Origin of the sequence: Massilia varians (genome assembly GCF_027923905.1) — a bacterium.
Taxonomy (GTDB): Bacteria; Pseudomonadota; Gammaproteobacteria; order Burkholderiales; family Burkholderiaceae_D; genus Telluria; species Telluria varians_B.
In genome coordinates, this window is the sequence record NZ_AP026966.1 from 2,365,213 (window position 1) to 2,422,354 (window position 57,142).

General features: G+C 66.6%; 51 protein-coding genes, 2 tRNA genes and 1 pseudogene (2 of these 54 running past the window's edge). 41 read left to right on the forward strand and 13 right to left on the reverse strand.

All coding sequences use genetic code 11. The features are described from left to right. The 4 genes from egtD to MasN3_RS10770 all read left to right on the forward strand — a co-directional run. Positions 1-305: the end of an L-histidine N(alpha)-methyltransferase gene (gene egtD / locus MasN3_RS10755; protein ID WP_281914044.1), read on the forward strand. Its footprint begins 667 nt before the window's first position; the window shows 305 of its 972 coding nt (coding positions 668-972); its start codon lies off the left edge, out of view; its stop codon occupies positions 303-305. Continuing rightward, entirely contained in the window at positions 305-1,531 is a 1,227-nt protein-coding gene (gene egtB / locus MasN3_RS10760) for an ergothioneine biosynthesis protein EgtB (RefSeq protein WP_281914046.1), read from the forward strand. The genes egtD and egtB overlap by 1 nt, the downstream gene beginning before the upstream one ends. Then, positions 1,528-2,463, forward strand: coding sequence for a YihY/virulence factor BrkB family protein (locus tag MasN3_RS10765; protein ID WP_281914048.1), 936 nt, complete (start codon positions 1,528-1,530; stop codon positions 2,461-2,463). The genes egtB and MasN3_RS10765 overlap by 4 nt, the downstream gene beginning before the upstream one ends. Positions 2,464-2,592: 129 nt before the next feature. Continuing rightward, positions 2,593-2,784, forward strand: a complete 192-nt coding sequence (locus MasN3_RS10770; protein ID WP_281914049.1) for a hypothetical protein — start codon at positions 2,593-2,595, stop codon at positions 2,782-2,784. 17 nt (positions 2,785-2,801) lie between these two features. Here MasN3_RS10770 and selD read toward each other — a convergent pair whose 3' ends face one another. The 4 genes from selD to MasN3_RS10790 all read right to left on the reverse strand — a co-directional run bounded on the left by selD (position 2,802) and on the right by MasN3_RS10790 (position 8,476). Further along, positions 2,802-3,857, reverse strand: a complete 1,056-nt coding sequence (selD, locus tag MasN3_RS10775) for a selenide, water dikinase SelD (RefSeq protein WP_281914050.1) — start codon at positions 3,855-3,857, stop codon at positions 2,802-2,804. A gap of 1 nt (position 3,858) precedes the next feature. Further along, on the reverse strand, positions 3,859-4,854 hold the full coding sequence (gene senB, locus MasN3_RS10780; RefSeq protein WP_281914052.1) for a selenoneine biosynthesis selenosugar synthase SenB: 996 nt from the start codon (positions 4,852-4,854) through the stop codon (positions 3,859-3,861). A gap of 197 nt (positions 4,855-5,051) precedes the next feature. Further along, positions 5,052-6,743 (reverse strand): DEAD/DEAH box helicase, encoded by a 1,692-nt coding sequence (locus tag MasN3_RS10785; protein ID WP_281914053.1) that lies wholly within the window; start codon positions 6,741-6,743, stop codon positions 5,052-5,054. A 392-nt stretch (positions 6,744-7,135) separates the two neighbouring features. Next, complete coding sequence (locus MasN3_RS10790; RefSeq protein WP_281914054.1) at positions 7,136-8,476, reverse strand: transglycosylase SLT domain-containing protein; 1,341 nt, start codon at positions 8,474-8,476, stop codon at positions 7,136-7,138. A gap of 316 nt (positions 8,477-8,792) precedes the next feature. Here MasN3_RS10790 and MasN3_RS10795 point away from each other — a divergent pair, with 316 nt between their 5' ends. Together MasN3_RS10795 and MasN3_RS10800 are read left to right on the forward strand one after the other, a co-directional pair. Then, a complete protein-coding gene (locus tag MasN3_RS10795) occupies positions 8,793-9,362 on the forward strand; it encodes a DUF1415 domain-containing protein (RefSeq protein ID WP_281914055.1) in 570 nt (189 codons plus the stop codon). Beyond that, a complete protein-coding gene (locus tag MasN3_RS10800) occupies positions 9,343-9,582 on the forward strand; it encodes a DUF1289 domain-containing protein (protein WP_281914056.1) in 240 nt (79 codons plus the stop codon). Before MasN3_RS10795 ends, MasN3_RS10800 begins: the two co-directional genes overlap by 20 nt. 11 nt (positions 9,583-9,593) lie before the next feature. Here the strand turns inward: MasN3_RS10800 and MasN3_RS10805 are convergent, their stop codons facing one another. After that, entirely contained in the window at positions 9,594-10,103 is a 510-nt protein-coding gene (locus MasN3_RS10805) for a DUF1993 domain-containing protein (protein ID WP_281914058.1), read from the reverse strand. 179 nt (positions 10,104-10,282) lie between these two features. Between MasN3_RS10805 and MasN3_RS10810 the strand changes: the two genes are divergently transcribed. Beyond that, positions 10,283-13,456, forward strand: a complete 3,174-nt coding sequence (locus MasN3_RS10810; RefSeq protein WP_281914059.1) for a bifunctional diguanylate cyclase/phosphodiesterase — start codon at positions 10,283-10,285, stop codon at positions 13,454-13,456. Between the two features lie 67 nt (positions 13,457-13,523). Further along, positions 13,524-15,743, forward strand: a complete 2,220-nt coding sequence (locus MasN3_RS10815) for a xanthine dehydrogenase family protein molybdopterin-binding subunit (RefSeq protein ID WP_281914477.1) — start codon at positions 13,524-13,526, stop codon at positions 15,741-15,743. Here MasN3_RS10815 and MasN3_RS10820 read toward each other — a convergent pair. Next, a complete protein-coding gene (locus tag MasN3_RS10820) occupies positions 15,740-16,159 on the reverse strand; it encodes a thioredoxin family protein (protein ID WP_281914060.1) in 420 nt (139 codons plus the stop codon). The two genes, MasN3_RS10815 and MasN3_RS10820, sit on opposite strands and share 4 nt — an antisense overlap. Positions 16,160-16,249: 90 nt before the next feature. On the opposite strand from MasN3_RS10820, the gene tsaB reads away from it, so the two are divergent. The 4 genes from tsaB to MasN3_RS10840 are packed head-to-tail and all read left to right on the forward strand — an operon-like array spanning position 16,250 to position 19,290. Continuing rightward, a complete protein-coding gene (gene tsaB, locus MasN3_RS10825; protein WP_281914061.1) occupies positions 16,250-16,966 on the forward strand; it encodes a tRNA (adenosine(37)-N6)-threonylcarbamoyltransferase complex dimerization subunit type 1 TsaB in 717 nt (238 codons plus the stop codon). Then, a complete protein-coding gene (gene rimI / locus MasN3_RS10830; RefSeq protein WP_281914062.1) occupies positions 16,963-17,445 on the forward strand; it encodes a ribosomal protein S18-alanine N-acetyltransferase in 483 nt (160 codons plus the stop codon). Before tsaB ends, rimI begins: the two co-directional genes overlap by 4 nt. Beyond that, complete coding sequence (locus tag MasN3_RS10835) at positions 17,442-18,338, forward strand: uracil-DNA glycosylase (protein WP_281914063.1); 897 nt, start codon at positions 17,442-17,444, stop codon at positions 18,336-18,338. The genes rimI and MasN3_RS10835 overlap by 4 nt, the downstream gene beginning before the upstream one ends. Continuing rightward, a complete protein-coding gene (locus MasN3_RS10840; RefSeq protein ID WP_281914064.1) occupies positions 18,322-19,290 on the forward strand; it encodes a DUF1853 family protein in 969 nt (322 codons plus the stop codon). The genes MasN3_RS10835 and MasN3_RS10840 overlap by 17 nt, the downstream gene beginning before the upstream one ends. Before the next feature lie 157 nt (positions 19,291-19,447). On the opposite strand, the gene lplT is transcribed toward MasN3_RS10840, so the two are convergent. Next, positions 19,448-20,698 (reverse strand): lysophospholipid transporter LplT, encoded by a 1,251-nt coding sequence (lplT, locus tag MasN3_RS10845; RefSeq protein ID WP_281914065.1) that lies wholly within the window; start codon positions 20,696-20,698, stop codon positions 19,448-19,450. A gap of 148 nt (positions 20,699-20,846) precedes the next feature. Between lplT and alr the strand changes: the two genes are divergently transcribed. From alr to MasN3_RS10935, 18 genes are all read left to right on the forward strand, one after another. Further along, entirely contained in the window at positions 20,847-21,953 is a 1,107-nt protein-coding gene (gene alr / locus MasN3_RS10850) for an alanine racemase (RefSeq protein ID WP_281914066.1), read from the forward strand. Next, positions 21,946-23,322, forward strand: coding sequence for a DNA repair protein RadA (radA, locus tag MasN3_RS10855; protein ID WP_281914067.1), 1,377 nt, complete (start codon positions 21,946-21,948; stop codon positions 23,320-23,322). The genes alr and radA overlap by 8 nt, the downstream gene beginning before the upstream one ends. 43 nt (positions 23,323-23,365) lie before the next feature. Next, positions 23,366-23,686: a PilZ domain-containing protein gene (locus MasN3_RS10860; protein ID WP_281914068.1), complete on the forward strand. Its 321-nt coding sequence runs from the start codon at positions 23,366-23,368 to the stop codon at positions 23,684-23,686. A gap of 526 nt (positions 23,687-24,212) precedes the next feature. After that, positions 24,213-25,250: a phosphate ABC transporter substrate-binding protein PstS gene (gene pstS / locus MasN3_RS10865; RefSeq protein WP_281914069.1), complete on the forward strand. Its 1,038-nt coding sequence runs from the start codon at positions 24,213-24,215 to the stop codon at positions 25,248-25,250. A 156-nt stretch (positions 25,251-25,406) separates the two neighbouring features. After that, complete coding sequence (gene pstC, locus MasN3_RS10870) at positions 25,407-26,339, forward strand: phosphate ABC transporter permease subunit PstC (RefSeq protein ID WP_281914479.1); 933 nt, start codon at positions 25,407-25,409, stop codon at positions 26,337-26,339. After that, entirely contained in the window at positions 26,339-27,199 is an 861-nt protein-coding gene (gene pstA / locus MasN3_RS10875) for a phosphate ABC transporter permease PstA (protein WP_281914070.1), read from the forward strand. The genes pstC and pstA overlap by 1 nt, the downstream gene beginning before the upstream one ends. Positions 27,200-27,217: 18 nt before the next feature. Next, positions 27,218-28,012 (forward strand): phosphate ABC transporter ATP-binding protein PstB, encoded by a 795-nt coding sequence (gene pstB / locus MasN3_RS10880; protein ID WP_281914071.1) that lies wholly within the window; start codon positions 27,218-27,220, stop codon positions 28,010-28,012. Positions 28,013-28,046: 34 nt separating this feature from the next. Further along, entirely contained in the window at positions 28,047-28,745 is a 699-nt protein-coding gene (gene phoU / locus MasN3_RS10885; RefSeq protein WP_281914072.1) for a phosphate signaling complex protein PhoU, read from the forward strand. Positions 28,746-28,747: 2 nt separating this feature from the next. Then, positions 28,748-29,434 (forward strand): response regulator, encoded by a 687-nt coding sequence (locus MasN3_RS10890; RefSeq protein ID WP_281914073.1) that lies wholly within the window; start codon positions 28,748-28,750, stop codon positions 29,432-29,434. An 18-nt stretch (positions 29,435-29,452) separates the two neighbouring features. Next, a complete protein-coding gene (gene phoR, locus MasN3_RS10895) occupies positions 29,453-30,745 on the forward strand; it encodes a phosphate regulon sensor histidine kinase PhoR (protein ID WP_281914481.1) in 1,293 nt (430 codons plus the stop codon). 132 nt (positions 30,746-30,877) lie between these two features. Then, positions 30,878-31,063, forward strand: a complete 186-nt coding sequence (locus MasN3_RS10900) for a hypothetical protein (RefSeq protein WP_281914074.1) — start codon at positions 30,878-30,880, stop codon at positions 31,061-31,063. Positions 31,064-31,095: 32 nt separating this feature from the next. Next, complete coding sequence (locus MasN3_RS10905) at positions 31,096-31,728, forward strand: hypothetical protein (protein ID WP_281914075.1); 633 nt, start codon at positions 31,096-31,098, stop codon at positions 31,726-31,728. Between the two features lie 160 nt (positions 31,729-31,888). Continuing rightward, positions 31,889-32,806 (forward strand): patatin-like phospholipase family protein, encoded by a 918-nt coding sequence (locus MasN3_RS10910; protein WP_281914076.1) that lies wholly within the window; start codon positions 31,889-31,891, stop codon positions 32,804-32,806. A gap of 12 nt (positions 32,807-32,818) precedes the next feature. After that, complete coding sequence (locus MasN3_RS10915) at positions 32,819-33,229, forward strand: GlcG/HbpS family heme-binding protein (protein ID WP_281914077.1); 411 nt, start codon at positions 32,819-32,821, stop codon at positions 33,227-33,229. A 505-nt stretch (positions 33,230-33,734) separates the two neighbouring features. Beyond that, positions 33,735-34,898: a glutamine-hydrolyzing carbamoyl-phosphate synthase small subunit gene (gene carA / locus MasN3_RS10920; protein WP_281914079.1), complete on the forward strand. Its 1,164-nt coding sequence runs from the start codon at positions 33,735-33,737 to the stop codon at positions 34,896-34,898. Continuing rightward, positions 34,899-38,129: a carbamoyl-phosphate synthase large subunit gene (carB, locus tag MasN3_RS10925; protein ID WP_281914080.1), complete on the forward strand. Its 3,231-nt coding sequence runs from the start codon at positions 34,899-34,901 to the stop codon at positions 38,127-38,129. 100 nt (positions 38,130-38,229) lie between these two features. After that, positions 38,230-38,709, forward strand: a complete 480-nt coding sequence (gene greA, locus MasN3_RS10930; RefSeq protein ID WP_281914082.1) for a transcription elongation factor GreA — start codon at positions 38,230-38,232, stop codon at positions 38,707-38,709. Next, positions 38,709-39,191, forward strand: coding sequence for a DUF4149 domain-containing protein (locus MasN3_RS10935; RefSeq protein ID WP_281914083.1), 483 nt, complete (start codon positions 38,709-38,711; stop codon positions 39,189-39,191). Before greA ends, MasN3_RS10935 begins: the two co-directional genes overlap by 1 nt. Before the next feature lie 63 nt (positions 39,192-39,254). Here MasN3_RS10935 and yhbY read toward each other — a convergent pair whose 3' ends face one another. Further along, positions 39,255-39,725, reverse strand: a complete 471-nt coding sequence (gene yhbY / locus MasN3_RS10940; RefSeq protein WP_258827947.1) for a ribosome assembly RNA-binding protein YhbY — start codon at positions 39,723-39,725, stop codon at positions 39,255-39,257. Positions 39,726-39,767: 42 nt separating this feature from the next. Here yhbY and MasN3_RS10945 point away from each other — a divergent pair, with 42 nt between their 5' ends. The 6 genes from MasN3_RS10945 (at position 39,768) to MasN3_RS10970 (ending at position 45,107) form a co-directional block, all read left to right on the forward strand. Further along, positions 39,768-40,415, forward strand: a complete 648-nt coding sequence (locus MasN3_RS10945) for an RlmE family RNA methyltransferase (RefSeq protein WP_281914085.1) — start codon at positions 39,768-39,770, stop codon at positions 40,413-40,415. 217 nt (positions 40,416-40,632) lie between these two features. After that, complete coding sequence (gene ftsH / locus MasN3_RS10950; RefSeq protein ID WP_281914086.1) at positions 40,633-42,516, forward strand: ATP-dependent zinc metalloprotease FtsH; 1,884 nt, start codon at positions 40,633-40,635, stop codon at positions 42,514-42,516. Positions 42,517-42,592: 76 nt separating this feature from the next. Further along, entirely contained in the window at positions 42,593-43,441 is an 849-nt protein-coding gene (gene folP, locus MasN3_RS10955; RefSeq protein WP_281914087.1) for a dihydropteroate synthase, read from the forward strand. Between the two features lie 34 nt (positions 43,442-43,475). Then, complete coding sequence (glmM, locus tag MasN3_RS10960) at positions 43,476-44,816, forward strand: phosphoglucosamine mutase (protein WP_281914088.1); 1,341 nt, start codon at positions 43,476-43,478, stop codon at positions 44,814-44,816. A 68-nt stretch (positions 44,817-44,884) separates the two neighbouring features. Beyond that, a tRNA-Pro gene (locus MasN3_RS10965) sits at positions 44,885-44,961 on the forward strand. Positions 44,962-45,030: 69 nt separating this feature from the next. After that, positions 45,031-45,107 (forward strand) — tRNA-Arg (locus MasN3_RS10970). A 49-nt stretch (positions 45,108-45,156) separates the two neighbouring features. Here the strand turns inward: MasN3_RS10970 and MasN3_RS10975 are convergent. Then, entirely contained in the window at positions 45,157-46,137 is a 981-nt protein-coding gene (locus MasN3_RS10975) for an IS481-like element ISKpn27 family transposase (protein WP_223723632.1), read from the reverse strand. A gap of 118 nt (positions 46,138-46,255) precedes the next feature. Between MasN3_RS10975 and MasN3_RS10980 the strand changes: the two are divergent. The 5 genes and pseudogenes from MasN3_RS10980 to MasN3_RS11000 form a co-directional block, all read left to right on the forward strand. Then, a pseudogene (locus MasN3_RS10980) lies at positions 46,256-46,564 on the forward strand (DUF5710 domain-containing protein); the annotation flags it as partial. 103 nt (positions 46,565-46,667) lie between these two features. Further along, a complete protein-coding gene (locus MasN3_RS10985; protein WP_281914090.1) occupies positions 46,668-47,648 on the forward strand; it encodes an MBL fold metallo-hydrolase in 981 nt (326 codons plus the stop codon). Between the two features lie 106 nt (positions 47,649-47,754). Next, positions 47,755-49,623, forward strand: coding sequence for a TonB family protein (locus MasN3_RS10990; protein ID WP_281914091.1), 1,869 nt, complete (start codon positions 47,755-47,757; stop codon positions 49,621-49,623). 152 nt (positions 49,624-49,775) lie between these two features. Further along, the gene (locus tag MasN3_RS10995) at positions 49,776-50,858 is read left to right on the forward strand and encodes a polysaccharide biosynthesis/export family protein (protein ID WP_281914093.1); all 1,083 of its coding nucleotides are present in this window, start codon (positions 49,776-49,778) and stop codon (positions 50,856-50,858) included. A 28-nt stretch (positions 50,859-50,886) separates the two neighbouring features. Beyond that, on the forward strand, positions 50,887-53,163 hold the full coding sequence (locus tag MasN3_RS11000; protein ID WP_281914094.1) for a polysaccharide biosynthesis tyrosine autokinase: 2,277 nt from the start codon (positions 50,887-50,889) through the stop codon (positions 53,161-53,163). Between the two features lie 608 nt (positions 53,164-53,771). Here MasN3_RS11000 and MasN3_RS11005 read toward each other — a convergent pair. The 4 genes in view from MasN3_RS11005 to MasN3_RS11020 are tightly spaced (at most 25 nt apart) and all read right to left on the reverse strand, a layout consistent with a single transcriptional unit that may run on beyond the window. Then, complete coding sequence (locus MasN3_RS11005) at positions 53,772-54,959, reverse strand: acyltransferase family protein (protein ID WP_281914095.1); 1,188 nt, start codon at positions 54,957-54,959, stop codon at positions 53,772-53,774. Positions 54,960-54,984: 25 nt separating this feature from the next. Further along, positions 54,985-55,578: a hypothetical protein gene (locus tag MasN3_RS11010; RefSeq protein WP_281914096.1), complete on the reverse strand. Its 594-nt coding sequence runs from the start codon at positions 55,576-55,578 to the stop codon at positions 54,985-54,987. Between the two features lie 14 nt (positions 55,579-55,592). Continuing rightward, positions 55,593-56,183, reverse strand: coding sequence for a sugar transferase (locus tag MasN3_RS11015; RefSeq protein WP_281914098.1), 591 nt, complete (start codon positions 56,181-56,183; stop codon positions 55,593-55,595). Further along, positions 56,180-57,142, reverse strand: partial view of a DegT/DnrJ/EryC1/StrS family aminotransferase gene (locus MasN3_RS11020; RefSeq protein ID WP_281914483.1) — the 3' portion only. It continues 192 nt past the right edge of the window; the window shows 963 of its 1,155 coding nt (coding positions 193-1,155); its start codon lies off the right edge, out of view — the gene reads right to left on this strand; it ends in the stop codon at positions 56,180-56,182. The genes MasN3_RS11015 and MasN3_RS11020 overlap by 4 nt, the downstream gene beginning before the upstream one ends.

Consider the following 57,142-nt stretch of genomic DNA (forward strand, 5'->3'; position numbering starts at 1 on the left):
ACCACCTGGTCGGGGCCGACTTCGACATCCGCGCCTGGCGCCACCACGGCGTCTACCAGCCCGAGCGCGGCCGCGTCGAGATGCACCTGGAAGCGGTGCGCCGGCAAGAAGTGCACTGGAACTGCGGCGGCAAGGCCTGCTCGCGCGTGTTCGAGCCGGGCGAGCGCATCCACACCGAGAACAGCTACAAGTACCAGCAGGCCGATGCGATCGCCTTGCTGGAGCGTTCCGGGTTCGAGGCCACCCGCGTGTGGACCGATCCGCAGCGCTGGTTCGCGGTGATCCACGCACAGGCGATCCGCTGATGGGCATCGGGCAGCGCGAAGACCTCCTGCACGCCTTCGACCGGGTGCGCCGCCGCTCGCTCGAGATCGCCGCGCCCTTATCTAGCGAGGACTGCTGCGCGCAGTCGATGCCCGACGCCAGCCCCGTCAAGTGGCACCTGGCGCACACCACCTGGTTCTTCGAAACCTTCATCCTCGAAGCGCACGAGCCCGGCTTCGCGCCCTTCCATCCGGCTTTCCGGGTGCTGTTCAACTCCTACTACAACGGCATCGGCGCCAAGCACCCGCGCCCCCGGCGCGGCCTGCTCACGCGGCCGACGCTGGACGAGGTGCGCGCCTACCGCGTCGATGTCGACGGCCGCATCGCCAGGCTGCTGGCAACAGGCGCCGGGCCTGAGGTCGCCGGGCTGCTGGAACTGGGCCTGCAGCACGAGCAGCAGCACCAGGAACTGATGCTCACCGACCTCAAGCACCTGCTGGCCCAGAACCCGCTATATCCCGCCTATTCGCCGCAGGAGATGGAAGCCGGGATGGCGCCCGAACCGACCGCATGGATCGCGTACGACGGCGGCCTGGCCGAAATCGGCTACGGCGGCGGCGGCTTCTGCTTCGACAACGAACTGCCGCGCCACCGCACCTATGTCGCGCCCTTCGCGCTGGCCTCGCGCCTGGTCACCAACGGCGAATACCTGGAGTTCGTCCGGGCCGGCGGCTACCGCGATCCCTCCCTGTGGCTGGCCGAAGGCTGGGACCGGGTGTGCAGCGGCGAGATGACGCAGCCGCTGTACTGGATCGGCCGCGACGACGGCGACTGGGACGAATTCACCCTGCACGGGGTGCAGGCGCTGGACCCGGCGCGCCCGGTCACCCACGTGTCGCTGTACGAGGCCGACGCCTATGCGCGCTGGCGGGGGGCGCGCCTGCCGACCGAGGCCGAGTGGGAATTCGCCGCGCGCCAGGCCTCGCTCAGCGGCGGCGCCCTGCACCCGGAAGCGGCCGAAGGCGACGGCCTGCTGCAGATGTTCGGGGCCTGCTGGCAGTGGACCAGCAGCAGCTACGCGCCTTATCCCGGCTATGCGCCGGCGGCCGGCGCCATCGGCGAATACAACGGCAAGTTCATGGTCAACCAGTACGTGCTGCGCGGCTCGTCCTGCGCCACGCCCGATGGCCATGCGCGGGCCAGCTACCGTAACTTCTTCCCGGCCGGGGCGCGCTGGCAGTTCACCGGGATCAGGCTGGCCCGATGACGCGCCGCAGGAGCTGGCGCGAGCGCCTGCTGGACCAGCGCGCCAATGCCTGGATCCTGGCGCACCCGCTCAATTTCACCCTGCAGGTCATCCGGGGCTTCCGTGCCAACCAGGGCCTGCTGCTGGCCGGCGCGGTCGCCTATTACGCGCTGCTGTCGATCGTGCCCTTCCTGATGCTGGCGGTGGTGGCGCTGTCCCACTTCATCGAACAGGCCGAGCTGCTCGAGACCCTGCAGCGCTACCTGGGCATGCTGGTGCCGGGGCAGTCGCAGCCGATCGTGGACGAGGTGGCGCACTTCCTCGAGAACCGCGAGCTGATCACCTGGGTGCTGGGCGGCACCATGCTGTTCTTCAGTTCGCTCGCCTTCACGGTGCTGGAGAACGCGATGAGCGTGATCTTCATCCACCGGGTGACGGTGCGGCGCCGCCACTTCCTGGTGTCGGCCGTGCTGCCGTACTGCTACATCCTGGCGTTGGGCGTCGGCGTCATGATCGTGACCCTGGTGGCCGGCGCGCTCGAGGTGCTGGGCAAGGAGAGCATCTGGCTGTTCGGCGTCCAGTGGTCGCTGGGCGGCGTCTCGGGCGCGCTGCTCTACCTGCTCGGGCTGTTCGGCGAAATCCTGGTGCTGACCTCGATCTACCTGGTGATGCCGGTCGGCCGTCTGTCGCTGTGGCATGCGCTGATCGGCGGCGTCAGCGCGGCGCTGCTGTGGGAAATCGCGCGACGGGTGCTGGTCTGGTATTTTTCGACCCTGTCGCAGGTGAATCTCGTGTACGGCTCGATGACGACGGCGATCGTGGTCATGTTCAGCCTCGAGATCGCGGCCACGCTGCTGCTGCTCGGCGCCCAGGTGATTGCCGAGTACGAGCGCGTCGGGCACGGCCTGGTCGACCGGCCGCCGGAACCGATGCAGACGGAGCCGCCGGCCTGAGCGCGACGATGCAGCGCGGGTGAGTTGCGCTTCGTCAATTTATTTATCTAGCGCAATGGCACAGTATGAATTTGTGTGATCGGCTTGGGTTTGCTCAAGCGTGCGCAAGTTCATTGAATCGGAGATGCCATGAGCCAAACAGTCGCTATCGTCCTTCCGCTGCCGGTCGTGCTTGCGCTGGTGGTGCTGCTGCTCGTCGTACTGGTGTTGAGCGCGGTCGCGCTGTCGCTGAGCGCACCGATGCCGCTCCGGTTTCCAGCGGCAGGCCATGCCGAGGGCGAAGGCGGCGCCATCGGCATGGAGGAGGGCGGCGGCTTGTAAGGGCGCGTCGTCCTGGCTCAGGCGACGCTGACGCGCGGATCGCCTTCGCCCATGCGGCCGACCACGGCCGCGTCATTGAAACCTTCACGGGCGAACAGCGCCAGCACCTCGTCGACGCTGGCCGGATCGCAGGACACCAGCAGGCCGCCCGAGGTCTGCGGGTCGGTCAGCAGCGCGCGCTGGGCCGGCGTGACGGCGGACCCGAGTTCCACGTCCTTGCCGTAGGCATCCCAGTTGCGGCTCGATGCCCCGGTGAAGAAACCGTCTTGCGCCAGTTGCAGCACGCCGGGCAGCAGCGGCACCTTGTCCATCTCCAGCGTGGCCGACAATTTCGCGCCGCGCGCCAGTTCCAGCAGGTGGCCCAGCAGGCCGAAGCCGGTGACGTCGGTCATGGCGTGCACGCCCGGCATCTCGGCCAGCAGGCGGCCAGGCTTGTTCAGCTTGGTGGTGTTGGCGATCATGGCCGCGTAGCCGTCGGCGCCCAGCGCATCCTTCTTCAGCGCGGCGGACAGCACGCCGACGCCGAGCGGCTTGCCGAGCACCAGCACGTCGCCGGCTCTGGCATCGGCATTGCGCTTGACCTTCGAGGGATGCACCAGCCCCATCACCACCAGGCCGTAGATCGGCTCCACCGAGTCGATGGTATGGCCGCCGGCGATCGGGATGCCGGCCTCGGCGCAGATGGACTCACCGCCGCGGATGATCTGGCCGATGGTCTCGAGCGGCAGCTTGTTGACCGGCATGCCGACCAGGGCCAGGGCCATGATCGGGGTGCCGCCCATCGCGTACACGTCCGAGATCGCATTGGTCGCGGCGATGCGGCCGAAGTCGAAAGGATCGTCGACGATCGGCATGAAGAAGTCGGTGGTGGCGATCAGGGCCTGCTCGTCGTTGAGCTTGTAGACGGCGGCGTCGTCGGCCGTCTCGATGCCGACCATCAGCTCTTTCGGGACCGGGAAACCGGCCGACTTGCTCAGGATCTCGGACAGAACGCCCGGCGCGATCTTGCAGCCGCAGCCGCCGCCGTGCGAGAACGAAGTCAGTTTGATGGGTTGGTCAGTCGTCGTGCTCATCCTAGTCTTTCATGTTGGTGGTCGCGCCGGGCGCTTGAAGGAGCAGATTATCCACCAAGTCGCGCACGGCCGCTTGCTCGGCGCCGGGCGCGAACAGGGCGGCGCGCGCCGCGCACTGGCGCCGCAGCAGGACGTCGAAGCCGGGCTCGCCGATGATCCGGTCGATGAGCCGCGCCAGCGCGCCCGCATCGCCCGGCGCGAAGTAGCCTGCGTAGTCCTCGCCCAGCATGCCGCGGTTGCCGTTGATATCGGAGGCCAGCACCGGCACGCCGCAGCTCACGGCTTCGATGATCACGTTGGCGCCGCCTTCCATGCGTGATGCGATGACCATCGCGCGGCAGCGCTTCAGGCGCTGGCGCGCGGCCGCATGGGGCAGGGCGCCGAGCCAGCGGTAGCGCGGATTGGCCGCCTGCGCTTCCAGGGCGGCCTGGCCCAGCCCGGGGTCGAGCGCGCCGCCGATGTGGAGCAGGCGCGCGGCCGCGTGCGTGACCATGCCGGCGGCCCGGATGAAGGTCAGCGGGTCTTTCTCTTCACGCAGGTGGCCGACCATGCAGATGTCGTGGTAGCGCGGCGTAGTGCCAGGGCGGTATGGGCGCAGGGCGGCGGCGGACTGGTAAATGACGTGCGCTTTCGCATGCAAGTGCCCGGGCAGCAGCGCCAGGCCGGCCGGCTGCAGCAGCACCAGGGCATGGGCGCGTTCGAGCGAGGCGCGGGCGGCGGGGGCGACGCCGATGTCGCGGTAGAGGTCGGTCCCGGTCAGGACCAGCACCGACGGCCGCTCTGGATGGGCCTCGGCAAAGGCGGCCAGCGCGGCGGCCGAGCGGCGCGCGTGCAGGGCTACCAGCAGGTCCGGCGCCGGGTCGTGCGCTGACCAGCCGCCGGCGATGCGCACCGCGTGCTGGCCGCGCAGGAAGCGCGCCCAGCGGCTGGCGGTCTGCCAGTTGCCGTTGTTCTCGCGGGCGGTCGCTGGGCTGACGATCAGGATGCGCTTGCGCACTGCCGGGTTCTCCAGGAAATAGGAGCGCGATTATACGATGCCACACCCGGGGTCAGGTCTGACATTCAGACACGAACTCGGCCATTGCGTACGCATTGTCTTGCTCATGTATTGTTCAGCCCGTGTCCAAATGTCAGACCTGACCCCCATGAAAAATGGCTGCCCGAAGGCAGCCATTTTTATAAGGCATTTAGCGATCAGTAATCGCCGAAGGTACGGCGGGTGCCGTTGGCCGAACGCGGATGGGCCGACTTGTTGTAGCCGCCTTCACGCTTTTCGCCATAGCGAGCGCCTTCCGGGCGGTTGCCGCGGTAGCCGCCTTCGCGCGGGGCGCCTGCCGGTGCGCCTTCGCGCGGGGCCGCGTCACGGCGGTAGCCGCCTTCACGCTGCGGACGGTCGCCGTAGCCGCCGGTGCGCGGGGCGCCGTAGCCTTCACGCGGACCGCGGTCGGCGTAACGGCTCTCGGTCGGACGGGCATAGCCGCCTTCGCGCGGGGCGCGATCGGCATAGCCGCCGCCTTCGCGGGGCGCACGGTCGCCATAGCCGCCGTTATAGCCACCCTCGCGCGGTGCGCGGTCGCCGTAACCCGGCTTGGCGAAGCTGCGCTGGCCCGGCTTGTGGCCGTTGTTGCGGCCGTCGCCCGGCTTCCAGCCCGGACGGCTGGCCGAACGGGTCGGGGCGGCGCGCTTCGGCTCGAAGCCTTCCACCACGTCGACCGGGATGGTCTGCTTGGTGAAGCGCTCGATGCGGCGCACGTTCATGTTCTCGGCGTGGTTCACCAGCGAGATCGCGAGACCGTTGCGGCCGGCGCGGCCGGTACGGCCGATACGGTGCACGTAGTCCTCGGGGAACTTCGGCAGGTCGTAGTTCACCACGTGGGTGATGGTGGGCACGTCGATGCCGCGGGCGGCGACGTCGGTCGCCACCAGCACGCGCACCTGGCCGCGGCGCATGCCGTCCAGGGTGCGGTTGCGCGCGCCCTGGTGCATGTCGCCGTGCAGGGCGGCGGCCGCGAAGCCGGCGATGTTCAGGCGGTCGGCGATCATGTCGGCGTCGCGCTTGGTCGCGGTGAACACCACGGCCTGGTCCATCGACTCGTCACGCAGCAGGTGGTCGAGCAGGCGGTTCTTGTGCGACAGGTCGTCGACAAAGTGCACCTTCTGCACGATGTTCTCGTGGCGGTTGGCGGCGCTCATGATCTGGATCGTCTGCGGATCCTTGGTGATGCGGCGCGCCATGTTGCCCACCACGCCGTCCAGCGTGGCCGAGAACAGCATGGTCTGGCGGGTGTCCGGGGTGGCGGCGACGATCTTCTCGATGTCTTCGATGAAGCCCATGTCCAGCATGCGGTCGGCTTCGTCCAGCACCAGGATCTCGAGCTGGGAGAAGTCAATCTTGCCCGACTCCATGTGGTCGATCAGGCGGCCCGGGGTGGCCACCAGGATTTCCGGGTTCTTCGACAGCAGCTGCATCTGCTTCGGATAGGGCATGCCGCCCAGGATCGACACGGCGCGGATGCGGCGCATGTCGGTCGTATATTGTTCGGTCGCGGTGGTCACCTGCAGTGCCAGTTCGCGGGTCGGGGTCAGGACCAGCATCTTCGGCTGGGCCGGGGTAAAGCGGACGCGTTCGCCACGGGCGCGCGCCGACTGCGCGTTCTGCGCCGGGGTGCGGGCCGCAGCCGTTGGCTCCATGTTGGCCAGCTTGTTCAGGGCCGGCAGCATGAATGCGGCGGTCTTGCCCGAGCCGGTCTGCGACGAGACCAGCAGGTCGCGGCCGGCGATGCCGGCAGGGATGGCCTGCTCCTGGACCGGAGTCGGCTTGGTATAGCCGGCGCTTGCTACTGCCTTGACGAGCGACGCGTGTAAACCTAGTGCTTCAAAACTCATGTGTACTTTTACTTTCGGAATTAAATCATGATCGCGCGTGTCAAGATGACGAGCGCAAAATAGCAACGCGAACCAACACTACGAAATGACTCAGAAATGAAAGAAATTTCGGCACAAAAGCTTTGCGCCGGGACGGTGTCTGGATGCTGACACGCAGGGCGGGAGGGCTTTTAAGAAGGGCGATCGTTTGTCGCCAAGGCTTGCGATGCTGCTTGTTGTACTGCTGTGTTCATCGCTGCGGTCCTGTGTGTTCGGACTTGTTATTGCAGCGCACAAACGACATCATACATCAGATCGGAAAATTCTGCACGCGACGATGCACCCCGATGGCCCTACCGGGAGACGCTTAAGGCCGGTTTAAGCACCGGCCTTGCGATAGATCAATGCCTTGGTCAGCGCTGCTTGCGCTTGGACGAGGAGTTGCGTGCGATGCGCTTGTTCGACGAGGTGCTTGCCTTGACCTTGTAGCGCGAGCTGCTGGCCTTCACGCGCGGGCTGCGCTCAGCTTCGAACGCCACCACCGCGTTCTCGATGATGTTCTCGGCGATGTCGCCGGCCTGCGAGGCCGAGGCCTTCGGCACCAGAATGGTCGAGCCGGCCTTGATGGTCGACTTGGCCGGGATGTTGTTGGCTTGGCGGATGACTTCCGGGGTGGTGCCGAACTTCGATGCCAGCGCGGTGATGCTGGTGCGGGCGCTGGTGATCTTGTGGGTGGTCCAGGTCGACAGCTCGCGGCCCCACTGGGCCAGGTTCAGGTGGAACTTCTCGGCGTTTTCCTTCGGCAGCAGGATCTTGGTCTTCTCGCCGCCGGTGATGACCGGCTTCTTGAACTGCGGATTGAGCGCGCGGAACTCGTCGAGCGACATCTCGGCCAGCTGGGCGGCGACGGCGACGTCGATGTCGCTGGTCTTGTCGATGGCGGTGAAATAGGGCTGGTTGTCGATCGCCGGCAGCGCCACGTTGTACTGCGCCGGATTGGCGACGATGTTCTTGACCGCCTGCAGCTTGGGTAAGTAGTTACGGGTTTCGGCCGGCATCAGCTCGGCCAGGCTTTCGAAATCGGTGCCCTTGCCGAGCGCCTGGTTCTTCTTGATGATGCGCTGGATGTTGCCTTCGCCCCAGTTGTAGGCCGCCAGGGCCAGCTGCCAGTCGCCGAACATGGTGTACAGGCGCTGCAGGTAGGTCAGGGCCGCGTCGGTCGAGGCCAGCACGCCGCGGCGCTCGTCCTTGAACATGTTCTGCTTCAGGTTGAAGTCCTTGCCGGTGCCCGGCACGAACTGCCACAAGCCGGCCGCGTCGGCGGTGGACAGGGCTTGCGGGTTGAAGGCCGATTCGATGACCGGCAGCAGGGCCAGTTCGGTCGGCATCCCGCGCTTTTCCAGTTCCTGGACGATGTGGAACAGGTAGGGCGAGGCGCGCCCGGAGATGCGCTTGAGGCTGTCCGGACGGGCGCTGTAGGCCTGAGTGTGGCGTGCCACCAGGCTGTTGTCGACGTCGGGGATGGCATAGCCGCTGCGGATGCGGCCCCAGACGTCGGTTTCCTTGTAGTCGTCGACCTTCAGCAGGCCCGGCGCCAGGGGCGCGGCAGGGCGGGCATTCAGTGCGTTCGCAGCCGGATTCGACACGGCTACGGGGGCGTTGTCCATCGCATGGGCGAATGGGGAACTGAGCGGGGAGGTGGCCAGCAGTGCCAGCGCGGCAGTCGCTACGGTCTTGCGGATCATGTCGTGCATCGCTTTCCAATGTTGCGTCCGGGAACGGACGTACTGGTCAATGGGGCAGTGTACGTAGTCATGCTCGGGTCAGTCAAGGCATGGGCTCGCTTCGTTACAAAATAATTTCCAGAGTTCATTTGCATGAATTGACATCATGAAAACGGAAATTGTCGTAAGATGCGCGCCAGATCGGAGCAGGAGGGTGCCGATTCCAGAACCGGTCCTGCCTCATCCGGGATGCCTCTAGCCTAGCCGCCGGGAGGTGTCAATCTATGAGGGGACGCAAAGTGTGCGTACAATCCGGCTTCTGCCACCGTCTTATTATTTGTCATCCATGCGTACCGCAAATCCGAATGCCGACGACGACGCGATCGTCGCCGCCACCCGCCGCTGGCTGGAACGGGCCGTCATCGGCCTGAACCTGTGCCCCTTCGCCAAGTCCGTCTATGTGAAGGAGCAGGTGCGCTATGTCGTCTCGAGCGCGACCACCCCCGAGGCGCTGCTGGAGCAGCTCATGGACGAGCTGCAGCACTTGTCCGACACCCCGGCCGAGGAGGTCGACACGACGCTGCTGATCCATCCCTTCGTGCTGAACGACTTCGAGGACTACAACGAATTCCTGGACGTGGCCGATGCCGCGGTCGAGGACATGCAGCTCGACGGCGAGCTGCAGGTGGCCAGCTTCCACCCGGACTACCAGTTCGCGGACACCGACCCGAACGACATCGCGAACTACACCAACCGGGCGCCGTACCCGATCCTGCACCTGCTGCGCGAGGACAGCATCGACCGCGCGGTCGAGGCCTTCCCGGAGGCTTCCGAAATCTTCGAGAAGAATATCGATACCATGGAACAGCTCGGCCACGAAGGCTGGGACAAGCTCGATGTCGGACCGGCACGCTGATCCGGCCGGCGCCCCGGCGGCCGGCGTCCCGGCGGCTGACGCTCCGGCGCGGCCGGACACGCCCTGCGTGGCGGTGTGCTCGACCACCTTCGACGAAGTCTGCCGCGGCTGCGGCCGTACCTACATCGAGGTGGCGCACTGGGTGTCGATGAGCGCCGAGGAGAAGGAGCGGGTGTGGGTGCGCATCCTGGCGCAGGGCTACCCGCGCCGGAACACCTGAACTCCCTCTCTCTATGAGAGGCCCAGGAAGTCGCGCTTGCCGATCGGCACTCCGTTGTGGCGCAGGATCGCGTAGGCGGTGGTCACGTGGAAGAAGAAGTTCGGCAGCACGAAGCCGGTGAGGTAGTCGTCGCCGCGCTCGAAGTGGCGGGCGCGCTCGCCGGCGCCGTGGGTGATGGCGCGTTCGCCGGCCGCCTCGAACGCCTCGTGCGGCAGCGACTCGATGTAGCCCAGGGTCTTGGTGATGCGCTGCTGCAGTTCGGCGAAAGTCTGCTCGGTGTCGTCGTAGCGCGGCACGTCCCTTCCTGCCAGGCGCGCGCTCGCGCCCTTGGCGAAATCGGTCGCGATCAGGACCTGGCCCACCAGCGGGAACATGTCCGGGAACAGGCGCGCCTGCAGCAGGGCCGCCGGCTCGATCTTGTGCTGCTGGGCGTGGGCCTCGGCCTTCTCCAGCACGCCGCCGAGGGCGCGCAGCATCTTCTGGAATACGGGGACCGAAGCAGAATACATGGACAGGCTCATAATTTCTCCCTAGAAAGATTCAATCATAACAAGTCTTGTGGCGTCCTGCCGACACCCGGACCGGTCGGCGCCGGTGTAAGTATCCAATTTGCTGACGCTCCGTCAATCGGCATGCATAATCGGACAATTCATTGCTCTAAGTAAATTCCCGCCGGCGGTAGGAAACAGAACCGAACTTGATGCTTCCCTTTCACGATCTGCTTGCCCGGCTGCGCAAGCCGTACGGCCGTTCGATCCATGGCGCGCTGCTGCTGGTGGTATTCGTCGGGCTGGCCGTGCCGGCGGTGGCCGGCGGCTGGTTCCTGATTGCCGTACAGGAACGCGAAGCGGCGATCAGGACCCTGAACGATGCGCTGCAGCGCAATGCCGACATCCTGGCGCTCGGCGTGCAGGAATCATTATGGGACATGAACGTCGAAGCCGCCGGTTCGCTGCTCGACTCCTTCGTGCGTGACCCGGCCATCGTGCGCGTGACGGTGCGCGACCTGGCGCAGGCGGCGGTGATCGACCGCCACACGCCCGCGCCGCCGGGCGGACGCATCTACCGCGCCGAGCGCGACGTGGTCGTCCGCGGGCAGGCGATCGGCCATGTGCTGGTCGAGATGAGCGACCATCTCAGCCTGCAGGACCTGCGCGCCAAGCAGCGCAATTACGCGCTGGTGCTGGCGATCCAGCTGGCGGTGTCCCTGCTCCTGATCGCGCTCCTGATCCGGCGCCGCCTGCTCTCGCCGCTGCGCACCCTGACCGGTTTCTCGGACCGGCTGGCGCGCGGCGACTTCGACACCCCGCTGGCACTCCCGGTCGACGACGAACTCGGGCGCCTGGGCGGCCAGATGGAGCGCATGCGCACGGCGATCGGCCAGCTGTTCGCCGACATCGGCCGGCGCGAGGAACAGTTCCGGACCATCGTCGCCCAGGTGCCGGGCGCCGTGTTCCGGGCCCGCCCCGGCGGCCACATCGACTTCGTCAGCGACGCCATCGCAGACATCTCCGGCTATCCCGCCGAGCGCTTCATGCTGGCCACCACCGACGACTGGGCCGACATCATCCATCCCGAGGACCGGCGCATGCAGCGCCGTGCGGCCAGGGAGGCGCTGGCGGCCGACAGTGCCTACGAAATCGAATACCGCATCATCGACGCCGGCGGCATCGAGCGCTGGGTGCTGGAAAGCGGCCAGCCGCAGGGCGAGTGGGGCAGCGAGCAGTTCCGGGTCGACGGCATCATCTACGACATCAGCGAACGCAAGCACGACGAGATGCGCATCGAGGCCCTGCTGACCGAGCAGGGGGCGATCCTGGACAACGTCATGTTCGGCGTGCTGTTCGTGCGCGAGCGCCGCATCGTCTCGGCCAACCGGCGCGCCGAAGCGCTGTTCGGCTACGGCGAGGCCGAGATGGTGGGCCGCTCGACCGAGCTGTTGTTCCCGGGGCGCGCCGAGTACCAGCGCCTGTGGCTCGATACCGCTCCGAAGGTCGCCGGCAGCCCGGACAAGGGCGAGGAGATCCAGTTCCGCCGCCGCGACGGCAGCACCTTCTGGCTCCTGGCGAGCGGCTGCGCGCTGGACGGCGCGCGCCCCAACGAGGGCAGCATCTGGGTGTTCGCCGACATCACCGAGCGCAAGCTGGCCGAGGAAAAGCTGCGCCTGTCGGCCACGGTGCTCGAACACATCGCGGACGGCGTTGCCGTGCTCGACGTGCACGGCCGCATCCTCGCCATCAATCCCGCCTTCACCCAGATCACCGGCTATACCGAGATGGAAGCGCTCGGCCAGCAGTCGAGCCTGACGCGCCCGGGCCGCGACGACGAGCCCTTCTACCGGCAGATGTGGCGCGACCTGCTCGATGCCGGCTTCTGGCGCGGCGAACGCTGGGAAAAGCGCAAGAACGGCGAGGGCTACCTGGAATGGCTGACCGTGTCGAGCGTGCGCGACGACCAGGACCAGGTCACGCACTACGTCTGCGTGTTCAGCGACATCACGGAGGTCAAGCAATCGCAGGACAAGCTCGACCACCTGGCCCACCACGACCCGCTTACCGCGCTGCCGAACCGGCTGCTGTTCCACGACCGCCTGCAGCATGCGATGGTGCGCTGCGCCCGCGCCGGCCAGCAGCTGGCGGTGCTGTTCATCGACCTGGACCGCTTCAAGAACGTCAACGACACCCTCGGCCACCACGTGGGCGACCTGCTCCTCAAACAGGTGGCCGGGCAGCTGGCCGGCTGCCTGCGCGAAGGCGACACGCTGGCGCGCCTGGGCGGCGATGAATTCATCGTGCTGCTGGAGGATGTGGGCGGCAGCGCCGGGGTCGCCCACGTGGCCGAAAAGCTGATGGCCCGCTTCGAGCAGCCGCTCACCGTGTCGGGCTACGAACTGTTCATCACCGGCAGCGTCGGCATCAGCCTGTTCCCGCAGGATGCGGCCGACCTGAACATGTTGGTGCGCAATGCCGACGTCGCCATGTACCAGGCCAAGGCGCGCGGCCGCAACGGCTACCAGTTCTATGCGCCGTCGATGAGCGGCGAGGGCGCCATGCGCCTGCGCCTGGAATCGCTGCTGCGCCGCGCGATCGAGCGGCGCGAGATCTTCCTCGAGTACCAGCCCCAGGTCGAGATCGGCAGCGGGCGCCTGGTCGGCGTCGAAGCCCTGGTGCGCTGGCACAGCCCGGAGCTGGGCGTGGTCGCGCCGGTGCGCTTCATTCCGGTGGCCGAGGACACCGGCTTCATCCACCAGCTCGGGCAGTGGGTGCTGGCCGAGGCCTGCACCCAGATGAGACGTTGGGACCGGGCCGGGCTGTCGGTGCCGAAGATGGCGGTCAACCTGTCGGTGCGCCAGTTCGAGCGCGGCAGCGTCGCGCCGATGGTGGCCGCGGTGCTGCAGGACAGCGGCCTGGAGGCCGCGCGGCTGCAACTGGAGGTGACCGAGTCGGTCATCATGAACACGGGCGACGCGCTGCAGCACATCAACGACCTGCGCGCGGTCGGCGTCGGGCTGGCGATCGACGATTTCGGCACCGGCTATTCCTCGCTGGCCTACCTGAGCCAGCTGCCGGTGCAGACCCTGAAGATCGACCGCAGCTTCATCCAGGACATCCTGGTCGACGCCAACGACGAGGCGATCGCGGTGGCCATCATCCAGCTCGGCAAGAACCTGAACCTGACGGTGGTGGCGGAGGGCGTGGAAAACGAGGAGCAGGCCGCCTTCCTGCTGCGCCACGGCTGCGGCCTGGCCCAGGGTTACCTCTACAGCCGGCCGGTGGCGCCCGGCGAAATACTGTCGCGCTGGGCGCGGACACGAGAACATGCACACGATCGAACGAACCAAGAAACCGGCGCAGCCGAAGACAGCGCCGCTTGAACGGGGCGGCAAGCCCAGGCCGGGGCGCCGCCGCTTCCTGCTGGGCGGCCTGCTGGCCGGCGGCGCCATGCTGGTCGGCTGGGGCGTGCAGCCGCCGCGCCAGCGCCTGCACGGGGCCCGGCCCTTGGCGCTGGGCGCCGGCACGGTCGGGCTGAACGGCTGGATCGCGATCGCGCCTGACGGCACGGTCTCGGTGGTGGTGCCGCGCAGCGAGATGGGGCAGGGCGTGCACACCGCGCTGCCGATGCTGGTGGCCGAGGAGCTCGACCTGCCCTTGTCCAGCGTGCGCGTGGCCCAGGCCCCGATCGACAAGATCTACGCCAACCTCACGGTGCTGCGCGAGAACCTGCCTTTCCACCCGGACGACCCTACCAGCACGCGCCAGGGCGCGCAGTGGCTGATGGCCAAGCTCGGGCGCGAGCTGGGCATCATGTTCACCGGCGGCTCGACCAGCGTGAAGGACGCCTGGCTGCCGATGCGCGAGGCCGGGGCGGTGGCGCGCGCCATGCTGCTCAAGGCCGCGGCCGAAGCGTGGAAGCTGCCGGCCGGCCGCCTGCGCACCGAGGACGGCTTCGTCCTGCACCCCGATGGACGCCGGGCGGGCTACGGCGCGCTGGCGGCGCGGGCGGCACGGGCCGGCGCCGGGATCGGCGCGGGCGACGTGCGCCTGAAGGAGCCGCGCGAATTCCGCCTGGTCGGCACGCCGGCGGCACGCCTGGACAGCCGCGCCAAGACCGACGGCAGGGCGCGCTTCGGCATTGACGCGCGGGTGCCGGGCATGGTGTATGCGGCCGTGAAGATGGCGCCGGCGATCGGCGCCCGGCTCGCCGGGCACGACGCGAAGGCGGTGGACTCCATGCCCGGCGTGCTGCAGGTGGTGCCGATGCCGGGCCTGATGGATGAGCGCAGCGGTCTCGGCGCCGGCGTGGCCGTGGTCGCCACCACCTGGTGGCAGGCGCACCGGGCCGCCCAGGCGCTGCCGGTCGAGTGGACGCCGGGCGAGGCGGCCGGGCTCTCCAGCGAAGCCGTGTTCGAGGAGTTCGCGCGCGCCCTCGAGGAGGACAGCGGCTACGTCTACCATGAGGCGGGCAGCCAGCACGTGGACGATGTGGCGCTGACGCTGACGGCCGAGTACCGCGCGCCCTATCTCGCGCATGCGGCCATGGAGCCGGTCAACTGCACCGCCCAGGTCGAGCACGTCGATGGGCGCGCCCGCGTGCGCCTGTGGGCATCGACCCAGGTGCCGAGCGTCGCGATGGACGTGGCGGCGCGCGTGGCCGGGGTCGAGCGCGCCGACGTGAGCATCGAGGTGATGCTGCTGGGCGGCGGCTTCGGACGGCGGCTGGAAGCCGACATGGTGGCGCAGGCGGTGACGGTCGCCATGGCGCTCGGCGGCAAGCCGGTGCAGCTGGTGTGGAGCCGCGAGGACGACACCACCCACGACGTCTACCGCCCGGCGGCGCTGGCGCGCTTTCGCGCCCACCTCGACGCCAAGGGCGAGATCCTGGCCTGGGACAACAAGTCGGCCAGCGGCGCCATCGGCCACCAGTACTTCCCGCGCAACCTCGGCTTGCCGGGCGTGGGGCCGGACAAGACCACCGCCGAGGGCGAATACGACATGCAGTACGCGATCGCCAACCAGCGCATCGCCCACGTGATCGTCGACAGCCCCGTGCCGCTGGGCTACTGGCGTTCGGTCGGGCATTCGCACAATGCCTTCTTCAAGGAGGCTTTCCTCGACGAGGTGGCGCATGCCGCCGGGCGCGATCCGGTCGCCATGCGGCGCGCGCTGCTGGGCAAGCATCCGCGCGCGCTGGCGGCGCTCGACGCCGCGGTGGCGCGGGCGGGCCGGGCGCCGGCGGGGCGTGCGCATGGCGTGGCCCTGCACCGCTCCTTCGGCAGCACGGTGGCCCAGGTGGCCGAGGTCTCGGTCGAGGGCAGGCAGATCCGCGTGCACCGCGTGGTGTGCGCGATCGACTGCGGCTTGGCGGTGAACCCGAGCATCATCGCCCAGCAGGTCGAGTCCGGCGTGCTGTTCGGGCTGTCCGCCGCGCTGCACGGCGAGATCACGATCAGGGACGGGAAGGTGGAGCAGTCGAACTTCGGCGACTATCCGGTCGTGCGCATGCACGAGGCGCCGGCGGTGGAGACCATCGTGATGCCCAGCCTGGCGCATCCGGAAGGCGTGGGCGAGCCGGCGGTGCCGCCGGTCGCGCCGGCGGTGGCGTCCGCCGTGTTCAAGCTGACCGGGCAGCGGCTGCGCAGCCTGCCGCTGCGGCTATCTTAACTGCCGAGCAGCACGCGCAGGTTGCAGTCGCGCTGCCAGGCGCGCCGTTCCTCGCTGGAGGCGGCCAGGCGCGCCAGTTCTTCCGGCGTGGCCGCGGCCTGGGCCTGCACCAGGCGGTCGGCGACGGCGCCGTCGGGCAGCATGGTGCCGAAGAAGGCTACCGTGTCGCCGCGCTGCACCAAGAGGGTAGGGAAGTTATCCACGTCGAGGTCGCCCACGATGTCGGCCTGGTCTTCGATGTCGATCCAGACGAAGGTCTTGTCGCGGTGGCGCAGGGCCAGTTCCTCGAAGGTGGCGCGGTAGGACGAGCAGGTGCCGCACCAGGCGGCGCACAGGCAGGCGACCGTCAGCGCGTCGCCTGCGATCGCGGCGGCGACGCGTTCGCGGTTGTCGGAATCCAGGGTGAGGCTTTGCATGAGCCGAATTGTACCGTGTGCTGCCAGGGAATGTGTGCCCGGGGCGCCAGGGCCGTGGCTAGGCCCCGGCCGAGCAGGTAAAATACCGGCATGTCCACGATTCTCGCCATTGAAACCTCGTCCGAACTCGCCTCCTGCGCGCTGCTCGTCGGGGATCGCCTCATCGCCCGCTCCACCTCCGGCGTGCGCACCCATTCGCAATCGGTCCTGCCGATGGTCCAGGAACTGCTGCGCGAGGCCGGCCTGGCCCTGGCCGACTGCGACGCGGTCGCCTTCGGGGCCGGTCCCGGCTCGTTTACCGGCGTGCGCACCGCCTGCGGCGTGGCCCAGGGCCTGGCCTTCGGCGCCAACCTGCCGGTGCTGCCGCTGGTGACCCTGGAAGCGATGGCGCAAGCCTGCCGCGCCCGCACCGGAGCCGGCGACGTGCTGGCGGTGCTGGACGCGCGCATGGGCGAGGTCTACTGGGCGCAATACCGCTACGATGCCGCGCGCGGCGCCTGGACCGAACTCGCCGCCCCGGCGCTGTGCGCCCCGCAAGACCTGGAGCCGCTGCCGGTCGAGGGTCTGGCCGCCTGCGGCAATGGCTTCTCCGCCTATCCGGAAGCCTTTGCCGGCAAGACCTTCGCCGCCGGCGCGCTGGAAGACATCCTGCCGCACGCGCGCGACCTGGCGCTGCTGGGCGCGCCGGCCCTGGCCGCCGGCCTGGGCGTGCCGCCCGCCCAGGCCCAGCCGCTCTACCTGCGCAACAAGGTGGCCTATACCAGCGCCGAGCGCCAGGCCATCAATGCCGCGAAGGCCGGCGCATGACGGTCCTGCAAGAGCTCGGTGACCAGGTGCGCGGCTTGCGGTTCGCCCCGATGACCCCCGGCGACGTGGACGAGGTGCACGCACTCGAATGCAGCGTGTTTCCGCATCCGTGGAGCCGGGCCAATTTCAGCGAGTCGCTTGCCAGCGGCTATGACGCCTGGACCGCGCGCGACGCCACCGGCCTGCTGGCCGGCTACTATCTGCTCATGTATGCGGTCGACGAGGCCCACCTGCTCGACGTGGCGGTGGCGGCCGGCCGCCAGCGCCAGGGCCTGGGGCGCCACCTGCTGGACCGGATCGGCGCCCGCGCCCGCGAGCAGGGCATGGGCTCGGTGCTGCTGGAAGTGCGTCCGTCCAACCAGCGCGCCCTCGACGTGTACCGCCGCTACGGCTACCGCGAGATCGGCCGCCGCAAGGGCTATTACCCGGCGCACGGCGGGCAGCGCGAGGATGCCATCGTGATGAGGATCGACTTGTGAACCGTTTGAGCGAGCGCGACGCGGCCTTCCTGGCCGAGATGGGCATCGGCCCGCTGTGGAGCCTGCGTGCGGCGCCGGAAGCCGCGGTGGAAGCGGCGCCTGAAGCGGCACCTGAAGCGGCCCTTGAAACCGCGCCTGAAGCCGCGCCGGCGGCGGTGGCGCAAGCTGCGCCCCCGGCGCCGGCCCAGCCGCTGGCGCCGCCGCCGATGCCGCGCCAGGTCGCCGAACCGGCGGCGCGTCCGGCATGGACACCGCCGGCAAGCGACAACAGCGCCTGGGACCTTGAACCCGAACCGGAGCGCCTCGACGTTTCGACCATGGACTGGGCCGCCCTGCGCCAGGCAATCGCCAGTTGCCAGCATTGCAGCGCCTGCAGCGCGGGGCGCAAGCCGGTCCCCGGCGCCGGCGCGCGCCAGGCGCGCTGGCTGGTTGCCGCCGGCACCGCCAGCGCGGCGGATGAACAAGCCGGCCAGCCGCTGACCGGAGAACCGGGCAAGCTGCTCGACAACATGCTGGCGGCGGTCGGCATGTCGCGCGAGCGCGATGTCTATGTGACGGCCCTGGTGAAATGCCGTCCCGCCAATGCCAAGGGCGGCGACCGGGCGCCGACCGCGGAAGAAGTCGCCGCCTGCCGGCCCTTCCTGGAGCGCGAACGCGAACTGAGCGGGGCCGGCCTGGTGCTGACCCTGGGCCAGGTGGCGGCAAGCGGTCTGCTCGGCAAGCCGCTGTCCGAACCGCTGGCCGGCGCGCGCGGCACGGTCCACCGGCTGGGCGACGTGCCCCTGGTGGCGACCCTGCATCCGGGCGAACTGCTGCGGCGCGGGGCCGACAAGGCGCTGGCCTGGGCCGACCTGTGCCGGGCCAGAGCGGCGGCAGATGGACGCGCCGGCTGAAACTTACCAGGAGGCCTTCCACCGCCGCTGGGGCCACCTGCGGCGCGCCCGGGTGCGGGCGCTGGCCTGGCTGCTCGACGCGCCCGACCTGCTCGATGCGCATGATCCGCTGTGGGCCGGCCGCATCGCCAGCCTCGGGCCGCTTAGGCCCGACGTCGCCGATTGGCTCAAACGCCTCGACCACGATCCCACCTCGCTCGACCAGGCCCTGGGCGCGAAGATGTACACGCGCCTCGGCCTGTATGCCGAAAAACTGATGGCCTTCTATTACGAGCAGCAGGGGCGCCTGGTCGCCCATGGCCTGCAGGTACGCGCCAGCCGCAACGACACCATCGGCGAATTCGACTTCCTGCTGGAAGACGGGCCCGATGCGCTCGAGCACATCGAGTTCGCGACCAAATTCTATCTGCTCGATGGGGAAGGGCGCCAGCAGCAGGATTGGCAGCCGGACGCCCTGGTCGGCCCCAACCTGGCCGACAGCCTGGGTCTCAAGATGCGCAAGGTGTTCGAGCGCCAGCTGGTCCTGTGCGGACATCCGGCCGCCCAGGCCCTGCTGCCGCGGCCGGTGTCGCGGGCACGGGCCTTGGTCAAGGGCTGGCTGTTCTATCCGTCCGGTTCCTGGCCCGCGATGCGCGGGATCGCCGCCGGCCACTGCCGCGGCTTCTGGTGCGCGCTGGACGAGATCGAGGGCCTGGCCGGGGAAGAATTCCTGGTGCTGCCGCGCCTGCAGTGGCTGGCGCCGTTTCGCGCCGCCTCGGCCACCTGGATGATGAACCGCGCCCAGCTGCATGCCGAGCTGTCGGCCCAGTTCGAGACCTCGTCGACGCCGGTGCTGGTGGCGGCGGTGCGGCACGCGCCCGGACAGATCGAGGAAATCGAGCGCGGCTTCATCGTGCCGAACGACTGGCGCGAGCGCGCCGCCGCGCGCCGGATGGTGAAGGCGGTGCCGTAGGGTGGGCGGGTCTCCCGCCCACGCGGTGATAGTTTGCAGCGAGATCATCCGGCACGAGAACGGAGCCGGCAGTGATCACCGCGTGGGCGGGGAACCCGCCCACCCTACAGTAATACGTCAGAGCCCCTAATCCGGCCTCTGTGATACGTAAAATGAATCAGTGCTTTTCCTCGCCGATCAGCGCCAGCGAATCGTGCTCGCGCTGGTTGGCCGCATGGCGGCGCCCGATGAAGTACATGATGCCCGCCACCGACAGGCCGAACATCAGGATGATGATGTCCAGGTCCAGATTCAGGGTGATCATGATGGCGTACAGGGCCAGCATGGTCAGGATCGACAGGTTCTCGTTGAAGTTCTGCACCGCGATCGAATGGCCGGCGCTCATCAATACGTGGCCGCGGTGCTGCAGCAGGGCGTTCATCGGCACCACGAAGAAGCCCGACAGGAAGCCGATCAGGGCCAGCAGCGGGTAGGCCAGGTTGACCGAGGTCACGAAGATCATGCTGCACACCACCAGCCCCATGATGATCCCGAGCGGGATCACGGTGAGCGATTTGCGCAGTGGGATCATGCGCGCCGCCATCGCCGCGCCCAGGGCCACGCCGATCGCGACCACGCCGATCAGGTTGGTGGCCTTGTCCAGCGGCATGTGCAGCGAGCGCTCGGCCCACTTCAGCACGATGAACTGCAGGGTCGCGCCGGCGCCCCAGAACAGGGTGGTGACCGCCAGCGAGATCTGGCCGAGCTTGTCGCGCCACAGGGTGGCCGAGCAGTTGGCGAAGTCGGCGATCAGCTTGGCCGGGTTGCGTTCCTGGTGCTCGTAGCGGGCGCCGGTATCCGGGATGCGCAGGTTGAACAGGGCCGCCAGGATATAGACCCCGACCACCACCGCCATCGCCGCTTCGGCGCCGGTGCTCACGCCGGGCAGGTCCAGGCCGAGCAGGAAGTTGGCCCCGCGCTCGCTCACCAGGGCGCCGCCGGCCACGGTGCCGAGGATGATCGACATCACGGTCAGGCCCTCGATCCAGCCGTTGGCGGGGACGAGCTTCTCGGGCGGCAGCAGTTCGGTCAGGATGCCATACTTGGCGGGCGAGTAGACCGCCGCGCCGAAGCCGACCACGGCATAGGCGAGCAGCGGGTGCACGGTCAGGAACATCAGCGCGCAGCCCGAAATCTTGATCAGGTTGGCGATGAACATCACGCGGCCCTTGGGCAGCGAATCGGCGAAGGCGCCGACGAAGGCGGCCAGCAGCACGTAGAACAGGACGAATGACAGCTTCAGCAGGGGCGTCAGCGAAGCCGGGGCGTTCATCGACGTCAGCAGACTGATTGCGACAAAGAGAAGCGCATTGTCTGCCAGCGACGAGAAAAACTGCGCCGCCATGATGGTATAAAAGCCACGGTTCATTCGAAAAGAGTAAAAACTGGTTCGAGTTGCTTTATACCATGAATGCCCCTTGCTCCAAAAGAAAAGCCGGCATGTCAAAAGCGCCGTCGCGCCCGCTCCGGTAGAATAGACCCTTTCCCGAACTGCGGCTCCCACGCCGGTTTTCGCCATGCCACGCCCGCTCTCCGCCACCATCCACCTCGACTCGATGCAGCACAATCTGCAGCGCGCGCGCATGGAAGCGCCACACGCGAACATTTGGGCGGTCGTCAAGGCCAACGCCTACGGCCACGGCCTGGAACGCGGCATGCGCGGCTTCGCCCAGGCCGACGGCCTGGCCCTGGTCGAGACCGAAGGGGCGCTGTGGCTGCGGCAGAATGGCTGGAACAAGCCGATCCTGCTGCTCGAGGGGATCTTCGACGCGCAAGATGTGCCGATGCTGGCCGAGCACAATATCAATAGTGCCGTCCACAACATCGAGCAGGTCAAGATGCTGGAATACACCCGGCATGTCGGCCCGATCGATGTGCACTTGAAGATGAACACGGGGATGAACCGGCTGGGCTTCACGCCGGGCGAATACGAGGCGGCCTACCGGCGCCTGCGCGCCATTCCCGACGTGCGCCACATTACCCACATGACCCACTTCGCCAATGCCGACGAGCTGGAGCATCCGCGCCTGACCATCGCCGAGCAGGTGCGCCGCTTCAAGTATGGCGCGGGCGAGCTGCCGGGCGAGCGCAGCCTGTCGAATTCCGGCGGGGTGCTGCACCAGGGCGAGCTGGGCGATGCGCTGTCGAACGACTGGGTCCGGCCCGGCATCATGCTCTACGGCGGCACCCCGGGCGGGCGCTCGGCCCTCGACTACAACCTGCTGCCGACCATGACCCTGCGCTCCGAGGTCATCGGCATCCAGCAGATCGCGGCGGGCGACACCGTCGGCTACGGCAGCCGCTTCGAGGCGACCGGCCCGATGACGATCGGCGTGGTGGCCTGCGGCTATGCCGACGGCTACCCGCGCCACGCGCCGCACGGCACCCCGGTCATCGTCGACGGCGTTGCTACCCGCCTGGTGGGGCGGGTATCGATGGACATGATGACGGTCGACCTGAGCCCGATCGCCAATGCCCGGATCGGCAGCAAGGTGACGCTCTGGGGCGACGGCCTGCCGGTCGACGAGGTGGCCCAGGCCGCCGGCACGATCGGCTATGAACTGATGTGTGCACTCGCCCCGCGGGTGCGCGTCCTGGAAGGAAGAATGGGAACCGATGGCTAAGACACGCACCTCTTTCGTTTGCAGCGAGTGCGGCGCGAGCTCCGCCCGCTGGTCCGGCCAGTGCCCGGACTGCAAGGCCTGGAACACGATGGTCGAGACCGTCGCCGAGCCGCAAGGCGTCAACCGCATGTCGCAGACGGCGCACAAGGCGCTGGCGCAGACCGCGCCGGTGCTGTCCCTGAAGGACATCGAGGCCCTGGACGTGCCGCGCTTCGGCACCGGCATCGAGGAATTCGACCGCGTGCTGGGCGGCGGCCTGGTGGCCGGCGGTGTGGTGCTGATCGGCGGCGACCCCGGCATCGGCAAGTCGACCCTGCTGCTGCAGGCGCTCAGCAACCTGGCGGCGACCCGGAATACCTTGTATGTGAGCGGCGAGGAATCGGGCGCCCAGATCGCGCTGCGCGCGCGCCGCCTGTCGGTCGACTCCACCGAATTGAAACTGCAGGCCGAGATCCAGCTCGAAAAAATCCTCGGCACGCTGGCCGACCTGAAACCCGAAGTGGCGGTGATCGACTCGATCCAGACCCTGTACTCGGACGCGCTCACCTCGGCCCCGGGTTCGGTGGCCCAGGTGCGCGAATGCGCGGCCCAGCTTACCCGGGTGGCCAAGCAGACCGGGGTGACCATCATCCTGGTCGGCCACGTGACCAAGGAGGGCGCGCTGGCCGGCCCGCGCGTGCTCGAGCACATCGTCGATACCGTGCTGTATTTTGAAGGCGACACCCAGAGCAGCTTCCGCCTGGTGCGGGCGATCAAGAACCGCTTCGGCGCGGTGAACGAGCTCGGCGTGTTCGCCATGACGGAAAAGGGGCTGAAGGGCGTGTCGAACCCGTCGGCCCTGTTCCTGTCGCAGCACGACAGCCAGGTGCCGGGCTCCTGCGTGATGGTCACCCAGGAAGGCACGCGCCCGCTGCTGGTCGAGATCCAGGCCCTTGTCGACGCCAGCCACCTGCCGAATGCGCGGCGCCTGTCGGTCGGGTTGGAACAAAATCGCCTGGCGATGCTGCTCGCGGTGCTGCACCGCCACGCCGGCATCGCGGCGTTCGACCAGGACGTGTTCATCAATGCGGTGGGCGGGGTCAAGATCACCGAACCGGCGGCCGACCTGGCGGTGCTGCTGGCGATCAATTCGTCGATGCGCAACAAGCCGCTGCCGCGTGGGCTGGTGGTGTTCGGCGAAGTCGGCCTGGCCGGCGAGATCCGGCCGGCGCCGCGCGGGCAGGAGCGCCTGCGCGAGGCGGCCAAGCTGGGCTTCTCGATCGCGGTGATCCCGAAAGGAAATGCGCCGAAGCAGAAAATCGAGGGCATGACCATCGTGGCGGTCGAGCGCATCGACCAGGCCTTCACCAAGCTGCGCGAACTCGACTGAGATCCTATAATACTGCTTGCTCATCCGTTATCAGTGGTTCAAGGTGTTGACAGAACAAAGAAAATCCGAACGCAAACTGCTGCGCGTGCGTGCGCGCGTGGCCATCGAAGGCGCGGCGCCCGTCGGCGGGCGCACCAGCGACCTGGGCGCCAATGGCGTCAGCATCAACCTGCCTGACCCGCTGCAGGTCGGGCAGACCGGCCAGGTGAGCTTCGACCTGCTGGTCGACGGCAACGTCGTGCCCATCAACGCCCGCGCCAAGGCGCTGTATTGCATCTTCAGCAATGGCGAATTCAAGGTCGGCTTCCAGTTCTTGAACCTGGAACTGGCGGCGATGACGGCGGTGGCGCGTTTTTTACGCTGATTCCTCCCGCTGACCGGCGCAATCCGGACGTCACAATACAAAGCGGCGAGCGCCCATCGGGCCTCGCCGCTTTTTTCGCCGTATGACATGACCCGGGGATCCGGGCCGACACTATTCGTGATAGTGATCGTGCAGCTTTTCCGAGCCCCCACGGATCTCTTGCCAGATCTCGAAGGCGACCAGCCCGGCCAGGCCGCTGAGTATGCCAAACACCATAACACTGAACATATGCATTAACGCCTTTCAGCATCCCCTCCCTATGAAGAACACACTTCCAGCTTAGCAGAGGGCGCCGTATTTACAAGGGCGGGCCAGGGCCGCAAAATGACTATTTTTGCATCGCACCGGATCGCCTTTCCCGGAGGCGGGCCCGGGTGCACAAGCGCGTGACAGGGGAGCGCAAACTGCGTCAATATACGCCCGCCCGCCGAATTATTACATCTGTCATCAACTTGTCATATTCGGCCAGTAGACTTCGCAGCGTCAATGAACGGGCCAGCCCGTGCCTCTCTCGAAAGGATCCATCATGCGCATGAAGCATCTGTTTGTCTCCATCGCCATCGCCGCCACCAGCATCGCTGCCAGCGCCCAGGCCGCCAACATCACCGGCGCCGGCGCCACCTTCCCGTACCCGGTCTACGCGAAATGGGCCGAGCTGTACCAGAAGGCATCGGGCGTCGGCCTGAACTACCAGTCGGTCGGTTCGGGCGCGGGCATCAAGCAGATCAAGGCCAGGACGGTGAATTTCGGCGCCTCCGACATGCCGCTGCCAGCCGCCGAGCTGAACGCCGCCGGCCTGTTCCAGTTCCCGGCCATCATGGGCGGCGTGGTGCCGATCATTAACCTGCCGGGCGTGGCCCCGGGCCAGGTGCGCCTCTCGGGCGCGGTCCTGGCCGACATCTACCTGGGCAAGATCACCAAGTGGAACGCGCCGCAGATCGCCGCGTTGAACCCGGGCGTGAAGCTGCCCGCCGAGGACATCACCGTGGTGCGCCGCGCCGACAGTTCGGGCACCTCCTTCCTGTTCACCGACTACCTGGCGCAGGTCAGCCCGGAGTGGAAGTCGAAGATCGGCGCCGGCACCGCGGTGAAGTGGGCGGTCGGCGTGGGCGGCAAGGGCAACGAAGGCGTGGCCGCCAACGTCCAGCGCATCAAGGGCTCGATCGGCTACGTCGAATGGGCCTATGCCAAGAAGAACCGCATGCAGCACACCCAGCTGCAGAACAAGGACGGCGTGTTCCTGCAGCCGAGCGACGACGCCTTCAAGGCCGCAGCCGCCGGCGCCAACTGGGCCGGCACCCCGGGCTTCGCCGTGGTGCTGACCAACCAGGCGGGCAAGGCGAGCTGGCCGATCACCGGCGCCTCCTATATCCTGATGCACAAGGTCCAGCCGAACGCCGCAACCGCCAAGGAAGTGCTGAAGTTCTTCGACTGGGCCTACAAGAACGGCGGGCCGGCAGCGGCCGAGCTGGACTACGTGCCGATGCCGGACAGCGTGAGCAAGCTGGTGCAGGACGCCTGGCGCGCCAACCTGAAGGACGCTGCGGGCAAGGCGGTCTGGTAATTCACCCTCGGGGAGGGGCCGGCACGTTCCGGCCCTTCCGTCTGCCGTAAAGATTGCAAAAAAACCATGAGCGTACAAGCATCCCCCACGCTGCAGGACCTGGCCGATCCGGCCGCGGTCGACGCAGCCCACCAGTCCGAGGCACTGCGCAAGACCATGCGCAAGCAGCGCATGCAGGACTTCTTCTTCCACAAGATCACCCTGCTGTTCGCGGCCTCGGTCCTCCTGGTGCTGGTCGGGATCATCGTCTCGCTCGCCATCGGCGCGGCGCCGGCCTTCAAGGAATTCGGCCTTGGGTTCATCACGCGCGTGGAATGGGATCCGGTAGGCGACCAGTTCGGCGCCATGATCGCGATCTGGGGCACGCTCGCCACCTCGATCATCGCCCTGGCGGTGGCCTTCCCGATCAGCTTCGGCATCGCCCTGTTCCTGACCGAGATCTGCCCGGTGTGGCTGCGCCGCCCGATGGGCACCGCGGTCGAGCTGCTGGCCGGCGTGCCGTCGATCATCTACGGCATGTGGGGCCTGTTCGTGTTCGCGCCCCTGTTCGCCGACCACGTCCAGCCGCTGCTGAAAAACACCATCGGCCAGCTGCCGGTGATCGGCCAGCTGTTCCAGGGCCCGACCATGGGCATCGGCATCCTGACCGCCGGCCTGATCCTGGCGATCATGATCATTCCCTTCATCGCCTCGGTGATGCGCGACGTGTTCGAGATCGTCCCCACCGTCCTGAAAGAGTCGGCGTACGGCCTCGGCTGCACCAAGTGGGAAGTCGTGCGCAAGGTGGTGCTGCCTTACACCCGCAACGGCGTGGTGGGCGGCGTGATGCTGGGCCTGGGCCGCGCGCTGGGCGAGACCATGGCCGTGACTTTCGTGATCGGCAACGCCCACGACCTGTCCTGGTCGCTGTTCTCGGCCGGTAACTCGATTTCCTCGACCCTGGCCAACGAATTCGCCGAAGCCGCCACGCCGCTGCACTCGTCCTCGCTGTTCGCGCTGGCCCTGATCCTGTTCGCCATCACCTTCATCGTGCTGTCGGCAGCCAAACTGATGCTGGTCGGGATGTCCAGGAAAGAAGGAAGCAAATAATGACTAGCACTGCAAAGAATCCGGTCTACCGCAGGCGCCTGCTGGCGCACCGCGTCGGCATCGTCCTGTCGATCCTGGCCATGGGCATCGGCCTGGCCTTCCTGGCCTGGATCCTGGCCACCCTCCTGATCAACGGCCTCGGCGCGCTGTCGTGGAACATGTTCGCGGCCGATACCCCGGCCCCGGGCAGCGAAGGCGGCGGCCTGCGCAACGCCATCGTCGGCAGCCTGATGATGGTCGGCCTGTCGACCTTGGTCAGCACCCCGATCGGCATCCTGGCCGGCATCTACCTGGCCGAGTACGGCGAGAACAACCGCTTCGCCCAGGTGACCCGCTTCGTGACCGACATCATGCTGTCGGCCCCGTCGATCGTGATCGGCCTGTTCGTCTACGCGCTCTACGTCGCCAACGTGCAGCACTTCTCGGGCTACGCCGGCAGCATCGCGCTCTCGCTGATCGCGATTCCGGTGGTGGTGCGCACCACCGACAACATGCTGCGCCTGGTCCCCAACAGCCTGCTGGAAGCGGCCTACGCCCTGGGCGCGCCGCACTGGAAGGTGGCCATGACGGTGCGCCTGCGCGCCGTGAAGGCCGGTGTCGTCACCGGTGTGCTGCTGGCCGTGGCCCGCATCTCGGGCGAAACCGCGCCGCTGCTGTTCACCGCCCTGAACAACCAGTTCTACAGCAACGACATGAACGCGCCGATGGCCAACCTGCCGGTCGTGATCTTCCAGTTCGCGATGAGCCCCTACGACGACTGGCGCTCGCTGGCCTGGGGCGGCGCGCTCCTGGTGACCTTTACCGTGCTGCTGCTGAACATCCTATCGCGGACCCTGTTCAGCCAAAAGACTCCGCGCTAATTTACCCATAAAAAAGTGATGACCCAAGCTATGCAAAACCAGGTGCCGACCGCTGCCAAGAGCAAAACGATCGAAATCGAAGGCCTGAACTTCTTCTACGGTAAGACGCAGAGCCTGAAAAACGTCTCGCTCGACATCCACGACAAGCAGGTCACGGCCTTCATCGGCCCTTCGGGCTGCGGCAAGTCGACGCTGCTGCGCACCCTGAACCGCATGTACGACCTGTACCCGGGCCAGCGCGCCGAGGGTTCGATTCGATACCGCGGCCGCAACATCCTGGAGCCGGGCGTGGACGTGAACATGCTACGCGCCAAGGTCGGCATGGTGTTCCAGAAGCCGACCCCGTTCCCGATGTCGATCTACGACAACATCGCCTTCGGCGTGCGCCTCTACGAGAACCTCTCGAAAGGCGAGATGGACGAGCGGGTGGAATGGGCGCTGAAGAAGGCCGCCCTGTGGGAAGAAGCCAAGGATAAGCTGAACAAGAGCGGCCTGTCGCTGTCCGGCGGCCAGCAGCAGCGCCTGTGCATCGCGCGCGGCGTGGCGGTGAAACCGGACGTGCTGCTGCTCGACGAGCCGACTTCGGCGCTGGACCCGATCTCGACCGCCAAGATCGAAGAGCTGATCAGCGAGCTGAAGCAGGACTACACGATCACCATCGTGACCCACAACATGCAGCAGGCCGCGCGTTGCTCCGACTATACCGCCTATATGTATCTTGGCGAACTCATCGAATTCGGCGAGACTGACCAGATCTTCATGAATCCGGCGCGCAAGGAAACCCAGGACTACATCACCGGCCGGTTCGGCTGATCGTTAGAATACCAATACCAATTCGGAGAGTTTTATGACGGGCGAGCATTCATCCAAACAGTATGACCAGGAGCTGGAAGCGATCCGCTCCAAGGTCCTCTTGATGGGCGGCATGGTGGAAACCGCGTTCGACGAGGCGATGGAAGCCTTCCGCGCCGGCGACGCGGCGCGCGCCGAGCGCGTGATCGCCGACGACCACGCCGTCAACCAGCTCGAAGTGCAGCTCGACGACGCCTGCAGCCACCTGATCGTGCGCCGCCAGCCGACCGCGAACGACCTGCGCACCGTGATGGCGACCATCAAGGTCATCACCGACCTGGAACGCGTCGGCGACGAGGCCACCAAGATCGCGCGCAGCACCAAGAGCCTGCACGAACGCGGCGGCGGGTCCTTCGCCCACTACGATACCGTGCGCACCATCGCGCGCGCCGCCTCGGACATGCTGCACGGCGCCCTGGATGCCTTCGCGCGCCTGGACGGCAAGCAGGCGCTCGAACTGATCGCGGCCGACGAAACCATCAACCACGAATTCCGCACCATCATGCGCAACGTGATCACCTTCATGATGGAAGATCCGCGCACGATCTCGTCGGCGCTGGACACGCTGTGGGTGGCCAAGGCCATCGAGCGCATCGGCGACCACGCCAAGAACATCGCCGAATACGTCATCTACATCGTCGAAGGCCGCGACATCCGCCACAGCAAGCCGGCAACGGAACAGGCGGGCTTCTAGGCATGGCGGACAACACGAGCGTGCTGGTGGTCGAGGACGAGCCGGCGATCGTCGAGCTGGTCAAGTATTCGCTGCGCGAAGCGGGCTGGGACATCCGCAGCGCCGACACCGTCGGCGGCGCCTGGGACAGCATCACGCGCGGCAAGCCCGACCTGGTGCTGCTGGACTGGATGCTGCCCGACCAGAGCGGCCTGCGCCTGCTGTCGCGCCTGCGCGGCGACCGCGACTTCCAGGAAATCCCGGTCATCATGCTGACCGCCAAGAGCATGGAAGAGGACAAGCTCGCCGGCCTGAACACAGGTGCGGACGACTACGTCACCAAGCCGTTCTCGCCGCGCGAGCTGCTGGCCAGGAGCCGCGCGCTGCTGCGCCGCAAGAGCCCGCACCTGGCCGAGGCGCCGCTGCGCGCCGGCACCGTGGTGCTGGACCCGAACAGCTGCACCGTAACGGTCGAGAACCAGCAGATCGACATCGGCAACGCCGAATACAAGCTGCTCAAGTTCCTGCTGGCCCACCGCGAGCGCGTGTTCTCGCGCGCCCAGCTGCTCGACAAGGTATGGGGCGACCACGCCGTGATCGAGGAGCGTACCGTGGACGTGCACGTGCTGCGGCTGCGCAAGGCGCTCAAAGGCGCCGATGGCCTGATCCGCACGGTGCGCAGCGTCGGCTACATGCTGTCCGAGAAGTAAAGGGCGGCGATGCGCTCGATGAACCCGAAGCTGCTGTTCTGGGTGCCGGCGTTGCTGCGCCTGAGCCTGATGTTCGCCGCGGCCGGCATCGTCTGGTGGATGGCGGGCCTGGTCGAGGCCCTGGTCTTCGCCCTGGCGGCGCTGGTGATCGCGCTGTTCGTCCAGCTGCGCTACCTGCACGAACTGGGCGAATGGCTGAACCATCCGCACTCGAGCCGCCTGCCGGATGGCTGGGGCGCCTGGACCGACGTGTTCGCGCGCCTGTACCGCCTGCGGCGCGAGGACGAGCGCCACCAGACCGAAATGGCCGAATGGCTGGCGCGCTTTCGCCAGGCCATGCAGCTGCTGCCGGAAGGCGTGGCCATCATGGATGACGTGCTGTTCCTGGAATGGTGCAACGAGGCGGCCGAGCGCCACCTGGGCCTGACCATGGCGCGCGACAAGGGCTTGCGCGTGACCAACCTGGTGCGTCATCCCGAGTTCATCGACTACGTGATCCTGGGCCGCTACGAGCAGCCGCTGACGCTGTCCTTCCGCGGCCGCAAGCTCGAGTGCCGCATCATTCCTTTCGAAAACCGGCGCCAGATCCTGGTGACCCACGACGCCACCGACACCGAACGGATCGAGGCGATGCGCCGCGACTTCATCGCCAACGCCTCGCACGAGCTGCGCACGCCGCTCACCGTGATCGTCGGCTTCCTCGAGATCGCGATGTCCGACCCAGGCCTGGACGTGGCCACCCGCACCGCGCACCTGGCCTTGATGACCGAGCAGGCGCACCGCATGCAGCGCCTGATCGGCGACATGCTGACCCTGTCGCGCCTGGAGTCGGACGAGTTCCCGTTCAGGCGCGAGCGGGTCGACATGCGGGCGCTGGTCGACTCGGTGGCGGCCGAGGCGCGCGCGCTGTCGGGCGGCCGCCACCAGGTCGAGGTCGCGTTCGACGGGCCGGACGTGATGGGCAGCCTGGAAGAGCTGCGCAGCGCCTTTGCCAACCTGGCCTCGAATGCGGTGCGCTATTCGCCGGACGGCGGCACCATCCGGCTGGCCTGGGGCCGCGGACCGGACGACCTGCGCTTCACGGTGACCGACAGCGGCATCGGGATCGAGCCGATCCACCTGTCGCGGCTGACCGAGCGCTTCTACCGGGTCGACAAAAGCCGCTCGCGCGAGACCCAGGGAACCGGACTCGGGCTGGCGATCGTCAAGCACGTGCTGCTGCGGCATGGCGGGCGTTTGCAGATCAGCTCGGTGCCGGGGCAGGGGAGCAGCTTCACCGCGATCTTGCCGAATACCTCCTTGCCAGGCTGAGCCGGTACTCTCGACATCTGGCCGGAACCGGCCGGCGGGTCCCCGGTCCAAGACCTATCCGCTGTGTTGTCGTACCATCGCCGCGGCGGCCTGTGCGCCAGCACCAACCGGCAATGCTGAATCGGAGGAATCATGGATCTCTCTGGAACCCAGGTATCGGCGGCGCGGCCGCTCCCGGTCCGCGCGTGCTGCTTCGGCTTGCTGCTCCTGGTGCCGGAAAGAGCCGTGCTGGCGCAAGATGGCGAGTCACTCGACAAGGCGGCGCAAAACCCCATTGCCGACATGATCAGCCTGCCGTTCCAGAACAACACCACCTGAACGCCGGCCCCAAAGGCCAGACGCAGAACGTGTTGAACATCCAGCCGGTGTATCCGATCGATCTCAACCCGCAATGGAACCTGGTCACCCGCACCATCATTCCGGTGGTCTCGCAACCGGACTTCGGCCTTCCCGCTGCCCAGCGCGAGAATGGCTTGGGCGACATCCAGTTCACCGCCTTCTTTTCGCCCAAGCAGGCCACGCCCTCCGGCTGGACCTGGGGCGTGGGACCGGTGCTGCAAACGCCGAGCGCGACCGACCGCACCCTCGGACAGGGAAAATGGGCCCTCGGCCCCGGCCTGGTGGCGGTGCGCAGCCGGAAGGGCAACCCCTGGCTGTACGGCGTCTACGTCAATAACATTTTGTCGTTCGGCGGCCAGAGCGGCCGGCGCTCCGTGAATCAAACGTATCTCCAGCCACTGGTCTATTACAACTTTCCCCAGTATCCCGGGCGTTATCTCGTCTATACCCCCAACATCACGGCCGATTGGAAAGCCGACGGCGAACAATGGACGCTGCCCAGCGGCCTGGGCATTGGCCAGCGCTTCAAGATCGGCGACCAGAACATGAACGTGCAAGCCCACGCGTATTGCAACGTCGTCCGGCCGGACAACGCGGGCAACTGGACGATTCGCGTGCAGCTGCAACTGCTGTTTCCCCGCTAGACCGCGGCGGCGGCCGACGTCCCGATCGTCGCCCTGTCGGCACGCGTGGCGGTTTGCGCGTTGGCCCGGGCGCGCGCCGCCGGGAATGGTCGATGTACCCAGCGGCCGGGACCTGGCGGACTCGGGTTACAATCGTGCCTCGTTCTTTTCGGCACCTGATATGTTCTCTCGTCGTAGTTCCCTGATCGCCTGCGCCGCGCTCCTGCTTTCCGCCTGCGGCAGTACGCCAACCCAGCCTCCCGCCACCCCCGTCGCCCAGCAGGCGACGCCACCCGCGCCACCGCGCAAGGTGAGAATCGGCCTGGCCCTCGGCGGCGGCGCCGCCCGCGGCTTCGCCCACATCGGCGTGATCAAGGCGCTGGAAGCCCAGGGCATCGTGCCCGAGATCGTGGTCGGCACCAGCGCCGGCTCGGTGGTCGGCTCCCTGTACGCTTCCGGCCTGAACGGCTTCGCCCTGCAAAAGACCGCGCTCGCCATGGACGAGGCCACGATCTCCGACTGGGCGCTGCCGCTGTTCGGCAAGTCGACCGGGGTGCTCAAGGGCGAGGCCCTGCAGAGCTACGTCAACAAGGCCGTGGGCAACGTGCCGATGGAGCGCCTGAAGCTGCGCTTCGGCGCGGTCGCCACCGACCTCAAGACCGGCCAGCCGATCCTTTTCAACAAGGGCAATACCGGCATGGCCGTGCGGGCGTCCTCGGCGGTGCCGAGCGTGTTCCAGCCGGTGAAGATCGGCGACAAGAGCTACGTCGACGGCGGCCTGGTGGCGCCGGTGCCGGTCAAGTTCACCAAGGACATGGGCGCCGAGTTCATCATCGCGGTGAACATCTCCAGCGCCACCGAAGGCGCCGCCACGGCCAGCTCGCTCGACGTGCTGATGCAGACCTTCAGCATCATGGGCCAGCGCCTGAACCATTTCGAACTGAAGGAGGCCGACATCGTCATCACGCCGAACCTCGGCAACATGGGCAGCGCCGACTTCAGCAACCGCAACCTGGCGATCCTGGCCGGCGAGCAGGCGGCAGCAGCCGTCATGCCCCAGATCAAGGCCAAGCTCAAGGCCAGACAACAGCCTCAATAAACGGGACCCATCATGCAAACCAAGCCTTACCTTACCCTCGAGGACGTTAAGAAGATCGCTGCCGGCGCCGAAGCCGAGGCGCTGCGCAACAACTGGGCGGTGTCCTTCGCCATCGTCGACGACGGCGGCCACCTGCTGTGGTACCAGCGCCTCGACGGCGCCGCGGCCGCCTCGGCCTACATCGCCCCGGCCAAGGCCCGGACCGCCGCCCTCGGCCGGCGCGAATCGAAGATCTATGAAGACGTGATCAACAACGGCCGCGTTTCCTTCCTGTCGGCGCCGGAACTCGAAGGCATGCTGGAAGGTGGGGTGCCGGTGGTCGTCGACGGCCACGTGATCGGCGCGGTCGGGGTGTCGGGCGTGAAGTCGAACGAGGATGCGCAGATCGCCAAGGCTGGCATTGCGGCGCTGGTCGGCGCATAACAGTCGGGCTCGTAACCTTGCTGTCATGCAAAGGCACCTGTGGATTAATGCCGGTCACTTAAGAGTCAGTGCTCATCCGTAGGGTGGGCGGGTCTCCCGCCCACGCGTTCAAATCAAAGTACTGCAGCCTGTTCGACTGTTCATATCACAACTATCACCGCGTGGGCGGGGAACCCGCCCACCCTACAATGATCGCTAACTGACTGGCATTAACCTGTGGGTGCCTTTTCTTTTATTTCATGAAAGCAGCAAAATAGTCGATTGCGCGCCGCTTTCGCTCACGTTTGGGCAAAATCAGCACCACTTTTGTAGAATTGCCGCATTGCCGAATAGGTCCATTCCGCGCTATAATTCGGAAGTTTAACCATTCACACATTTGCCGTAGCGCCTACCCACCATCCCTCATTCAACTAGATGTCCAGCTACCGGCAAGCAGTCTCCGCCCGGGTTTGTTGGATGCCAGTCTGACGTGGCGAAGCTACGGTAACTTTATTGGGAGTTACCCTTGCCGCCATTTTTTTCTGGCCCAGCCGTCCCGGCCATCCTGGCCCTCGCTGACGGAACGATTTTCAAAGGATATTCCATTGGTGCCACCGGTCATACGACCGGCGAAGTGGTGTTCAACACCGCGATGACTGGCTATCAGGAAATTCTTACCGACCCCAGCTATTCGCGTCAGATCGTCACCCTGACGTACCCGCACATCGGCAACTACGGCGTCAATCCGGCCGACGTCGAGGCCTCCAAGGTCCACGCCGCCGGTCTGATCATTCGTGACCTGCCGTTGCTGGCATCGAATTTCCGTTCCACCCAGTCGCTGTCGGACTACCTGAAGCAAGAAAACGTGGTCGCCATCGCCGGCATCGACACCCGCAAGCTGACCCGCATCCTGCGCGAGAAGGGCGCCCAGGCCGGCGCCATCCTGACCGGCATCCAGGGCAAGGAGCCGCTGGAAACGCAGGCGCTGGAACTGGCGCGTTCCTTCCCGGGCCTGGCAGGCATGGACCTGGCCAAGGTGGTCTCGGTGAAAGAGCCCTACGTGTTCACCGAAACCGAGTGGAAGCTCGGCGAAGGCTTCGGCAAGCAGGACAATCCGCAATACCACGTGGTCGCCTTCGACTACGGCGTCAAGCGCAACATCCTGCGCATGCTGGCCGAGCGCGGCTGCAAGATCACCGTGCTGCCGGCGCAAGCCACCGCCGCCGACGCGCTGGCGCTCAATCCTGACGGTATCTTCCTGGCCAACGGCCCGGGCGACCCCGAGCCTTGCGACTATGCGATCAAGGCCAGCAGCGAGCTGATCGAGAAGGGCATCCCGACCTTCGGCATCTGCCTCGGCCACCAGATCATGGCGCTGGCTTCCGGCGCCAAGACCATGAAGATGAAGTTCGGCCACCATGGCGCCAACCACCCGGTGCAGGACCTCGATTCGAAGAAGGTCTTGATCACCTCGCAGAACCACGGCTTCGCGGTCGATCCGGAAACGCTCCCGGCCAACTGCCGCGTCACCCACGTGTCGCTGTTCGACGGTTCGCTGCAGGGCTTCGAGCGCACCGACAAGCCAGCCTTCTGCTTCCAGGGCCACCCGGAAGCCTCGCCCGGCCCGACCGACGTCGCCTACCTGTTTGACCGCTTCATCAACATGATGCAAGCCGCGGAGAAGAAATAAATGCCAAAACGTAGTGATATCAAAAGCATCCTGATTATCGGCGCGGGCCCGATCGTCATCGGCCAGGCGGTCGAATTCGACTACTCGGGCGCCCAGGCCTGCAAGGCCCTGCGCGAAGAAGGTTACAAGGTCATCCTGGTCAACTCGAACCCGGCGACCATCATGACCGACCCGGAAACGGCGGACGTCACCTACATCGAGCCGATCACCTGGAAGGTCGTCGAGCGCATCATCGCCAAGGAGCGTCCGGACGCGATCCTGCCGACCATGGGCGGCCAGACCGCGCTGAACTGCGCGCTCGACCTGCACCACAACGGCGTGCTGGAGAAGTACAAGGTCGAGCTGATCGGCGCGACCCCGGAAGCGATCGACAAGGCCGAGGACCGTTCCAAGTTCAAGGACGCGATGACCAAGATCGGCCTCGGTTCGGCGCGCTCGGGCGTGGCGCACTCGATGGAAGAGTCGTGGGCGGTGCAGCGCGAGCTGGGCTTCCCGACCATCATCCGTCCGTCCTTCACCATGGGCGGCAGCGGCGGCGGCATCGCCTACAACGAAGAGGAATTCGAAGCGATCTGCAAGCGCGGCCTGGAAGCCTCGCCGACCAGCGAACTGCTGATCGAAGAATCGCTGCTCGGCTGGAAAGAGTACGAGATGGAAGTCGTCCGCGACAAGAAGGACAACTGCATTATCATCTGCTCGATCGAAAACCTGGATCCGATGGGCGTGCACACCGGCGACTCGATCACCGTCGCACCGGCGCAGACGCTGACCGACAAGGAATACCAGATCATGCGCAACGCGTCGATCGACGTGCTGCGCGAGATCGGCGTCGACACCGGCGGCTCGAACGTGCAGTTCGCGATCAACCCGAAGGACGGCCGCATGATCGTCATCGAGATGAACCCGCGCGTGTCGCGTTCCTCGGCGCTGGCCTCGAAAGCCACCGGCTTCCCGATCGCCAAGGTCGCCGCCAAGCTGGCGGTCGGCTTCACGCTCGATGAGCTGCGCAACGAGATCACCGGCGGCGCCACCCCGGCCTCGTTCGAGCCCTCGATCGACTACGTGGTCACCAAGATCCCGCGCTTCACCTTCGAGAAATTCCCGACCGCGGACAAGCACCTGACCACCCAGATGAAGTCGGTGGGCGAGGTGATGGCGATGGGCCGCACCTTCCAGGAATCCTTCCAGAAGGCCCTGCGCGGCCTGGAAGTGGGCGTGGACGGCCTGAACGAGAAGACCCGCGACCGCGAGAAGATCGAAGAGGAACTCGGCGAGCCGGGCCCGGAGCGCATCTGGTACGTGGGTGACGCATTCGCCCAGGGCTTCACCCTGGAAGAAGTGCACAACCTGACCAAGATCGACCCGTGGTTCCTGGTGCAGATCAAGGAGATCGTCGACATCGAACTGTGGCTGGATCACCAGAAGCTCGAGAGCCTGGACAAGCCGCTGCTGTACAAGCTCAAGCAGAAGGGCTTCTCGGACCGCCGCCTGGCCTTCCTGATGCAGACCACGCCGCAAGCCGTGCGTGCGCGCCGCCACGAACTGGGCATTCGTCCGGTGTACAAGCGCGTCGACACCTGCGCCGCCGAGTTCGCGACCAACACCGCCTACATGTACTCGACCTACGACGAGGAGTGCGAGTCCAACCCGACCGACAAGAAGAAGATCATGGTGCTGGGCGGTGGCCCGAACCGTATCGGCCAGGGCATCGAGTTCGATTACTGCTGCGTCCACGCGGCGCTCGCCATGCGCGAGGACGGCTACGAGACCATCATGGTCAACTGCAACCCCGAGACCGTGTCGACCGACTACGATACCTCGGATCGCCTGTACTTCGAGTCCTTGACGCTGGAAGACGTGCTGGAAATCGTCGACCTGGAAAAGCCGGAAGGCGTGATCGTCCAGTACGGCGGCCAGACCCCGCTGAAACTCGCGCTGGATTTGGAGGCCAATGGCGTGCCGATCATCGGCACCTCGCCGGACATGATCGACGCGGCCGAAGACCGCGAGCGCTTCCAGCAACTGCTGCAAAAGCTCGGCCTGCGCCAGCCGCCGAACCGTACCGCCCGCACTGAGGCCGACGCCCTGGCACTGGCCGACGAGATCGGCTACCCGCTGGTGGTGCGCCCGTCCTACGTGCTGGGCGGCCGCGCGATGGAGATCGTCCACGAGCAGCGCGACCTCGAGCGCTACATGCGCGAAGCGGTCAAGGTCTCGCACGATTCGCCGGTGCTGCTGGACCGCTTCCTGAACGACGCCATCGAAGTCGACGTCGACTGCATCTCGGACGGCGAAGCCACCTTCATCGGCGGCGTGATGGAACACATCGAACAGGCGGGCGTGCACTCGGGCGACTCGGCCTGCTCGCTGCCGCCGTACTCGCTGTCGCCGGAAACGATCGCCGAGCTGAAGCACCAGACGTCGCTGATGGCCAAGGCCCTGAACGTGGTCGGCCTGATGAACGTGCAGTTCGCGATCCAGCAGTCGGAAGAGGGTGGCAAGACCGTCGATACCGTGTTCGTGCTGGAAGTGAACCCGCGCGCATCGCGTACCGTGCCCTTCGTCTCGAAGGCGACCGGCCTGCAGCTGGCGAAGATCGCGGCGCGCTGCATGGTGGGCCAGACCCTGGCCAGCCAAGGCATCACCAAGGAGGTGACCCCGCCGTTCTACAGCGTCAAGGAAGTCGTGTTCCCGTTCGTGAAGTTCCCGGGCGTCGACACCATCCTGGGACCGGAGATGAAGTCGACCGGCGAAGTGATGGGCGTGGGCGAGACCTTCGGCGAAGCCTTCGTGAAGTCGCAGCTGGCGGCCGGCATCAACCTGCCGACCAAGGGCACGGTGTTCCTGTCGGTGAAGGGCGCGGACAAGCCGCGCGCCGTCTCGGTGGCGCGCGAGCTGGTGGCGCTGGGCTTCTCGCTGGTGGCCACCAAGGGCACGGCCGCCGTCATCGAAGCGGCCGGCATCCCGGTGCGCCAGGTGAACAAGGTACTGGAAGGCCGTCCGCACGTGGTCGACATGATCAAGAACCGCGAGATCGTCATGGTGGTGAACACCGTGGAAGAAAAGCGTTCGGCGATCACCGACTCGCGCACCATCCGCACCTCGGCCCTGCAGTCGCGCGTGGTCACCTACACGACCATCGCCGGCGCGGAAGCCGCGATCGAGGGCATGCGCCATCTGGACGAGCTGCGCGTCTACGATTTACAAGGTCTTCATAAAACCTTAAACTAAGCAGCACGTAGTACCAAATAACCACAGAGCTCGCGCGGCCTGCGCCGCGCGCCTCTGTGGTTTTCACTTGGTGCGTCCAATCACGAACAGATAGAGCGACATGAACACTACCGTACCACTGACCAAATACGGCGCCGAACTCCTGAAGGAAGAGCTGCACCAGCTCAAGACCAAGGAGCGCCGTAACGTGATCGACGCGATCGCCGAGGCGCGCTCGCACGGCGACCTGTCCGAAAATGCCGAATACGATGCAGCGAAAGAGCGCCAGGCCTTCGTCGAGGGCCGCATCGCGGAACTCGAAGGCAAGCTGAGCACCGCGCAGATCATCGACCCGGCCACGCTGGACGCGGAAGGCCGCGTCGTGTTCGCCTCGACCGTGGACCTGGAAGACCTGGAAAACGGCCAGAAGGTGAGCTACCAGATCGTCGGTATCGACGAAGCCGACATCAAACTGAACAAGGTGTCGGTGACCTCGCCGATCGCCCGCGCCCTGATCGGCAAGTATGCCGGCGACGTGGTGGAAGTGCAGGCCCCGTCGGGTCCGCGCGAATACGAAATCCTCGAAGTCCGCTACGTTTGATGGCCCAAGCCCGGACGGCCGTCCCACCGCGTTCCGCTTCTCGCATCGCCGCTGCCCGGCTCCTGGTGGCGGTGCTGTGGGCGGGCACGCTGTGGACGCTCGGGTATATCGCGGCGCCGGCGGTGTTCGCGGCGGTGCCGAGTACCGTGGCTGGCGATGTGGTCGCCGTCCTGCTGCACCGCCTGGGCTGGGTCTCGCTCGGCTGTGCGCTCGCGATGCTGGCGCTGCTGCGCTGGTCGCGCGACCTCGACGCCGGACGGCGCCGTTTCTTGAATTTGCTGGTGCTGGCCATGCTGGCCTGCGCCCTGGTGATGTGGATCGGCCTGCAGCCGGGCATGGCGCAGCTGCGTGAACTGGCCGGCCCGGGCGGGGTGAGGGCGTCGCCGTACTGGACGCATTTCGCCGTGATGCATGGGGTGTCGCAGCTGTTCCACGTCATCGAGAGCGTGCTGGCGGCGGTGCTGGTGCTCAAGAGCCGCTGACCCGTCCACGAGCGCTGGACGAAAAAAAACCGGGTCGCCCCGGTTTTGTCTGGTGCACGCCGATTACTTGTTCAGTGCATTTTTCTTGGTGGAAGCCTGACGCGGTTTGGCGCGCTTGATGTTGCCGCCCGCGGTGACGCGCTCGTTTCCTTTCAGCATGACCTTGGTGACGCTCGGCTTCTTGGTGCCGCTGGCGCTGGCCTTGACGATGGTCACCTCGCGCATGCCCTTGCCGGCCTTGCTGCTGCGTTCCTTGACGGCTTCCTTCTTCGGACGGTAGAGCACCAGGAGCTTGCCGATGTGCTGGACCGGCGCCGCGTCGAGTTCGGCGCAAATCTGTTCATACATGGCGATGCGGGCTTCGCGGTCGTCGCCGAATACACGCACCTTGATCAGGCCGTGCGCGTCCAGGCTGGAAGCGATTTCCTTCATGACCGATTCGGTCAGGCCGGATTCGCCGATCATGACGACTGGGTTGAGTCCGTGGGCTTCGGCGCGCAGTGCGCTGCGCTCGGCCGGGGTGAGTTTAAGCATAATAATTTTTGGAAGTACCTTTAAAAGCAGTATTCTACGCGAATGGCCAAGAACAAATTAAACAAAAACTGGTTGCACGACCATATTAACGACCCCTACGTCAAATTGGCCCAGAAGGAGGGCTACCGCGCCCGCGCCGCCTACAAGCTCAAGGAAATCGACGAAAGCGAAAAGCTGATCAAGCCGGGCCAGGTCATCGTCGACCTCGGCTGTACTCCGGGCAGCTGGGCCCAGTACACCCGGCGCAAGCTGGCCGGCGCGGACGGCGGCGGTATCCGCGGCACCATTATCGGGCTCGACATGCTGCCGATGGAGCCCATCGCCGATGTTCAGTATATCCAGGGCGATTTTCGCGAAGAGGAAGTGCTGGGCCAGCTCGATGCGCTGCTGGAGGGGCGCAAGGCCGACCTGGTATTGTCCGACATGGCCCCGAACCTGTCCGGCATTCCGACCGCCGATGCGGCGCGGATGGAACACCTAATCGATCTGGCAATTGAGTTTTCGCAAATGCACATGAAACCGGGTGGCGCATTGCTGGTGAAGTGCTTTAAAGATATGGGATTTACCCAGATACTGGAAAAGTTTCGTGCCGAATTCAAGACCGTCAAGCAGGTCAAACCCAAGGCCAGCCGGGACAAATCCTCGGAAATTTTCCTCCTTGGGCGCGGTCTGAAGAATCCGGCGGGCTAAAAAGCGCCGCGGATGCGCGTTTTGCCCTTGATATTCGGCGCGGCAACCGCACATCACCCGCGTGAGGCTGGTTGCGCGTCGCTGTGCATGGCAGTCTGGCATGAAAAAATGGCATTTCAGCACTATTACCGTACGTTGCGTGGCAGCGTCGGCTTATTGCGGTTAAAATCGTCATACTGAAATCGGTAGAGATGCAATCCGCATCGGAGGAGTTTTCGTGAATAATATGTTTTCCAAATCCGCCATCTGGGTGGTCGTTGCGCTGCTGTTGTTCATGCTGTTCAAGCAGTTCGACAACCACAGCGTCGCCGGCGGCAGCAAGACCATCGCTTATTCCGAGCTTCTCGATGAGGTGAAGGCGCGTCGCATCAAGGACGTCGTGATCGAGGGCTCCAACATCACCGCGACCAGGAGCGACGATACCAAGGTCCGCGCCACCGCGACCATCCTCGACCGCGGCCTGATCGGCGACCTGCGCGAGAACGGCGTGCGCTTCGACGTCAAGCCGCCGGAGGAACCTTCGTTCCTGCAGCAGGTGTTCATCTCATGGTTCCCGATGCTCCTGCTCATCGGCGTGTGGGTGTTCTTCATGCGCCAGATGCAGGGCGGCGGCAAGGGCGGCGCGTTCTCCTTCGGCAAGTCGAAGGCGCGCATGCTCGATGAAACCAACAATACCGTCACCTTCGCCGACGTCGCCGGTTGCGACGAAGCGAAAGAAGAAGTGTCGGAAATCGTCGACTTCCTGAAAGACCCAACCAAGTTCCAGAAGCTGGGCGGCCGCATTCCGCGCGGCGTGCTGATGGTCGGTCCGCCGGGTACCGGTAAAACCCTGCTGGCCCGCGCCATCGCCGGCGAGGCCAAGGTGCCGTTCTTCTCGATCTCCGGTTCCGACTTCGTCGAAATGTTCGTCGGCGTGGGCGCATCCCGTGTGCGCGACATGTTCGAGAACGCCAAGAAGCATTCGCCCTGCATCATCTTCATCGACGAGATCGACGCCGTCGGCCGCCACCGTGGCGCCGGCATGGGCGGCGGCAACGACGAGCGCGAGCAGACCCTGAACCAGCTGCTAGTCGAGATGGACGGCTTCGAAGCCTCCTCGGGCGTCATCGTGATCGCCGCGACCAACCGCGCCGACGTGCTCGATAAAGCGCTGCTGCGTCCGGGCCGTTTCGACCGCCAGGTGATGGTGGGCCTGCCGGACATCCGCGGCCGCGAACAGATCCTGAACGTGCACATGCGCAAAGTGCCGATCGGTACCGACGTCAAGGCCGACATCCTGGCGCGCGGCACCCCGGGCTTCTCGGGCGCCGACCTGGCCAACCTGGTCAACGAGGCCGCGCTGTTCGCGGCGCGCCGTTCCAAGCGCCTGGTCGAGATGATCGACTTCGAAGACGCCAAGGACAAGATCTACATGGGTCCGGAGCGCAAGTCGATGGTCATGCGCGAGGAAGAGCGCCGCAACACGGCCTACCACGAGTCGGGCCACGCGGTGGTCGCCAAGCTACTGCCGAAGGCCGACCCGGTGCACAAGGTCACCATCATGCCGCGCGGCTATGCGCTCGGCCTGACCTGGCAGCTGCCTGAGCACGACAATCTGTCTGGCTACAAAGACAAGATGCTGGAAGAAATCTCGATCCTGTTCGGCGGCCGTATCGCCGAAGAGATCTTCGTCGGCCAGATGTCCACCGGCGCCTCGAACGACTTCGCCCGCGCCACCAAGCTGGCCCGTTCGATGGTGACCCGCTTCGGCATGTCCGAGAGCATGGGCGTGATGGTCTACGAAGACAGCGAGAACGAAGGCTTCTTCGGCGGCGCCACCAAGACCATCTCGGAAGCGACGCAGCAGAAGGTCGACGCCGAGATCCGCAACATCCTCGACACGCAGTACGCCCTGGCGCGCCGCCTGCTCGAGGAAAACCGCGACAAGGTCGAGATGATGACCAAGGCGCTGCTCGACTGGGAAACCATCGACGCCGAGCAGATCAACGACATCATGGCCGGCCGTGAGCCGCGCCAGCCGAAGACCGGCCTGCTGACCAAGCGTAACCCGCCGGGCGACAGCGGCGGCGGCGTAGCGCCGAACGCTACCGCGCCGGCCTGATTTGATCGCCTAGTTTTGCCCCAGCAAAAGGCATCCCCGGATGCCTTTTGCGCGTTAACGCCTTTCCATACTCTCCATGTCCAAGAATCTGCAATGCGGCCAGTACAGCTTCGCGCTGGACGGCCCGGATGGCGCCCATCCGGTCGTGATGGGCATCCTTAACGTCACCCCCGATTCCTTCTCCGATGGCGGCCGCTACCAGGGCCTCGAGTTTGCCCTGTCGCATGCCGAGGAAATGATCCGCGACGGCGCCACCATGATCGATATCGGCGGCGAATCGACCCGTCCGGGCTCGCCCAGCGTGCCGGTGGCCGAAGAGCTGGCGCGCGTGCTGCCGGCCCTGTATGCGCTGCGCAGCCTCGACTGCGCGCTGTCGGTCGATACCTGCAAGCCGGAAGTCATGCGTGAGGCGATCATCGCCGGCGCCGACATGATCAACGACATCAACGGCTTTCGCGCGCCAGGCGCCATCGAGGCGGTGCTCGACAGCGACTGCGGGCTGTGCGTGATGCATATGCAAGCCACGCCGCAGACCATGCAGCAAGCGCCGGCATACCATGACGTCGTGGGCGAGGTCATCGACTTCCTCAGCGAGCGCGTGGCCACTCTGGAGCGCGCCGGCATCGCCCGCGAACGCATCTGCCTCGATCCGGGCTTCGGATTCGGCAAGACAGTCGAGCACAACTACGCGCTGCTGCGCCAGCTGGGCCGTATCCGGGACGAGCTCGGCCTGCCCGTGCTGGCCGGGCTGTCGCGCAAGTCCATGGTGGGCGCGCTCACCGGACGGCCGGTGGAAGAGCGCATGGCAGGCAGTATCGGCGGAGCATTGGCTGCGGTAGCGCATGGCGCTAAAATCGTGCGTGTGCATGATGTAGCCGAGACCGTTGATGCCTTAAAGGTATGGCTCGCTGGAACTCAAAATTAACACGCTAAGGTTAAAACCTGGAAAGAGTAAAAGAATGGCACGGAAATATTTCGGTACGGATGGTGTTCGCGGCCTCGTGGGGGTCGCGCCGATTACCCCCGAATTCGTCATGCGCCTCGGCTACGCTGCCGGGACGGTACTGGCCAAGGGCGCGAAATCGAGCAGCGGCCGTCCGGTCGTCCTGATCGGCAAGGACACCCGTATTTCCGGCTACCTGCTGGAAGCGGCGCTGGAGGCGGGTTTCTCGGCGGCCGGCGTGGACGTGATGCTGGCCGGCCCCATGCCGACCCCGGCCATCGCCTACCTGACCCGCGCGCTGCGCCTGCAGGCCGGCGTCGTGATCTCGGCGTCGCACAATCCTTTCCAGGACAACGGCATCAAGTTCTTCTCGGAGCACGGCACCAAGCTGCCGGACGCGGTGGAACTGGACATCGAAGAAGCGATCGATCAGCCGATGGGCTGCGTGCCCTCGGACAAGCTGGGCCGCGCCACCCGGCTGCGCGACGCCCAGGGCCGCTACATCGAATTCTGCAAGGGCACCTTCCCGAACGAGCTGGACCTGCGCGGCCTGAAGATCGTGGTCGACAGCGCCCACGGCGCGGCCTACAACATCGCCCCGCACGTGTTCCATGAACTCGGCGCCGAGGTCGTGTCGATCGGCGCCACGCCCGATGGCTTCAACATCAATGCCGGCGTCGGCGCGACCGCGCCGAAAGCGCTGTCCGAAGCCGTGGTGGCCAACAAGGCCGATCTCGGCATCGCGCTGGACGGCGACGCCGACCGCCTGATCATGGTCGACGCCACCGGCCGCGTCTACAACGGCGACGAGCTGCTCTACCTGATGGTGCGCGACCGCATGGCGACCGGTCCGGTGGCGGGCGCCGTTGGCACCCTGATGACCAATATGGCGCTGGAAGTGGCGTTCAAGGAGATGGGCGTCGGCTTCGCGCGCGCCAAGGTCGGCGACCGCTACGTGCTGGAAGTGATGCAGGAGCGCGGCTGGCTGTTCGGCGGCGAGAGTTCGGGCCACCTGCTGGCGCTGGACAAGCACACCACCGGCGACGGCATCGTGTCGGCGCTGCAGGTGCTGTCGGCGCTCAAGCGCAGCGGCAAGTCGCTGGCCGAATGCTGCAGCGAACTGCAGCTCTATCCCCAGACCCTGATCAACAAGAAGGTGACGCCGGGCTTCGACTGGACCCAGAACGGCGCCGTGGTGGCCGAGAAGGAAGCGGTCGAACGCGAGCTGGGCGAGTCGGGCCGCGTCTTGATCCGTGCCTCGGGCACCGAACCCCTGATCCGCGTCATGGTCGAGGCCAAGGAAGCCGCTGTCGCCGAAAACATGGCGCGCCGTATCGCCGACAAGCTGGCCGCCTGATTTTACGCGCCGCACGGGGCAGCGCAATTTGACGCGCCCTCGTTGCGGGAGTATCATCAGTCCCACATCGGAGTGTAGCGCAGCCCGGTAGCGCACCTGGTTTGGGACCAGGGGGTCCAAGGTTCGAATCCTTGTACTCCGACCAAGGCTTCCTCCGCGGGCTGTCGTTCGACAGCCCGTTTCATTTCCGGCCGCCTTGCGCGTGCCGTCTGAACTGCCCATAGCTCAGTTGGATAGAGCATCAGCCTTCTAAGCTGAGGGTCGCTGGTTCGAACCCAGCTGGGCAGGCCATCCGTCACGACTATTTTTTTTCGGACCGCATGCTTTTTCTGAATGTCCCCTATGTGTCAAGACCCGGCTGGTTATACACGCGCTTCCTGAACAATTCAGGGCGTTTTTCATGCCATTCCTTGAGCGCCTGAACGGGTGTTTTGTGTTGGAGCGCGCGTTGCGGAATGCTGTGGTTGTAGATCTTGACGTAATTGCGCAGCGTCGATTCCAGTTCGGCAGCTGAACCAAAACGGGTCTGGTTGACGATGTCGCTGATACGACCGTTGAAGCGCTCCACCATGCCGTTGGTCTGCGGATGACGAGGCGGGATGAGCCGGTGTTCGATGCCGAGCTGCTTGCACAGGCGGTCGAACACGTGTGTGCCGCTGGGTTCCTTCTTCTTGCCGCCAGCCGTGAAGCGGTCGGTGAACTGGCTGCCGTTGTCGGTCAGAAGCTTGACGATCTTGACGGGACAGGCTTGCTGGACTTTGTTGAGGAAGTCGCCACTGCTGCCATCGGTCTGGTCGGCATAGAGCTCGATGAAGACCCAGCGCGTAGCACGGTCGATGGCAACGAAGAGATAGCGCCTTGCCGTCTCGTCGGGCATCTGCGGCAGGTACTTGATGTCGATGTGCACAAAGCCCGGCTCGTAGTCCTTGAAGGTCTTTTTCGTGGCGGGCGCAGTGCCTTCCTGCTCGACCAGGTTACGTAGATCCGAGACACCGTGGCGGCGCAGGCAACGTCCCAGGCCGGCACGCGAGACGGCTGGATTGATGAACTCGCGCGTGACCGCCAGCAGGTCGTCCGTGGGCAGCAGCAACGTCTTGCGCAGCTCCACCACGATGAGCTCCTGCTCGGGCGTGAGCGTCGTGTACATCTTGTTCGGCGCATGCGACTTGTCTTCAGGAGACTCGCGGTTTTGCCACTTTCGGATGGTTTGGCGGGTGACGTTGTACATCCTGGCCAGTTCGGCCTGCGGGAGCGTCGAGTTCCTGATTTCCTCACGGATCAGGTGGGTAGTACGGGCTTGGCTGTGCAGTGCCTGGGTCATCGAGTTGCCAGTGAAGAGTCGGATTGGAACAGTGTACGCAAAACGTGTCTGGCCTTGAAGAGCGGCCAGCTACGCATGGGTACATGATCCCACGAGTCCAGACACCTATGCCGAGAAGGATGAAGCGAAAGCGCTCGGCGCCCGCTGGAATCCCACCAAACGCCGCTGGTACGTGCCCGACGGCGTCGACCAGGCCGCCTTCGCCAAATGGGCCGGGCAGGGCGCCGACAGTCCTGCCGGCGGCGCGCCCGCAAGCGGCGGGCGGGTCGACAGTTACCAGGGCAAGACGGTCACCGGCACCAACTATGTCGCGCTCGAACACGACTGCAATCCCTTCGAGGCCTGCCCGCAGTGCTCTGCGGCCTTGCTCGGCACCGAATGGCAGAAGGCGCGCCAGCACCTGGCAGGCCTGGTCGCCAAGCTGTAACGCAGAGCACGATCGTCCAGGCAAGCGAACGCCGTCCGCAGCGCTGCCGTGTTAACGTTCCGGCAGCACGCCGCCCCGGGGTGCACGCTTCCGGAGACCGACCATGCCGTTCGCTCGACTGTTCCAGCCCTGTATCCGTGTTTGCCTGCGCCTGTCGATTCTGCTGGCCGCCTTGTGCGCCATGGTCCCGGCCGCCCACGCCGACGCGACCGCCACCCCGGCCCAGGGCGAGACCTTCCGGCTGCAGCTGGCGGCGGACGGGGCCGCGACGCCGGACGCGGATACCGGCACCGTGCAGTTCATCGGCACGGCCACGGTCATCATCCGCTTCCAAGGCTTCACGATCCTCACCGATCCGAATTTCCTGCACAAGGGCGACCACGTCCACCTCGGCTATGGCCTGACCTCCGAACGCAAGACCAATCCGGCCATCCGCTTCGAAGAATTGCCGCCGATCGACCTGGTCGTGCTGTCGCATTTTCATGAGGATCACTTCGACCGGCTGGTGCAGGAAAAGCTCAACCGCGGCACGCCCATCGTCACCACCAAGGAAGGCGGCGAGCGGCTCAAGCGCCTCGGATTCACGCGTATCTTCGGCCTGAGCAGCTGGGACCGGCTCGAAGTCGGCAAGGGCGCCGCGCGCCTGCGCGTAACGGCCACGCCCGGACGCCATGGCCCGGCGGGCGTGGCCGTGCTGCTGCCCAAGGTGATGGGCTCGGTGCTCGATTTCGGCGCCGATCCTGCCGTGCCCGACTACCGCATGTACATCAGCGGCGACACCCTGGTCTACGACGATATCCGCGCCATCCCGCAGCGTTTCCCGAACATCGACCTGGCCCTGCTGCACCTGGGCGGTACCCGCATCCTGGGCGTGGTGAAGGTGACGATGGACGGCAAGGACGGCGTGCGCATGATGCAGGTGGTGCGCCCGAAAAAGACCGTGCCCATCCACTACAACGACTACGACGTGTTCAACTCGCCGCTCGAGGACTTCGCGCGCGAGGTCAAGGCCGCCGGCCTGGAGAAAGACGTCATCTACCTCGCGCACGGCGAAACCTACAGCTTCAGCCGGGTGCAGCGCTAGCAGGACGGGCCGCTCGGGCCCGACCTGCTTCAATCGTGCGCGCTCGCCTTGCTGCTGAGTAAACGCTATGATGCCAGCCTGACAATAATCGCTTCCCAGGCACGGCATGCACCGAGCGCAAGACTCCAGCCCGAACGATCCCCTTGCGCAGCGCGACCGGCGCCTCGTCACCGGCATCGCGGTCTCGGCGCTGTTGCATGGCCTGCTGTTGTCGCTCCAGTTCGGCATCCCCGGCTTCGATGCGGGCCCGGGCGGGCCGATCCAGGTCACGCTGGCGCCCCCGCCGGCCCCGCCGGCCCCGCCGGCCCCGCTAGCCCCGCCGCTGCCTGTGCCGGAAACGCCTCCCGCGCCGCTCCCGCAAGCGGGTGTCACGCCGCCGCCTGCGGTCCCCGCCGTGGCGCCGCCGCCGGCCAGCGGGCTGCGGCTGCTCGACCCGCGTCCCCAGCCGGCCCCGCCCGTGCAGCCGGTGCAGGCGGCCCGGGCGGCGAAGCCAAGGCCCAGGCCGAAACCGGCCCGCCGACCGCCCAGCCTGCGCACCCCGCCGGCAGCGCCCCTGATCGCGTCGACGCGCGACGACGCCAGCTTCGCGGTGGCAGCGCCGCCCTTGCTGGAAATCGCCCCGGACCTGCAAGCAGGCAGGCTGGACGGCGAGCCCGACGCCAAGCCGGAACCGGATGAGACCGCGGTCGCGGCGCGCGTGGAGGAAGAGGCCAGGCAGGAGGCCGAGCGTGCCCGACTCGCCGCCACCGAGGAGCAGCAGCGCCTGGACGCCGAGGCGGACCGCCTGCTGCGCGAAGAGCGGGAACGGCTTGCCGCGCAGCGCGCGGAACAGGAGCGGCTCGCAGCCGAGCAGGAACGCGCGCTGCAGGCCCGGCGCGAGGCCGCGCAGGCGGAGGAGCAACGCCGGGCCGCGCAACAATTGGCCGAGCAACGAATGGCCGAGCAACAACTGGCCGAGCAACAACTGGCCGAACAGCAGCTGGCCGAACAGCAGTTGGCGCAGCAACGCCAGGCCGAGCAGCGCGCCGCCGCACAGCGGCAGGCAGAGCAACTGGCAGCCGAGCAGCGGCAAGCGGAGCAGCTTGCCGCCGAGCGTGCGCGGACCGCCCGCCAGCAGCTCGAGGAGCGCTTGCGTGCCGAAGCCGAGCAGCAGCGCCTGGCACAGCTGCGCGAGCGCGACGAGGCGCTTGCCCGCCAGGCCGAGCAGCAGCGCGCGGCAGAACGGCTGGCCGCCGAGCGTCTCGCGGCGCAAGAACTTGCGCGCCGCCAGCTCGAGGCCGCCGAGCGCCTGCGCGCCGAGGAAATGGCGCAGCGCCAGGCCACCGAGGACGCGGCGCGGCGGCTGGCCGAAGAGCGCGCCCGGTCCGATCGGCTGGCGCGCGAGCGTGCCGACGAGGAGGGACGCCGCATGGCGGCCGAACGCCAGCAGGGGGCGCCCGGGCCGGCCGGCGGCACTCCCGGTCCCGGCGCTCCGGGAAGCGGGCGAGGGGATGGGGCGCTGCCCGCGGGCAGTGTCCCGGGCAGCGCCATGGCCACCCGCGCACGCGAACTGCTGCGCGGCCTGAACATGCCGAACGTGGCGCCGCCGCCGGCAAGGCCAGAGGACGCACCCGGTGCGCGCCGGGTGCTGGCCGATGGCGCCGAGCGCGACGTGCCGCTGCGCCTGTACGTCGACAGCGTACGCCAGAAGCTGGAACGTACCGCGGTCCTCGGCGGCGCCCGGTTCTCGGCACGCGAGGTACGCATCGATCCCCTGGTCAGCCTGACGCTGCGCAGCGACGGCAGCGTCGACGACGTGACCATCGTGCGCTCGAGCGGCCGCGCCGACATGGATGACGCGGTACGCCGCTTCGTCCAGCTCAATGCGCGCTACGCCGCCTTCCCGCCGAATGTCGCGGCGCGCTTCGACATCATCGAAATCCGCCGCGTGTGGCGTTTTGCCGACGGGCTGAAGTTATTGGAGGAAATTCGCTGAGCGATTGCGCAGCCGCTGTTTGATCAGCTACAAAGCCAAGCCTGATGGACACCGTACGCTGGACTGGACCGTTCAAGTATGACGTCTATTTTTGATAGGCAACAATCATGGCTGCGATTTGTTCAGTTGCAATATCGGGTTGCCGGCTGTTCGTGCTGGCACTGACCCTGTTCGTCCTGCTGCCGGGTTGCACCACTGGCCTCCAGTTTGCCGGCAGCGGCAAGGACGGCGCCAGCGATGCGCCGCCCACCGAGATCATCACCCAGCAGCTCATCGAGAGTGAACGGCGCGCGCTGGCCGAGCAGTCCCGGCAAGACCTCTCGCCGCTGATCGTGACCAACCCGGCGCCCTACACCATCGGCCAGGGCGACGTGCTGTCGATCGTCGTGTGGGACCATCCGGAGCTTGCCGGTGGCGGCATGACCGCCGCCACCGCCGCCCTCGACAGCGGCACGGCATCGTCGACCGCGGTCCAGCCCGGTTTTGCGGTCGACCACCTGGGACGCATCCAGTTTCCCCTGATCGGCCTGCTGCACGTCGAGGGCCAGACCGAGGAGCAGGCCAGGGCGCTGCTGACCAAGAAACTGGCGCGCTACATCGCCCAGCCCAGCCTTACCCTGCGCGTCCAGTCCTACCGCAGCAAGCGGGTCTACATCGACGGCGAGGTCAAGGCGCCCGGCCTGCAGGCGATCAACGACATTCCCATGACCCTGGTCGAGGCGCTGAACCGCGCCGGCGGCATGCTGCCCAGTGCCGACCAGAGCCGCATCATGATCGAACGCGGGCCCAGCCGCTACATGATCAACCTGCGCGACCTGGTGCAGAAGGGCGTCAACCCGGGCACCGTGTTGCTCGCGCACGGGGACGTGGTGCGCGTCCATTCGCGCGACGAAAGCAAGGTGTTCGTGTCCGGCGAGGTCGTCCAGCCGCGCGCGCTCACCATGCACAACGGCCGCCTGACCCTGAACGAAGCGCTCGGCGAGAGCGGCGGTGTCAGCCCCCTGAGCGGCGATGCGCGCCAAATCTATGTGGTGCGCAAAACGTCCGAGCGGACCCGCGTGTTCCAGCTCGACGCCCGCGAGACCGGCGCACTGGCGATGGCCGAATCCTTCGAGCTGCGGCCGAAGGACGTGGTCTACGTCGCCGCCTCGCCGCTGGCGAACTGGAATCGCCACCTGAGCCTGCTGTTCCCGGGCGCACTGACCAACGCGGTCGGCGTGACGACCCGTCCCTGACTATTCGATCCCGAGCAAGGCCGCCATCATGAGTAATCCTGCCGACGCCCACCAGCTGACCCACATCTCGCACAGCCCGCCCGTGCTGTCGGTGCCCTTCGACCCGCGGCCACCCGAGCCGCTGCCGGAGGAGTCCACCGTTGACTTGAAGGGCTATTTCAACACGCTGTACGACAGCCGCTGGCTGATCGGCAGCATCACGGCCTTCATCACCGTGATGGCCGTGTTGTACGCGCTCGTCGCCAAGCCGGTGTACGAAGCCAACCTCATGATCCACGTCGAAGAGGAAAGCCCGAACGCGTCCAAGAACATCCTGAGCGAGGCCTCGTCCCTGTTCGAGACCAAGAAGGCGGCCATCGCCGAGATGGAGCTGCTGCGTTCGCGCATGGTGGTGTCGCGTGCGGTGGACAACCTCCAGCTCTACATCGAAGTGCAGCCGAAATACTTCCCGGTGGCCGGTTTCTGGTTCGCCAACCAGAACGCCGGCAACCTGTCCACCCCCGGCCTGTTCGGCTACGGCGGCTATGTGTGGGGCGGCGAGAAAGCCGATGTCTCCGTGTTCGAGGTGCCCGATTCCTGGCTCAACCGCGAGTTCGTGCTGACGGCGCGCGCCGGCAACCGCTACCGCTTCTCCGGCGGCGGGCAGCGCCTGGCCTTCGACGGCACGGTGGGCCAGCGCTACCGGGTGCCGCTGCCGGATGGCATGCTCGAGATCAAGGTGGACAGCCTGTTCGCGAATCCGGGCGCGCGCTTCCGTATCAAGCGCAAGTCGCGCCTGAGCACGATCCAGGCGATCCAGCGTTCGATGGTGATCACCGAACAGGGCAAGCAGTCGGGCGTGATCGAAGTCAAGCTGCAGGGCGAGAACTCGGCCAGCATCAACAGCCTGCTGAGCGAGATCGGGCGTGAATACATGCGCCAGAACCTGGCGCGCAAGACCGAGGAAGCCGAGAAGTCGCTCGCCTTCCTCAACCAGCAGCTGCCCATCCTCAAGCGCCAGCTGGAACAGTCCGAAGACCGCTACAACCAGTTCCGCAATGCCCACGGCACGGTCGACCTGCGCGAGGAAGCCCGCATGAGCCTGGCGCAGGCCGCGGCGGCGCGCACCCGGCGCATGGAACTCATCCAGAAGAAGACCGAGCTGCTGGCGCGCTTTACCGAAGACCATCCGGTGGTGGTGGCGATCAACCGCCAGCGCAAGGAAGTCGACGCGGAGATCGACGCCATCGCCAGCCGGATCCGGACGCTGCCCGTGATGGAACAGGACGAAGCGCGCCTGACGCGCGACATCAAGGTGAACACCGACCTGTACACGGCCCTGTCGAACACGGCGCAGCAGCTGCGCCTGATCTCCGTCGGCCGGGTCAGCAACGTACGCCTGGTCGATGCCCCGATCGCGCCGGAAAAGCCGATCAAGCCGAACCGGCCCCTGATCGTGGCGATGGCGGTCGTGACCGGCCTGTTCCTCGGCACCCTGATCGCCTTCACCCGTAAGGCGATGCGGGGCGGAATCGACGATCCGCAGAAGATCGAACGGATGCTGCGAGCGCGCGTGGTATACGCCTCGATTCCGCACAGCGTCAACCAGGAAAAGCTGATGCGCAAATCCAAGCCGGACGGCGTGCTGCCGCTGCTGGCCCAGATCCTGCCAGAAGACCCGGCAGTCGAGAGCCTGCGCAGCTTCCGCGCGGCGCTGCAGTTCTCCATGCCGCACTTCAAGAACAACGTGGTCATGATGGCGGGCCCCACGCGCGACCTCGGCAAGTCCTTCATCGCCGCGAACTTCGCGGCGGTGATGGCGGCCAGCGGCAAGCGCGTGCTGCTGGTCGACGCCGACATGCGCAACGGGCACCTGCACCGCTACTTCGGCGTCGACCGCCGCAGGGGGCTGTCACGGGCCATCGCCGGCGGCGCCACCGTGGACGAGGTCATCCACCGCGGCGTGCTGGAACGGCTCGATTTCATCCCCACCGGCGAATTGCCGACCAACCGGGCCGAATTCCTCCTGCACCTGAATTTCGGCACCTTGCTCGAGACGGTGAGCCCGCAGTACGACCTGGTGCTGATCGACGCGCCGCCCCTGCTGGCGGTGGCCGACGCCCTGATCATCGGCGCCCACGCGGGGGCCGTGTTCCTGGTGACCCGCTCCGCCGTGACCACCGAAGGCCAGATCAACGAATCGATCAAGCGCCTGAACCACGCGGGGATCTCGTCGCGCGGCGTGCTGTTCAACGACATGGCGCTCCGGCTGGGCGACTACAGCTCCCAGTATGGCAACGGGCCGCAGCTCGCCTACGTAGCCTGAGCGGCGGCTTTGCCTGGCTATCCGGATCGATGCGTGGAAGGCGCCATCGGCATGCTCTATTGCTCATGCCGGCGCCCGCGCGTCTTGTAGCGCGGCGCGATGCAAGCATGTCCTTGCGAGCCATCTCTTGCCTGAGCTTAGTCGCGTCCAATAATCTGTGCATGCTCAGGAGTGCACGCGCCCGGCATGGCGTGATGGACGGCCGGCAAGCCAGCCCGTTCTTCAAGCGATAGCGGGAACACGCCGGTGCCCGCGCGCGCTTCCCAGGCTGGGAGGCCAAGCCTCGATTCGCTCGGCCCGAGGCTGGCGCAGCCTTGGTGGCGCGAGAATCCGAAGAGGCGGTCAGTCCATGCATTGGTAGCGCCGGCTTGCCGGCAATGGCGCAGGGCGATCGACCAGTGCGCATTGCGGCGGTCCAGCCGGGGCATCGACTCGTCGCATCGACAGCGGCGACGACCGATGCACGTGGTCCTGGCGCAGGAAGTTGTTGGAGGGGCCGGCAGTGACGGGCAAACCTGATGTGCCTGTCGCTGCCGGATCCGGGACTGCGGAGATGAAGTAGCGCGCCGCTGGCCGCTGGTGGCGGCGCAGCTTGTCCTCGACGCGCTTCAATCGGGCGACAAGGCGACCCGCACCGGTTTCACGCGCGGGCTCAAGAGCAGGTTCTTCAGGGCATTCCGGATGCGGACCGTATGCCGTTCGAACAGCAGGTAGAACAGATACGCGGCCAGCACCAGGGCGCCGAGGAGGATGCCATACCAAAGGAAATCGGTGGCGGCGTTCGGATCGAGCTGACCGCGGCCGAGGAGCTGCTGTCCGAGGTGGCGCATCAGGTAGATGACCGGCACATGGACCACATAGAGCGAGAACGAGAACTCCGAGAAGAACACGGCAATCCGGTTGGCCCGGACGTAGGCCGGCGCTGCCTTGTCGAGCGGCCGTTGGAACGAGGCCAGCAGCAGCAGGAAGGGAATGCTGCAGACGAGGTCCTGCACAAAGGAGGCCGGCACCAGGTCATCGTTATTGCCGCGCATCCGGTAATAGACGAACAGCGCCAGCGTCAACACCAGCAGCAGCGCCTGGAAGGCCTTGCCGCAGTCGATGCGGATGCGCGAGAAGGCGGCGCCGAGCAGCCAGACGGCGAAGTACAGCGAGATCATGTCGCGCAGCGTCGCCAGCAGCAGGATCAGGGCGGCGGCCACGGCGGCGCGGCGCAGGACGCCGCCGGCAATGACGAGCAGCAGCAGGGGGAACTGGATGTAGTACCAGGTCTCGTGCGCCAGGCTCCACAGCGGATAGTTGCCGCCGAACTCAGGCACGGTGACGGTCTGCAGGCCGAGCAGGTTGCCGGCGAACGCTGCCGCCGAGAAGTCGTTGGCCGGGTTGACGTCGATCGGCCCGGGGGCGGCCGAACCGATGGCCAGGCCGATGCCCAGGCTCAGCAGCAGGGTCGGGAGCAGGACGGTCCAGAGCCGCGTCACACGGTCGATCGCATAGTGGGCGAGCGCCTGCGGCTTGCCGAAGCGGTTCATCAGGCTGCCGCCAACCAGCCAGCCGCTGATGAGGAAGAACACGACCACGGCCTGGTGGGCGAAACCGGTAATGAAGGCCAGGCCCATGTAGGCAAGCGACGGGTCTTCCAGCGTGCGCAGGCCCGGATACATTTCGGCGCGCAGGTGCGCAGCCGCGACCTGCAGGGCCGCCAGGCCGCGCAAGGCGGAAATCAAGAGCGACTGCGCCGCGTTCTCGCCCAGGGGCGCCCGTGCTTGCCAATGCATCGAGGGGAAGGAAACCATGTGTCTCTCCATTGGTAGAAAATTGCTAGCCGCAGGTGTCCCAGGAGTAGGGCTGCGCCTTGCCGGACAGCGCCAGCGCGACCTTGATCATCCAGTAACCGACATGCGCCGATTGCATCAGCGAGGCCGCCGCGAAGAACAGCAGCACCGCACACCAGGCTGGCGCCGGGCCCGGTACGACGCCCTTGGGCTCGGCCTGGTAGACGGTGCCCAGGCTGGCGCAGGCACCGAGCAGCCAGCCGGCGGCGGCCTCCGCGACCGCATGTTCATCGTGCCGAACCAGCGCCACGGCCATCACCAGCCCCAGTGCCAGCCCGGCGCCGGCCGCGGCCAGTCCGGCGCGGCGCCCGGCCGGACGGCACAGCAGGTAGCCGAGCACCGGGTACACCGCCGTCACGCCCGCCGCGTGGCCGCTGAACGCCTTGAAGTCGAGCATCGCAATGTCGATGCCCCAGCCCATATAGGCGATCTTGCTGCCGCCGACGAGCGCGATGGTGGCGCCGTACAGGAGCGTCCAGGCGGCCGCGGCGCGCCAGGCGCGGGCGGCCAGCATCCAGGCGCCGGCCGCGATGGCCAGCGGCAGGGTCAGTTCGATATCGCCGAGGTGCAGCAGCTGCATCGCAGATCCACCGTTCAGCGCACGATGGCGGCCAGCGTGTGCGCCAGGATGCGCACATCGCCCCAGAACGTGCGTTCCCTGACGTAGCGCACGTAATAGTCGAGCTTGACCGGCAACACGGCGTCGACGTAGGCGCGCTCGGGATCGGCGGCTTGCGCCAGGATCGCGTTCTCGTCCTTGTAGCGGATGGCGGCCCAGTCGGTAATGCCGGGTGCGACCGACAGCACCACGCGCCGCTGCTCGGGCGGGTAGCAGTCGACGTAGCGCGGCACTTCCGGACGCGGTCCGACCAGGCTCATGCTGCCCTGGACGACGTTCCACAGCTGGGGCAGTTCGTCCAGCTTGTAGTGGCGCAGGAAGCGGCCGGCGCGGGTCACGCGCGGATCGGCGCCGACGGTCAGCTGGGGGCCGTCCACGGGACGCTGGCGCATGGTGCGGAACTTGTAGATCGTGAACAGCCTGCCGCCGCGCCCGACGCGCTGCTGGCGATACAGCACCGGCCCCGGAGAATCGAGCCTGATCCAGAGTGCGGTCAGCAGCAGCACCGGGGCCAGCAGGAGCAGGCCCAGGCTCGCGCCGAGCAGGTCGAAGGCGCGCTTGCTCATGACAGCAGCTCGTGCAGCGCCGCGACCACCCGGTCCTGGTCGGCGTCCAGCATGCGCGTGTACAGCGGCAGCGACAACATGGTCTCGAAGCTGGCTTCGGCGACCGGGAAGGCGTCGGGATTCAGGCCGCAGCTGTCGCGCCAGTAGGGCTGGCGGTGCAGGGGAATGAAGTGCACGCTGGTGCCGATGCCGCGTTCGGCCAGTTCGTTGATGAGCGCGTCGCGCCCGATGCCGGCGCCGTCCCGCAGCCGGACCACGTACAGGTGCCAGGCATGGGTGCTGCCGAAGGCCGGATGCGCCGGCAACTGCAGCGGCAGCCCGGCCAGGGCGTCGTCGTAGCGCTGCGCCAGCCAGCTGCGGCGTTGCTGGAAGCGGTCGATCTTGCGCAGCTGCTCGATGCCGATCGCGGAAGCGATGTCGGTCAGGTTGTATTTGAAGCCGGCCGCGACCACCTCGTAGTACCAGGCCGGCACCCGCGAGGTGTAGCGGTCGAAGGCGTCGCGGTTGATGCCGTGCAGGCGCATGCAGCGCATGCGTGCGGCCAGCTCGGCGTCGCGCGTGACCACCATGCCGCCTTCGCCGGTGGTCATGGTCTTGTTGGCGTAAAAGCTGAAGACGGTGATCTCGCTGCCGAGGGTGCCGATCAGCTTGCCGTCGAGCCGGGTGGGGAAGGCGTGCGCCGCGTCTTCGATGACGCGCAGGCCGTGGCGCGCGGCCAGCGCCAGGATCGCATCCATGTCGCAGGCCAGGCCGGCGTAGTGCACCGGCATCACGGCGCGGGTCCGGGGCGTGATCGCCGCCGCGACGGCGGAGGGCGACATGTTCAGGGTGACGGGGTCGACGTCCACCAGTACCGGACGGGCGCCGAGGTAGCGCACGACTTCGGCGGTGGCGGTGAAGGTCATGGTGGGGACGATGACCTCGTCGCCGGGACCGATGCCCACGCTTTCCAGCGCCAG

Coding starts and splice junctions, on each gene's coding strand:
- egtB (WP_281914046.1), top strand. CDS start 305: ATGGGCATCGGGCAGCGCGAAGACCTCCTGCACGCCTTCGACCGGGTG.
- MasN3_RS10765 (WP_281914048.1), top strand. CDS start 1,528: ATGACGCGCCGCAGGAGCTGGCGCGAGCGCCTGCTGGACCAGCGCGCC.
- MasN3_RS10770 (WP_281914049.1), top strand. CDS start 2,593: ATGAGCCAAACAGTCGCTATCGTCCTTCCGCTGCCGGTCGTGCTTGCG.
- selD (WP_281914050.1), bottom strand. CDS start 3,857: ATGAGCACGACGACTGACCAACCCATCAAACTGACTTCGTTCTCGCAC.
- MasN3_RS10785 (WP_281914053.1), bottom strand. CDS start 6,743: ATGAGTTTTGAAGCACTAGGTTTACACGCGTCGCTCGTCAAGGCAGTA.
- MasN3_RS10790 (WP_281914054.1), bottom strand. CDS start 8,476: ATGCACGACATGATCCGCAAGACCGTAGCGACTGCCGCGCTGGCACTG.
- MasN3_RS10795 (WP_281914055.1), top strand. CDS start 8,793: ATGCGTACCGCAAATCCGAATGCCGACGACGACGCGATCGTCGCCGCC.
- MasN3_RS10800 (WP_281914056.1), top strand. CDS start 9,343: ATGTCGGACCGGCACGCTGATCCGGCCGGCGCCCCGGCGGCCGGCGTC.
- MasN3_RS10805 (WP_281914058.1), bottom strand. CDS start 10,103: ATGAGCCTGTCCATGTATTCTGCTTCGGTCCCCGTATTCCAGAAGATG.
- MasN3_RS10810 (WP_281914059.1), top strand. CDS start 10,283: ATGCTTCCCTTTCACGATCTGCTTGCCCGGCTGCGCAAGCCGTACGGC.
- MasN3_RS10815 (WP_281914477.1), top strand. CDS start 13,524: ATGCTGGTCGGCTGGGGCGTGCAGCCGCCGCGCCAGCGCCTGCACGGG.
- MasN3_RS10820 (WP_281914060.1), bottom strand. CDS start 16,159: ATGCAAAGCCTCACCCTGGATTCCGACAACCGCGAACGCGTCGCCGCC.
- tsaB (WP_281914061.1), top strand. CDS start 16,250: ATGTCCACGATTCTCGCCATTGAAACCTCGTCCGAACTCGCCTCCTGC.
- rimI (WP_281914062.1), top strand. CDS start 16,963: ATGACGGTCCTGCAAGAGCTCGGTGACCAGGTGCGCGGCTTGCGGTTC.
- MasN3_RS10840 (WP_281914064.1), top strand. CDS start 18,322: ATGGACGCGCCGGCTGAAACTTACCAGGAGGCCTTCCACCGCCGCTGG.
- lplT (WP_281914065.1), bottom strand. CDS start 20,698: ATGAACCGTGGCTTTTATACCATCATGGCGGCGCAGTTTTTCTCGTCG.
- alr (WP_281914066.1), top strand. CDS start 20,847: ATGCCACGCCCGCTCTCCGCCACCATCCACCTCGACTCGATGCAGCAC.
- radA (WP_281914067.1), top strand. CDS start 21,946: ATGGCTAAGACACGCACCTCTTTCGTTTGCAGCGAGTGCGGCGCGAGC.
- pstS (WP_281914069.1), top strand. CDS start 24,213: ATGCGCATGAAGCATCTGTTTGTCTCCATCGCCATCGCCGCCACCAGC.
- pstC (WP_281914479.1), top strand. CDS start 25,407: ATGCGCAAGCAGCGCATGCAGGACTTCTTCTTCCACAAGATCACCCTG.
- pstA (WP_281914070.1), top strand. CDS start 26,339: ATGACTAGCACTGCAAAGAATCCGGTCTACCGCAGGCGCCTGCTGGCG.
- pstB (WP_281914071.1), top strand. CDS start 27,218: ATGACCCAAGCTATGCAAAACCAGGTGCCGACCGCTGCCAAGAGCAAA.
- phoU (WP_281914072.1), top strand. CDS start 28,047: ATGACGGGCGAGCATTCATCCAAACAGTATGACCAGGAGCTGGAAGCG.
- MasN3_RS10890 (WP_281914073.1), top strand. CDS start 28,748: ATGGCGGACAACACGAGCGTGCTGGTGGTCGAGGACGAGCCGGCGATC.
- phoR (WP_281914481.1), top strand. CDS start 29,453: ATGAACCCGAAGCTGCTGTTCTGGGTGCCGGCGTTGCTGCGCCTGAGC.
- MasN3_RS10900 (WP_281914074.1), top strand. CDS start 30,878: ATGGATCTCTCTGGAACCCAGGTATCGGCGGCGCGGCCGCTCCCGGTC.
- MasN3_RS10910 (WP_281914076.1), top strand. CDS start 31,889: ATGTTCTCTCGTCGTAGTTCCCTGATCGCCTGCGCCGCGCTCCTGCTT.
- MasN3_RS10915 (WP_281914077.1), top strand. CDS start 32,819: ATGCAAACCAAGCCTTACCTTACCCTCGAGGACGTTAAGAAGATCGCT.
- carB (WP_281914080.1), top strand. CDS start 34,899: ATGCCAAAACGTAGTGATATCAAAAGCATCCTGATTATCGGCGCGGGC.
- greA (WP_281914082.1), top strand. CDS start 38,230: ATGAACACTACCGTACCACTGACCAAATACGGCGCCGAACTCCTGAAG.
- MasN3_RS10935 (WP_281914083.1), top strand. CDS start 38,709: ATGGCCCAAGCCCGGACGGCCGTCCCACCGCGTTCCGCTTCTCGCATC.
- yhbY (WP_258827947.1), bottom strand. CDS start 39,725: ATGCTTAAACTCACCCCGGCCGAGCGCAGCGCACTGCGCGCCGAAGCC.
- MasN3_RS10945 (WP_281914085.1), top strand. CDS start 39,768: ATGGCCAAGAACAAATTAAACAAAAACTGGTTGCACGACCATATTAAC.
- folP (WP_281914087.1), top strand. CDS start 42,593: ATGTCCAAGAATCTGCAATGCGGCCAGTACAGCTTCGCGCTGGACGGC.
- glmM (WP_281914088.1), top strand. CDS start 43,476: ATGGCACGGAAATATTTCGGTACGGATGGTGTTCGCGGCCTCGTGGGG.
- MasN3_RS10975 (WP_223723632.1), bottom strand. CDS start 46,137: ATGACCCAGGCACTGCACAGCCAAGCCCGTACTACCCACCTGATCCGT.
- MasN3_RS10985 (WP_281914090.1), top strand. CDS start 46,668: ATGCCGTTCGCTCGACTGTTCCAGCCCTGTATCCGTGTTTGCCTGCGC.
- MasN3_RS10990 (WP_281914091.1), top strand. CDS start 47,755: ATGCACCGAGCGCAAGACTCCAGCCCGAACGATCCCCTTGCGCAGCGC.
- MasN3_RS11000 (WP_281914094.1), top strand. CDS start 50,887: ATGAGTAATCCTGCCGACGCCCACCAGCTGACCCACATCTCGCACAGC.
- MasN3_RS11005 (WP_281914095.1), bottom strand. CDS start 54,959: ATGGTTTCCTTCCCCTCGATGCATTGGCAAGCACGGGCGCCCCTGGGC.
- MasN3_RS11010 (WP_281914096.1), bottom strand. CDS start 55,578: ATGCAGCTGCTGCACCTCGGCGATATCGAACTGACCCTGCCGCTGGCC.
- MasN3_RS11015 (WP_281914098.1), bottom strand. CDS start 56,183: ATGAGCAAGCGCGCCTTCGACCTGCTCGGCGCGAGCCTGGGCCTGCTC.